The 55,829-nt window shown below is 73.0% G+C and carries 50 protein-coding genes (1 of these 50 running past the window's edge); 37 read left to right on the top strand and 13 right to left on the bottom strand.

Annotation, left to right across the window (positions count from 1 at the left end; translation table 11 throughout):
• A protein-coding gene (locus Q7A36_RS00250) for a GNAT family N-acetyltransferase (protein ID WP_305101625.1) crosses the window boundary here: on the top strand, positions 1-4 show its 3' end. The gene continues 596 nt to the left of window position 1, outside the view; 4 of the gene's 600 nt are visible here — the last part of the coding sequence; its start codon lies beyond the left edge, outside the window; the stop codon is at positions 2-4.
• A complete protein-coding gene (locus Q7A36_RS00245; protein ID WP_305101624.1) occupies positions 1-879 on the top strand; it encodes a carbon-nitrogen hydrolase family protein in 879 nt (292 codons plus the stop codon). The genes Q7A36_RS00250 and Q7A36_RS00245 overlap by 4 nt, the downstream gene beginning before the upstream one ends.
• A 211-nt stretch (positions 880-1,090) precedes the next feature.
• Entirely contained in the window at positions 1,091-2,260 is a 1,170-nt protein-coding gene (lpxB, locus tag Q7A36_RS00240; RefSeq protein WP_305101623.1) for a lipid-A-disaccharide synthase, read from the top strand.
• Positions 2,261-2,331: 71 nt separating this feature from the next.
• Positions 2,332-2,973 (top strand): glutathione S-transferase family protein, encoded by a 642-nt coding sequence (locus tag Q7A36_RS00235; protein ID WP_305101622.1) that lies wholly within the window; start codon positions 2,332-2,334, stop codon positions 2,971-2,973.
• A gap of 204 nt (positions 2,974-3,177) precedes the next feature.
• Here Q7A36_RS00235 and Q7A36_RS00230 read toward each other — a convergent pair whose 3' ends face one another.
• Positions 3,178-4,134 carry a Gfo/Idh/MocA family protein gene (locus Q7A36_RS00230; RefSeq protein ID WP_305101621.1) on the bottom strand — a complete coding sequence of 319 codons (957 nt, stop codon included), beginning with the start codon at positions 4,132-4,134 and terminating at the stop codon, positions 3,178-3,180.
• Positions 4,135-4,271: 137 nt separating this feature from the next.
• On the opposite strand from Q7A36_RS00230, the gene Q7A36_RS00225 reads away from it, so the two are divergent.
• Together Q7A36_RS00225 and Q7A36_RS00220 are read left to right on the top strand one after the other, a co-directional pair.
• A complete protein-coding gene (locus Q7A36_RS00225) occupies positions 4,272-5,288 on the top strand; it encodes a methionine synthase (RefSeq protein ID WP_305101620.1) in 1,017 nt (338 codons plus the stop codon).
• A gap of 126 nt (positions 5,289-5,414) precedes the next feature.
• On the top strand, positions 5,415-5,594 hold the full coding sequence (locus Q7A36_RS00220; protein ID WP_305101619.1) for a hypothetical protein: 180 nt from the start codon (positions 5,415-5,417) through the stop codon (positions 5,592-5,594).
• Positions 5,595-5,723: 129 nt separating this feature from the next.
• On the opposite strand, the gene Q7A36_RS00215 is transcribed toward Q7A36_RS00220, so the two are convergent.
• The gene (locus Q7A36_RS00215) at positions 5,724-5,984 is read right to left on the bottom strand and encodes a GlsB/YeaQ/YmgE family stress response membrane protein (protein ID WP_305101618.1); all 261 of its coding nucleotides are present in this window, start codon (positions 5,982-5,984) and stop codon (positions 5,724-5,726) included.
• Between the two features lie 188 nt (positions 5,985-6,172).
• Between Q7A36_RS00215 and secD the strand changes: the two genes are divergently transcribed.
• The 3 genes from secD to Q7A36_RS00200 all read left to right on the top strand — a co-directional run bounded on the left by secD (position 6,173) and on the right by Q7A36_RS00200 (position 11,031).
• Entirely contained in the window at positions 6,173-8,752 is a 2,580-nt protein-coding gene (gene secD / locus Q7A36_RS00210) for a protein translocase subunit SecD (RefSeq protein ID WP_305101617.1), read from the top strand.
• 9 nt (positions 8,753-8,761) lie between these two features.
• Positions 8,762-9,721: a tripartite tricarboxylate transporter substrate-binding protein gene (locus tag Q7A36_RS00205; RefSeq protein ID WP_305101616.1), complete on the top strand. Its 960-nt coding sequence runs from the start codon at positions 8,762-8,764 to the stop codon at positions 9,719-9,721.
• Between the two features lie 134 nt (positions 9,722-9,855).
• Complete coding sequence (locus Q7A36_RS00200; RefSeq protein ID WP_305101615.1) at positions 9,856-11,031, top strand: EAL domain-containing protein; 1,176 nt, start codon at positions 9,856-9,858, stop codon at positions 11,029-11,031.
• A 251-nt stretch (positions 11,032-11,282) separates the two neighbouring features.
• On the opposite strand, the gene Q7A36_RS00195 is transcribed toward Q7A36_RS00200, so the two are convergent.
• From Q7A36_RS00195 to Q7A36_RS00185, 3 genes are all read right to left on the bottom strand, one after another.
• Positions 11,283-11,480: a hypothetical protein gene (locus Q7A36_RS00195; protein WP_305101614.1), complete on the bottom strand. Its 198-nt coding sequence runs from the start codon at positions 11,478-11,480 to the stop codon at positions 11,283-11,285.
• 412 nt (positions 11,481-11,892) lie between these two features.
• Positions 11,893-12,513, bottom strand: a complete 621-nt coding sequence (locus Q7A36_RS00190; RefSeq protein WP_305101613.1) for a hypothetical protein — start codon at positions 12,511-12,513, stop codon at positions 11,893-11,895.
• Positions 12,514-12,750: 237 nt separating this feature from the next.
• On the bottom strand, positions 12,751-13,584 hold the full coding sequence (locus tag Q7A36_RS00185; RefSeq protein ID WP_305101612.1) for a dienelactone hydrolase family protein: 834 nt from the start codon (positions 13,582-13,584) through the stop codon (positions 12,751-12,753).
• A gap of 121 nt (positions 13,585-13,705) precedes the next feature.
• Between Q7A36_RS00185 and Q7A36_RS00180 the strand changes: the two genes are divergently transcribed.
• The gene (locus Q7A36_RS00180) at positions 13,706-14,434 is read left to right on the top strand and encodes a maleate cis-trans isomerase family protein (protein WP_305101611.1); all 729 of its coding nucleotides are present in this window, start codon (positions 13,706-13,708) and stop codon (positions 14,432-14,434) included.
• A 59-nt stretch (positions 14,435-14,493) separates the two neighbouring features.
• A complete protein-coding gene (locus Q7A36_RS00175; RefSeq protein ID WP_305101610.1) occupies positions 14,494-16,581 on the top strand; it encodes a TonB-dependent receptor in 2,088 nt (695 codons plus the stop codon).
• A 47-nt stretch (positions 16,582-16,628) separates the two neighbouring features.
• On the opposite strand, the gene Q7A36_RS00170 is transcribed toward Q7A36_RS00175, so the two are convergent.
• Positions 16,629-17,543 (bottom strand): alpha/beta fold hydrolase, encoded by a 915-nt coding sequence (locus tag Q7A36_RS00170; RefSeq protein WP_305101609.1) that lies wholly within the window; start codon positions 17,541-17,543, stop codon positions 16,629-16,631.
• 136 nt (positions 17,544-17,679) lie between these two features.
• Between Q7A36_RS00170 and Q7A36_RS00165 the strand changes: the two genes are divergently transcribed.
• A complete protein-coding gene (locus tag Q7A36_RS00165) occupies positions 17,680-18,576 on the top strand; it encodes a LysR family transcriptional regulator (protein WP_305101608.1) in 897 nt (298 codons plus the stop codon).
• Between the two features lie 182 nt (positions 18,577-18,758).
• Here the strand turns inward: Q7A36_RS00165 and Q7A36_RS00160 are convergent, their stop codons facing one another.
• Complete coding sequence (locus tag Q7A36_RS00160) at positions 18,759-19,967, bottom strand: MFS transporter (RefSeq protein ID WP_305101607.1); 1,209 nt, start codon at positions 19,965-19,967, stop codon at positions 18,759-18,761.
• 131 nt (positions 19,968-20,098) lie between these two features.
• Positions 20,099-20,755, bottom strand: a complete 657-nt coding sequence (pncA, locus tag Q7A36_RS00155) for a bifunctional nicotinamidase/pyrazinamidase (protein ID WP_305101606.1) — start codon at positions 20,753-20,755, stop codon at positions 20,099-20,101.
• A gap of 105 nt (positions 20,756-20,860) precedes the next feature.
• On the opposite strand from pncA, the gene ggt reads away from it, so the two are divergent.
• The 4 genes from ggt (at position 20,861) to Q7A36_RS00135 (ending at position 24,947) form a co-directional block, all read left to right on the top strand.
• Positions 20,861-22,561 (top strand): gamma-glutamyltransferase, encoded by a 1,701-nt coding sequence (gene ggt, locus Q7A36_RS00150; RefSeq protein ID WP_305101605.1) that lies wholly within the window; start codon positions 20,861-20,863, stop codon positions 22,559-22,561.
• Between the two features lie 59 nt (positions 22,562-22,620).
• Complete coding sequence (locus Q7A36_RS00145; protein ID WP_305101604.1) at positions 22,621-23,022, top strand: response regulator; 402 nt, start codon at positions 22,621-22,623, stop codon at positions 23,020-23,022.
• 53 nt (positions 23,023-23,075) lie between these two features.
• Positions 23,076-23,555, top strand: coding sequence for a DUF29 domain-containing protein (locus tag Q7A36_RS00140; RefSeq protein ID WP_305101603.1), 480 nt, complete (start codon positions 23,076-23,078; stop codon positions 23,553-23,555).
• A gap of 75 nt (positions 23,556-23,630) precedes the next feature.
• Entirely contained in the window at positions 23,631-24,947 is a 1,317-nt protein-coding gene (locus Q7A36_RS00135; protein WP_305101602.1) for an NtaA/DmoA family FMN-dependent monooxygenase, read from the top strand.
• A gap of 13 nt (positions 24,948-24,960) precedes the next feature.
• Here Q7A36_RS00135 and Q7A36_RS00130 read toward each other — a convergent pair whose 3' ends face one another.
• The gene (locus Q7A36_RS00130; RefSeq protein WP_305101601.1) at positions 24,961-25,656 is read right to left on the bottom strand and encodes a substrate-binding domain-containing protein; all 696 of its coding nucleotides are present in this window, start codon (positions 25,654-25,656) and stop codon (positions 24,961-24,963) included.
• A 95-nt stretch (positions 25,657-25,751) separates the two neighbouring features.
• Here Q7A36_RS00130 and Q7A36_RS00125 point away from each other — a divergent pair, with 95 nt between their 5' ends.
• From Q7A36_RS00125 to Q7A36_RS00085, 9 genes are all read left to right on the top strand, one after another.
• Positions 25,752-26,723 (top strand): 2-hydroxyacid dehydrogenase, encoded by a 972-nt coding sequence (locus Q7A36_RS00125; RefSeq protein ID WP_305101600.1) that lies wholly within the window; start codon positions 25,752-25,754, stop codon positions 26,721-26,723.
• Between the two features lie 171 nt (positions 26,724-26,894).
• Entirely contained in the window at positions 26,895-27,842 is a 948-nt protein-coding gene (locus Q7A36_RS00120) for an aldolase/citrate lyase family protein (RefSeq protein ID WP_305101599.1), read from the top strand.
• A 174-nt stretch (positions 27,843-28,016) separates the two neighbouring features.
• Positions 28,017-30,299 carry a xanthine dehydrogenase family protein molybdopterin-binding subunit gene (locus Q7A36_RS00115; protein WP_305101598.1) on the top strand — a complete coding sequence of 761 codons (2,283 nt, stop codon included), beginning with the start codon at positions 28,017-28,019 and terminating at the stop codon, positions 30,297-30,299.
• A gap of 327 nt (positions 30,300-30,626) precedes the next feature.
• A complete protein-coding gene (locus Q7A36_RS00110; protein WP_305101597.1) occupies positions 30,627-30,833 on the top strand; it encodes a cold-shock protein in 207 nt (68 codons plus the stop codon).
• Between the two features lie 238 nt (positions 30,834-31,071).
• Positions 31,072-31,215, top strand: coding sequence for a hypothetical protein (locus tag Q7A36_RS00105; protein WP_305101596.1), 144 nt, complete (start codon positions 31,072-31,074; stop codon positions 31,213-31,215).
• Positions 31,216-31,293: 78 nt separating this feature from the next.
• A complete protein-coding gene (locus tag Q7A36_RS00100; RefSeq protein ID WP_305101595.1) occupies positions 31,294-31,524 on the top strand; it encodes a hypothetical protein in 231 nt (76 codons plus the stop codon).
• A gap of 465 nt (positions 31,525-31,989) precedes the next feature.
• Positions 31,990-32,646 carry a phosphoribosyltransferase gene (locus Q7A36_RS00095; RefSeq protein WP_305101594.1) on the top strand — a complete coding sequence of 219 codons (657 nt, stop codon included), beginning with the start codon at positions 31,990-31,992 and terminating at the stop codon, positions 32,644-32,646.
• Positions 32,647-33,110: 464 nt separating this feature from the next.
• Positions 33,111-34,964: an ABC transporter ATP-binding protein/permease gene (locus Q7A36_RS00090; RefSeq protein WP_305101593.1), complete on the top strand. Its 1,854-nt coding sequence runs from the start codon at positions 33,111-33,113 to the stop codon at positions 34,962-34,964.
• 179 nt (positions 34,965-35,143) lie between these two features.
• Positions 35,144-37,951 (top strand): PAS domain S-box protein, encoded by a 2,808-nt coding sequence (locus Q7A36_RS00085; protein ID WP_305101592.1) that lies wholly within the window; start codon positions 35,144-35,146, stop codon positions 37,949-37,951.
• Positions 37,952-37,967: 16 nt separating this feature from the next.
• Here Q7A36_RS00085 and Q7A36_RS00080 read toward each other — a convergent pair whose 3' ends face one another.
• Positions 37,968-39,164: an LLM class flavin-dependent oxidoreductase gene (locus tag Q7A36_RS00080; RefSeq protein WP_305101591.1), complete on the bottom strand. Its 1,197-nt coding sequence runs from the start codon at positions 39,162-39,164 to the stop codon at positions 37,968-37,970.
• A gap of 202 nt (positions 39,165-39,366) precedes the next feature.
• On the opposite strand from Q7A36_RS00080, the gene Q7A36_RS00075 reads away from it, so the two are divergent.
• Both Q7A36_RS00075 and Q7A36_RS00070 read left to right on the top strand, forming a co-directional pair.
• On the top strand, positions 39,367-39,576 hold the full coding sequence (locus tag Q7A36_RS00075) for a hypothetical protein (RefSeq protein WP_305101590.1): 210 nt from the start codon (positions 39,367-39,369) through the stop codon (positions 39,574-39,576).
• Positions 39,577-39,681: 105 nt separating this feature from the next.
• Positions 39,682-40,623 carry a hypothetical protein gene (locus Q7A36_RS00070; RefSeq protein ID WP_305101589.1) on the top strand — a complete coding sequence of 314 codons (942 nt, stop codon included), beginning with the start codon at positions 39,682-39,684 and terminating at the stop codon, positions 40,621-40,623.
• 266 nt (positions 40,624-40,889) lie between these two features.
• Here the strand turns inward: Q7A36_RS00070 and Q7A36_RS00065 are convergent, their stop codons facing one another.
• Positions 40,890-42,053 carry a YncE family protein gene (locus tag Q7A36_RS00065; RefSeq protein ID WP_305101588.1) on the bottom strand — a complete coding sequence of 388 codons (1,164 nt, stop codon included), beginning with the start codon at positions 42,051-42,053 and terminating at the stop codon, positions 40,890-40,892.
• Between the two features lie 148 nt (positions 42,054-42,201).
• On the opposite strand from Q7A36_RS00065, the gene Q7A36_RS00060 reads away from it, so the two are divergent.
• The 5 genes from Q7A36_RS00060 to Q7A36_RS00040 all read left to right on the top strand — a co-directional run bounded on the left by Q7A36_RS00060 (position 42,202) and on the right by Q7A36_RS00040 (position 46,695).
• A complete protein-coding gene (locus Q7A36_RS00060; RefSeq protein ID WP_305101587.1) occupies positions 42,202-43,098 on the top strand; it encodes a 2-dehydro-3-deoxygalactonokinase in 897 nt (298 codons plus the stop codon).
• Complete coding sequence (locus Q7A36_RS00055) at positions 43,083-43,709, top strand: 2-dehydro-3-deoxy-6-phosphogalactonate aldolase (protein WP_305101586.1); 627 nt, start codon at positions 43,083-43,085, stop codon at positions 43,707-43,709. The genes Q7A36_RS00060 and Q7A36_RS00055 overlap by 16 nt, the downstream gene beginning before the upstream one ends.
• Positions 43,710-43,833: 124 nt before the next feature.
• On the top strand, positions 43,834-44,874 hold the full coding sequence (locus tag Q7A36_RS00050; protein ID WP_305101585.1) for a TRAP transporter substrate-binding protein: 1,041 nt from the start codon (positions 43,834-43,836) through the stop codon (positions 44,872-44,874).
• A gap of 1 nt (position 44,875) precedes the next feature.
• A complete protein-coding gene (locus tag Q7A36_RS00045; protein WP_305101584.1) occupies positions 44,876-45,370 on the top strand; it encodes a TRAP transporter small permease in 495 nt (164 codons plus the stop codon).
• Entirely contained in the window at positions 45,370-46,695 is a 1,326-nt protein-coding gene (locus tag Q7A36_RS00040) for a TRAP transporter large permease (protein ID WP_305101583.1), read from the top strand. Before Q7A36_RS00045 ends, Q7A36_RS00040 begins: the two co-directional genes overlap by 1 nt.
• 37 nt (positions 46,696-46,732) lie before the next feature.
• On the opposite strand, the gene Q7A36_RS00035 is transcribed toward Q7A36_RS00040, so the two are convergent.
• Positions 46,733-47,503: an EAL domain-containing protein gene (locus Q7A36_RS00035; RefSeq protein ID WP_305101582.1), complete on the bottom strand. Its 771-nt coding sequence runs from the start codon at positions 47,501-47,503 to the stop codon at positions 46,733-46,735.
• Positions 47,504-47,664: 161 nt separating this feature from the next.
• Here Q7A36_RS00035 and pcaF point away from each other — a divergent pair, with 161 nt between their 5' ends.
• The 5 genes from pcaF to Q7A36_RS00010 all read left to right on the top strand — a co-directional run bounded on the left by pcaF (position 47,665) and on the right by Q7A36_RS00010 (position 53,072).
• A complete protein-coding gene (gene pcaF / locus Q7A36_RS00030) occupies positions 47,665-48,873 on the top strand; it encodes a 3-oxoadipyl-CoA thiolase (RefSeq protein WP_305101581.1) in 1,209 nt (402 codons plus the stop codon).
• A gap of 84 nt (positions 48,874-48,957) precedes the next feature.
• On the top strand, positions 48,958-50,109 hold the full coding sequence (pcaDC, locus tag Q7A36_RS00025) for a bifunctional 3-oxoadipate enol-lactonase/4-carboxymuconolactone decarboxylase PcaDC (protein ID WP_305101580.1): 1,152 nt from the start codon (positions 48,958-48,960) through the stop codon (positions 50,107-50,109).
• Between the two features lies 1 nt (position 50,110).
• Positions 50,111-51,454 (top strand): 3-carboxy-cis,cis-muconate cycloisomerase, encoded by a 1,344-nt coding sequence (pcaB, locus tag Q7A36_RS00020; RefSeq protein WP_305101579.1) that lies wholly within the window; start codon positions 50,111-50,113, stop codon positions 51,452-51,454.
• Between the two features lie 122 nt (positions 51,455-51,576).
• A complete protein-coding gene (gene upp / locus Q7A36_RS00015) occupies positions 51,577-52,206 on the top strand; it encodes a uracil phosphoribosyltransferase (RefSeq protein WP_305101578.1) in 630 nt (209 codons plus the stop codon).
• 62 nt (positions 52,207-52,268) lie between these two features.
• Positions 52,269-53,072: an enoyl-CoA hydratase gene (locus Q7A36_RS00010; RefSeq protein WP_305101577.1), complete on the top strand. Its 804-nt coding sequence runs from the start codon at positions 52,269-52,271 to the stop codon at positions 53,070-53,072.
• Positions 53,073-53,108: 36 nt separating this feature from the next.
• Here the strand turns inward: Q7A36_RS00010 and Q7A36_RS00005 are convergent, their stop codons facing one another.
• Positions 53,109-54,692: an ABC transporter substrate-binding protein gene (locus Q7A36_RS00005; protein WP_305101576.1), complete on the bottom strand. Its 1,584-nt coding sequence runs from the start codon at positions 54,690-54,692 to the stop codon at positions 53,109-53,111.
• Between the last annotated feature and the right edge of the window lie 1,137 nt (positions 54,693-55,829).

Here is a 55,829-nt window from a genome sequence, read left to right as displayed (position 1 = left end):
GTGACGGCTCTCCGCCTCGGCACCCTGGCCTGGCCGGTGGAGCGGACCAGCGGCCTCGCCGGCTATGCGGCCAAGCTTGACCGCCTGCTGGCCGAAGCGGCCGGCCGGGCCGATCTCTGCCTGATGCCGGAATATGCCTGCGTCGAGCTCGGCCCCGCCCTCGCCGGCACCGAAGCCGACGAGGCGGCCGAGTTGCGGGCCATGGTCCAGGCCGCGCCGGCGGTGCTGGACACGATGCGCACGGCGGCGCGCCGCCACGGCGTCTGGCTGCAGCCGGGCAGCCTGCCCATGGCGGAGGGCGACCGCGTGGTGAACCGCGCGCCGCTGATCGCGCCCGACGGCCGCCTCGCCTTCCAGGAGAAGCGCCTGATGACACGCTTCGAGGCGGAGCGCTGGGGCGTCTCCCCCGGCGCGCCGCCGCAGGTCTTCGAGACGCCCTGGGGGCGGATCGGGATCTCGATCTGCTACGACGCTGAATTCCCCAAGCATGTCCGCGCCCAGGTCGAGGCGGGCGCCTGGCTGGTCCTGGTGCCGACCTGCACCGACACGCTGCACGGCTTCAACCGCGTGCGCTTCGCCTGCCAGGCGCGGGCGGTGGAGAACCAGTGCTTCCTCGCCCTCGCCCCCACCGTCGGGACCGCGCCCTGGTCGGCGGCGCTGGACGAGAACCGCGGCGAAGCGGCGGTCTTCGGCCCGGTCGATCGCGGCTTCCCGGAGGACGGCGTGCTGGCCGCGGGCGGGCCGGACCGGACCGGCTGGACCTTCTGCACGCTCGACCCCGCCCGCATCGAGACCGTTCGCCAAGAGGGCGCCGTCCTGAACCACCGCGACTGGCCCCGGTCGCCACTGCCCGCGCCGGGCGTGGCGGTGTACCGGTGAACGCGCGTCATGCAGGGGGACGCTGTCCCCCTGCACCCCCTGCCAAAGGCCTAAGGGCCCTTGGAACCCTTGAGTCATCGCCGCGGGGAGGCCCCCCAGCGGGGGGTCTCCCCGCGGCGATGAATCCATGGCGGGGTCCGGGGGCCGCCTCGGCCCCCGGCGGGGATCGAACGCATGCGTTCGATGGGGCAGCGCCCCCGCATGACGCGCGATGACCCTGGTCTACCTCCTCGCCGGCGAGGCCAGCGGCGACGTGCTCGGCGCGCGGCTCATGGCGGCGCTGCGGCGGCGGGCGCCAGGCCTGGCCTTCGCCGGCGTGGGCGGGGAGCGCATGGCGGAGCAGGGGCTGGAGAGCCTCTTCCCGGTGCGCGAACTCTCGCTCATGGGCCTGCTCGAGGTATTGCCGAACCTGCGGCGCCTGGCGCGCCGCATGGACCAGGCGGAGGCGGATATCCTGGCGCGCCGGCCCGACCTGCTGGTCACGATCGACGCGCCGAGCTTCACCCTGCGGCTGGCGGAGCGCGTGAAGCCCAGGGGGACGCGCGTCGTGCACTACGTGGCGCCGCAGGTCTGGGCCTGGCGGCCGGGGCGGGTGCGCAAGATCGCGCGGCGGGTGGACCGCATCCTGGCCCTGCTGCCCTTCGAGGCGCCCTTCTTCGAGACCGCCGGCATTCCCGTCAGCTTCGTCGGCCACCCGGTGCTGGAAGGTGGCGCGGATACTGGCGATGCGGCGCGCTTCCGGGCGGCGCATGGGCTCGGTCCGGCGGAGCGGCCGGTGCTGGTCATGCCCGGTAGCCGCCGGACGGAGGTGCGGCGGCTGATCAGGATCTTCGGCGAGGCACTGCGCCTGACCGCCGCCGCCGTGCCCGGGCTGCGGCCGGTGGTGCCGCTCGCCGGCCCGGTGGAAGCGGCGGTGCGGGCCGGCACCGCGGATTGGCCGGTGCCGCCCATCCTGGTCCGCACGCCGGCGGAGAAGCACGACGCCTATGCCGCCGTGGCGCGGTACGGGGGGGCGGGGCTGATCAAGTCCGGCACCTCCAGCCTCGAGATGGCGGTGGCCGGCGTGCCGCATGTCGTCGCCTACAAGGTGAATCCGGTGACCGCGGCGATCGTGCGGCGGCTGATCACGGTCCGCTTCGCCTCCCTGGTGAACCTGCTGCCGGAGCGCGAGGTGGTACCGGAGCGGATCCAGGAGGACTGCACGCCCGCGGCGCTCTCGGCTGTGCTGGTCGGGCTGCTGACGCGGCCCGAGGTCGCGGCGGCGCAGCGCGCGGGCTTCGCCGAGGTGCTGGCCATGCTCCGCCCGCCGGAGGGCCTGCCGAGCGAAGCGGCCGCCGCCGCGGTGCTCGCCGAACTGGAGCGCGCGGCGGTCCCGGCCTGAGCTGGCGCATTTCCCGGCGCAAACCTCGAACAGTTCGCTTAGGCTCGGCGTGAACCTCGGGGGAAGCGCCGATGCTCGTCGTCCATCATCTCGGCCGGTCGCAGTCCGAGCGGATCGTCTGGCTCTGCGAGGAGCTCGGCATCCCCTACGAGCTGAAGCACTACACGCGCCGCGCCGACAACATGCTCTCGCCGCCGGAGCTGCGCGCCCTGCACCCGATCGGCTCGGCGCCGGTGATCACCGATGGCGCGGTGCAGATCGCCGAGTCCGGCGCGATCATGGAGTACGTCATCGCCCGGCATGGCGGCGGGCGGCTGGCGCTGCCGCCGGAGCATCCGGACTACCCGAACTACCTCTACTGGCTGCATTTCGCCAACGGCTCGCTGCAGCCGGCCATGGGGCGGCGCATGCTGATCGGGCGGCTGCAACTGCCGCCCGAGCATCCCGTGCGCGCCATGATGGAGGAGCGGCTGGACCGGCAATTGCGCTTCCTCGATGCCCGGCTCGGCGCGGCGACCTGGCTGGCGGGGGAGGATTTCACCGCCGCCGACATCATGATGGGCTTCCCGCTGACGACGATGCGCCATTTCGCGCCGCTCGACCTCGGCCCCTATCCGAACATCCTGGCCTATCTGCAGCGGATCGCGGCGCGGCCGGCCTATGCCCGGGCGATGGCGAAGGGCGATCCGGGGATGGACCTGCTCCTCACCTGACGCGGACCGATGGCCGCAGCGCCGCAGGCGCGGAGGCCTGAATCGGTCCGCCCGACATACAAACCGATGGCCGCAGCGCCGCAGGCGCGCAGGCCTGAATCGGCCCGCCCGACATACAAACCGATGGCCGCGGCGCCGCGGGGCGCGGAGGCCTCAATTGGCCCGCCCAACATACAAGGCGGTCCCGGCCCGGGGTGCCCCTCGTCAGTTGGCGCCGCCGCCCGCCATCGCCCGCTCCACCCGCAGCGCCGCGTCGAGGGCGGCGAGGCCGGTCTCGCCGCTCGCCTCCACCGGCGCGCCCTGCTCGATGCTCGCCATGAAGGCCGCCTGCTCGGCCTCCAGGCTGTCATGCTCGGTCCAGGTGGCGCGCTCGATCCCCCAGCCGGGCATGGTCGCCACCGCCTCGGCCCCGTCCTTGGTCCCGCGCAGGGGCCGCAGCCGCTCCAGGCTGCGGGCGAGGAAGTCCACCCGCGTCTCACCCAAGGGGCCCAGCACCCGCAGCCGCCGCTCCAGCCCCACGCTGATCCGGCTGGCGGTGACCGTCGCCACCGCCCCGCTCTGGAAGCGCAGATGCGCCACGGCGAAATCCGGATGGTCGGACATGACCCGGCGCCCGACCGCCCGCACCTCGGCCAGCGGCGACCGCGCGAGGGTCAGGACCAGGTCGAGGTCATGGATCATCAGGTCCAGCACCACGGAGACATCGAGGCTCCGCGGCCGGAAGGGGGCGACGCGGGTCGCCTCGAAGGCCATCGCCTTCTCCTCCGCCCCGCTCTGCCGCAGGGTCCGGATGGCCGCCGAGTAGCGCTCGATATGCCCGACCTGCAGCACCAGGCCGCGGTCGCGGGCGCCGCGGATGATGCCCTCGGCCTGGGCGACGGTGGCGGCCAGCGGCTTCTCGACGAAGAGGTGCTTGCCGGCCGCGATCGCCTGCATGGCATAGGCGTGGTGGAAGGCGGTCGGGACGGTGATGATCACCGCGTCGCTCATGGCGATCAGCCCGGCCGCGTCCCGCGCCTGGGTGCCGCATTCGGCGGCGACGCTCGCCGCCCGGGTGGCATCGGCATCATGCACCCCGGAGAGCGCCCCGCGTGCCGCCAGCTTCAGGGCGTGGAACCGCCCGAAATGCCCGGTGCCGAGGACGCCGATCCTGAGTGCCATGCCGCCTGTCCATTGAATGAGAAGGGGGGGTCTAGCGGATGGGCGGCCGGGGCTCAAACCGGCCCCGGGCGGGGGCCTTGCCGGACGGCCCGCCAGGGCCACAGATGTCGCCCCGCAACGGAGGCGCCGGAGGGCCCATGTTCAGCACCACCATCGCGGGCAGCCTGCCCAAGCCCTTCTGGCTGGCCGAGACCGACAAGCTCTGGCCGGCCTGGCGCGCCGAAGGCCCGGCGCTGGCCGAGGCCAAGCGCGACGCGACGCTGCTCTGGCTGAAGGAGCAGGAGGCCGCTGGGATCGACATCGTCACGGATGGCGAGCAGTCCCGCCAGCACTTCGTGCACGGCTTCCTCGAGCAGGTCGAGGGCATCGACTTCGGGAAGAAGGTGCGGATGGGCATCCGCAACAACCGCTACGACGCCATGGTGCCGACCGTGACCGGCCCGCTGCGGCTGCGCAGCCGGGTGCATGCCGAGGAAGCGCGGCTGCTGCGGGCCAATACCGACCGGAAGGTGAAATTCACCCTGCCCGGCCCGATGACCATCATCGACACCATCGCGGACGGCCATTACGGCGACCGCGTCAGGATGGCGATGGCCTTCGCCGACCTGCTGAACGAGGAGGCCCGCGGCCTCGAGGCGGATGGCGTCGACATCGTCCAGTTCGACGAGCCCGCCTTCAACGTCTACATGAAGGAGGCGGTGGACTGGGGCATCGAGGCCCTGCACCGCTGCATCGCCGGCCTCTCCTGCACCACCGCCGTGCACATCTGCTACGGCTATGGGATCGAGGCCAACATCAAGTGGAAGGAGACGCTCGGCGAGGAGTGGCGGCAGTACGAGCAGGTCTTCCCCGCGCTCGCCGCCAGCCGGATCGACCAGGTCTCGCTCGAATGCGCCAATTCCCACGTCCCGATGGAGCTGATGGCCCTGCTCAAGGGCAAGGACGTGATGGTGGGCGTCATCGACGTCGCCTCCGACGTCGTGGAGACGCCCGAGCAGGTGGCGGCGACGATCCGCGAGGCGCTGCGCCACGTCCCGGCGGAGCGGCTCTTTCCCTGCACCAATTGCGGCATGGCGCCCATGGCGCGGGAGGTCGCCCGCGGCAAGCTGCGGGCGCTGGCCGCCGGGGCGAGGCTGGCCTGCGAGGCGACCTGAGCCATAGCGGGCGAGGCACCGCCGCGCGCCCCATGGCGCGCGGTCACGGATCGGGAAGGGTTCCGCGCTAGCGCTTGGGTCCTGCTGTGCCCCGGTGCGGCCCACAATGAATCAGGACCCAGTCGCGTGACCACGCCCATTGCCGAGGATTTTGCCGCCATCCGCGCCCGCCTCGAGGCGATCCGCGCCGCCGAATGCCGCGTCGGCGCTCCGCCCGACGACGAGGCGACGCCGCCCTCCACCCCTGGCGGTCCGGGTGATTTCTACATGTGGCTGATGGGTGGCGGGCTCTGGGGTTCCGGCTGACGCCGCCGGGGGCCCGACGCCTTGCCGGCGCGGCCGGACTCGCCGTGGCAGGCTGCTGCCCGGCCGGGGGAGGCGTGACAAGGTCGCGGCGGCGCCGGTCCTCGGACCGCCGCGACGGGATGGATTCCCTTAGACCGTCCCGGAGGACCGCCGGGTCATGAAGTTGTAGATCGCCAGGACGATGATCGCGCCGACCACGGCGCCGATGAAGCCGGCTCCCTCGCCGGCCCGGTACCAGCCGACGGCCTGGCCGAGATAGGTGGCGACGACCGCCCCCACGATGCCGAGCAGCGTGGTGATGATGAAGCCGCCGGGATCCCGGCCGGGATGCAGGAATTTCGCCACCAGGCCGGCGAGGAAGCCGATGATGATGGTCCAGATGATGCCCATGGGGTGCCTCCGCTAGCCCGGCCATAAAACATTGCGGCGGGCGGGGTTGCATGACGTCGTTGCGTCCCGGTGCAGGGCCCCGGGCGCCCCAGGCTTGCATCGCCGCCCCCCCGTCGTCACATTCCCGGCCTGTTTTGCCAGGGGGTCCGCCCCCGAAGGGTGACCTGCTCCATGGGCCGTATCGCGCCATGATGTTCTTCGCGCGCTGGAAGACCGCCGCCATCCTCGCGGTCATCCTGCTGGGGGCGCTGGTCTGCGTCCCGAATTTCTTCCCGAAATCCGCGCTGCCCGCCTGGGCCCGGCAGTTCTCGCTCGGCCTCGACCTCCGCGGCGGGTCCTACCTCCTGCTTGAGGTGGACATGAACGCCGTCGTGCGGGAACGGCTGGAAAGCCTCGCGGATGGCGCCCGCACCCGCCTCAGGCAGCAGAATATCGGCTATGTGAACCTCGCCGCCGACCCGGCCAATCGCCGCGTCGGCTTCCGGGTGCGCGACGCGGCGCAGGCCCCGGCCGCGGTCGCCCAGATGCGCGAGCTGGCGAACCAGGTCCCGACCGGGCTCGGCACCAGCGCCCCGGATATCGAGGTGACCTCGGCGCCCGATGGCACCGTGACCGCAACGCTGACCGAGGCCGGGCTGCGCGGCAAGGCGACCGGCGCGGTCGAGCAGTCCATCGAGATCGTCCGGCGCCGCATCGACGAGACCGGCGTGGCCGAGGCCTTGATCGCCCGGCAGGGCCAGAACCGCATCCTGGTGCAATTGCCCGGCGTCGAGGACCCGAACCGGATCAAGGACCTGCTGGGCAAGACCGCCCGCATGACCTTCCACCTGCTGGACGAGACGGCGAACCCGACCGCGCCGACGCCCCCGCCCGGCGTCATGTTCCTCACCGGCGAGAGCCGCACCGGCCAGACCGAGCACTATGCGGTGCGCCGGCGCGTCGAGGTGGACGGCGCCAACCTGACCGATGCCCGGGCCGGCCAGGACGGCCGCAACGGCGACTGGGTGGTGAACTTCACCTTCGACTCGATCGGCACGCGGCGCTTCGCCGACGTCACCCGCGCCAATACCGGCCGGCCCTTCGCCATCGTCCTCGACGAGAAGGTCATCACCGCCCCGGTGATCCGCGAGCCCATCACCGGCGGCCGCGGCCAGATCAGCGGCAATTTCAACGCCAAGTCCGCCAACGAGCTGGCGGTGCTGCTGCGCGCCGGCGCCCTGCCCGCGCCGCTGACGGTCGTCGAGGAGCGGACGGTCGGGCCGGAGCTCGGGGCGGATGCCATCCGCGCCGGCGTGCTCGCGCTCGCCGCCGGGGCGCTCTTCGTCTTCCTCTACATGGGCCTCGCCTACGGCTTCTTCGGCTGGCTCGCCGACATCGCGCTGCTGGTCAACATCATGCTGATGCTGGCGGCGCTGTCGCTGCTGGAGGCGACGCTGACCCTGCCGGGCATCGCCGGCATCGTGCTGACCCTCGGCACCGCGCTCGACGCCAATATCCTGATCAACGAGCGCATCCGCGAGGAGGTGAAGAACGGCCGCCCGGCGCTCTCGGCGCTCGAGGCGGGCTTCACCAAGGCCTCCGGCACGATCATGGATTCGAACCTGACGAACCTGATCGCCATGGCCTGTCTCTACGGCTTCGGCAGCGGGCCGGTGAAGGGCTTCGCCGTCACGGTCGCGATCGGCACGGTCGTGCAGATGTGGACGGCGACGACGCTGGTCCGGCTCATGGTCTCCTGGTGGTACCGGGCGAAGCGGCCGCGGGACCTGCCGGTGCTGGAAGGCGGCCAGGGCCTGATCGGGCGGCTGGCGCGCCCGCTCTTCCGGCTGGTGCCGGACGTGACGCACATCCCCTTCATGCGCGGCGCGCGGATCGGCCTGCTGACTTCGGCGCTGCTGTCGACCGCCTCCCTGATCGGCGCCTTCTATCCCGGGCTCGACAAGGGCATCGACTTCAAGGGCGGCATCACCATGGAGGTCCGCACGCCCGAGGCGGCCGATCTCGGCCGGCTCCGCGCCGCCGTCGCCGGGCTCGGCCTCGGCGATGTCGGCATGCAGGAATTCGGCGCGCCCGACACCGTGCTGGTCCGCCTGCCCGTCCAGGGCGACGAGGCCGGCACCCAGACCGCGGTGAATGCCGTGCGCGGCGCGCTGGAGCAGGTGACGCCCGGCACCCGCATCCTGCGGGTCGAGGCGGTGGGCAACCGGGTCTCGGACGAGCTCTTCATCGGCGGCCTGCTGGCGCTCGGCCTCAGCCTGCTGGCGATGCTGGTCTATATCTGGTTCCGCTTCGAGTGGCAGTTCGCCATCGCCGCCATCGTCACGCTGATCCTCGACACCACCAAGACCGTCGGCTTCATGGTGCTGTTCGGCGTCGAGTTCAACCTGACCACGGTCGCCGCCATCCTCACCGTCATCGGCTTCTCGGCCAACGACAAGGTGGTGGTCTTCGACCGCATGCGGGAGAACCTGCGCAAGTACAAGCAGATGCCGTTGCGGCAACTGGTCGATCAGAGCATCAACGAGACGCTGAACCGCTCGCTCGGCACCTCCATGACGCTGCTGCTCTCGGCGGTGCCGCTGGCGCTCTTCGGCGGCGAGACGCTCTCGGGCTTCGCCTGGGTGATGCTGTTCGGCATCGTCGTCAGCGCCTCCTCCTCGGTCTTCATCGCCGCGCCGATCGTGCTCTTCACCGGCAAGGATCGGCTGCGGCGCGGCGAGCCGACGCCGCCCGCCCCGGCCAAGGCGGGCGCGCCCGTCGGCGTCTGAGGCGCCGCGGTGACGGGTGCGCCGCGGGCCGGACCCGGCCGCCGTGCGCTCGGCGCCGCCGCCCTCGGGCTGCTGCGGCCCGGCCTCGCCGCGGCGCAGCCGGGGCCGGTCACCCTGCTGGTCGGCGCGCCACCCGGCAGCGGCGCCGATAGCTGGGCGCGCGGCTTCGCGCCCTTCCTCGAACGGCACTGGCCGCGGGCCATGGTCGCGGTCGTCAACCGCCCGGGCGAGGGCGGGCTCGCCGCCGCCCGGAGCATCGCCGCGGCGCCGGCCGATGCCAGGCTGATCGGCGCGGTCGGCACGCCGCTGCTGCTCGCCCGCGCGGTCGCGGCACGGGCCGAGGCGCTGCTCGACCGCCTCGCCTTCGTCGCCGCCGTCGCCGAGGAGCCCCTGGTGCTGGTCGGGCTGGCCGGCACCACGGACGACCTGGACGCGCTCCGCGCCCTCGGGCCGCAGGCGGTGCTGGGCACGCCGCCGCATGGCAGCGCGGCGCAGCTCGCCGGCATCGCGCTCGGCCGCGCCCTGCCGATGGGGCTGCTTTCCTTCCCCAATGCCGCCGCGGCGCGGCAGGCGGTGCTGGCCGGCAATATCGCCGCCGCGCTGCTCGCGGTGCCGGACGCCATCGCGGCCCTGCGGGACGGGCGGCTGGCCGGACTCGCCCTGGCGCAGGAACAGCGGAGCGACCTGCTGCCCGAGGTGCCGACCTTCCTCGAGCAGGGCATCCCGCTGCGCCTCGCCGCGCATCGCGGCTTCGCCGTCCCGGCCGGGACCGAGGCGGCGCCGCTGCAGCCGCTGCTGCAGGCGCTGCGCGCGGTGGTGGCGGACCCGGAATTCGCCGCCCAGGCCCAGGCGCAGGGCTATATCCCCCGCTTCATCGGCCCGACCGCCTGGGAGCCGATGCTCCGCCGCAGGCTGGCCGAACTGTCGGAGCGCTGGGCGACGGATCCCTGGACGAGCCGCCAGGAGTGATGCCGGAGACTATCGATCCGGCACCGCTGCCTGAGCGTTACTGACGGACGGTTGTACCCCCGGACCGGGCGCCCTCTCAAAAAGAAAGCCTGCCTGCATTTTGCTGCTGTCGGACGCAGGCTGGAACGGGGTATATGTCCTGGCAACTTTACCGGATTGATACCGTGCATGGGTCGGGCGCCGCCGCAGCGCAGAGCAGGCAGGTCATCGTGCTGGCCCGGGATCCGGAGGTGATCGCCGCCGCGCATGCCGCCTCGGCGCGGCTCGGGCTGCCGGCCCGCACCGTGCTTTCGGGGACCGAGGCACTGGCGCGGCTGGCCGGTCCCGGGACCGGCCCGGGCCATCTGGTCTGCGATCCGGCCGCGGCCGGCGCCGCCTGGCCCGGCATGCTGGCCACCCTGACCGAGCCCGCCACGCGCACCGCGCTCATCCTGGTCGGGCCGGCGCCGATGCCGGTGCCGCGGCTTGCCGCCCTGGTGGCGCACGAGCCCGGGCAACTCGTCCAGGCCCTGGCCGCGCCTCCGCCGCAACCGGCGGCCGCCGACGGCAGCGCGAGCGCGCTGCGGGAGGGTCTCGCCCGCGGCGAGATCAGCGTCCACTACCAGCCGGTCGTCCGCCTTGCCGACCGGCGGCCCGTGATGGTGGAGGCGCTGGCCCGCTGGCACCGGGCCGAGGCGCCGGTGCCGCCCGATTCCTTCGTTCCGCTCGCGGAGCGCGAGGGCTTGGCCCGCAGCCTCTCGATCATCGTGGCGGGGCACGCCGTCAGCGACATGGCACGCCTCTGGCCGCGCCTGCGGCTGGGCGTGTCGCTGAACCTGCCGCTGGAGTTGATGCTGGAAGGCGACCTGCAGAGCTGGCTCGGCCGGGCGCTCTGGCATGGCGGCCTCGCGCCGCGCCAGGTCGCCCTGGAACTGACCGAGACGACGCCGGTCCGCGACCTCGCCCGGCTGCATCGCAGGCTGCTGCGGCTGCGCCGGGCCGGCTACCGGGTGCTGCTGGACGACGTGATCCCGGGCGACGGGCGGGAGCGCCTGCACCGCCTGCCCTTCGCGGGCCTGAAGCTCGACCGCTCGCTGGTGCAGCGCCTGCCAACCGAGGCGCAGAGCCGGCAGGAGGTGCGGCGGCTGGCCCGGCGCGCCGCGCAGCGGGGGCAGGCGGTGGTGGCCGAAGGCGTCTCCGACCAGCGCATCTGGCGCGAGCTGCGCGCCCTCGGCGTGCACTTCGCCCAGGGCTTCGCCGTCGGCCGTCCGCTGCCTGCCACCGCCCTGTCGGGTTGGTCGGCCCGTTGGCGCTGCAGCCGGGGCGCCTGACAGCGCCGGGAGCCGGGCGCGGCCGTGCCGTCCTGCCTGGATCCTGACCTCTTCGAGGTAGGGGCCGCCGGTCAGGGACCGCGGTCGGCCCCTGGTGAGCGCGAGCCTGGAACGGCAGGCGTTGCGCACATCGCGGGCAGGCAGAGAGCATGCCATGCGCGCGCCGGATGTATGGGTCCCGCCCGCGGGGCAGCCGCCAGGACCGCCGCATTCGCCTCACCGCGACAGGCACCCCTGTCCGGCGGCCTGCATCAGCCCCGGGGGGCCCGCTCGCGGGCCTTCACCCCGCGGAGGTGCCTGCGCCACCCTTTCGATTTGCGTGCCGGACGCGGCGTGACGGCGCCCGGGGCCTCCGGCGTCAGGCGTTCAAGCGCCTGGCGGGCAGCGCGGGCCGCCCGGGCGACGGGTTTGCCGATCGCAGCGGTCACCAGATCGGAGATGGCCATCATACGTGAAGATCCTCGCCTCGGCGGGGCACCTGTTACCCCGGCGCCACACAACGTGGCGGCCGGCAAAGGGTGGCCGCGGTACGTCCATCCCGCCCGGACCGGTCGACGGTCGCCGTGGCTCGCCTCGACCGGTCCAGACCCTTGTTCGGACGCGCGAATTACGCCGAACTGGCGGGTCCGCTCAGGCGTCGCCTGCGTCAATTGTTATCCGGTTGTTATCGGGCCGGCCGGGCCCACATCAAGCTGTTGCCGCCCGCTGGCCATGCGCGGTGGGCGCCGGGCGCCGGGCGCCGGTCCCCGACCGGAAGGCCGCGGAGCGCCGGATGGCCGGGCCCGGGGTCCGCATCGCCCGGCACGGGTGGCCGCCGCGTCGTGCCGGCCGCCGCAGGCGGATCGCCGGGCGCCGCGGACGTCACAGGTCGGCGACCCGGCCGCCCTTCGATTCCCAAGCGGTCCGGCGCGCCTCCTCGAGGATCTCGCGCTGCTGCCGCAGCGCCTCGCGCCCCTCCTCGGCCTCGGCCCGCAGCCTTTCGGCCTCGACACGGCTCGCCTCGGCGAGGATCCGGACCTCCTCGGCGAGGCGGCGCGTCTCCTCCCGCACCGCCCGCACCTCCTCCCGGGCCGAGCGGACCTCCTCCGCCGCGGCGCGGGCCTCCTCGGCCACCGAGCGGAGGTCCTCGGCGGACTGGCGGCCTTCCTCGGCGATGGTCCGCTGGTCCTCGGCCGTCGCCCGATCGCCTTCGGCGGTCGCCTGCCGCCGGGATTCCGTCTCGCGCCGCAGTTCCGCCTGCTGCCGTCCGATCTCGGCTCTGGTCCAGTCCGTCTCCGTATCGTTCCTGGCGTCTGCATGGATGATCCCTGACATAGCCTCGGCTTCCATCTGCTCGACATGGCTGATCAGCATCCTGGTGCCGGCGATCACCGCCTCGCTTGCGACGATCCGCCTCTGGGACGCCGCCAGGCGCTGCGCCGTCCGGCGGAGGCGGGCCTGCACCTCCGCCAGCCTCCCCTCGGTCCGGTCGGAACCGTTCATCGCCGTCCTGCACTGCGACCTGTCCGCCCCAACGCCGCGACGCGGGCGACGGCCCGCTGCCCGGGTGGCCTGATCCAGGCGCAGGTCCCTGCGCCGGGAGGATACCGGCCGGGAGGCGTTGACACCAAGCCGGAACTGGCTGCCCCTTGCCTGCGCTGGGCCTCTCCACCGGCGCAACCCGGGGCGGGGTCCGGGCCAGGCCTTGGCCCGGCGGGGTGCAGGGGCGGCGCCCCTGCCCTACGGCCCGCCGAGCGCCGCCAGCACGAAGCCCAGCACCCGGTCCGCCGCGACGATCGTCGTCCGTTCGTCCGGTTGCGACCAGGCGCGCCTGGCCGGGTCGGCCGGATGCGCCAGCAGCGTCACCCCGCCCGGCCGCACCAGGCCGAAGGCGTCCCAGCCATAGCTGGCGCCGGTCAGCACGCGCTGGCGCACCGCCTGCTGCGCCGGGAAGGCGCCGGCCAGGGCGGCGCAGGCGGCGGCGTCGTTGGCCGGGTCCTCGTCGCCATGCAGGATCAGCACCTTCGGGGCGCCCGTCACCCGCCGCGCCGCGGCGGTAAGCGCCGTGTCGCAACCGGGATAGAGCAGCGCGAGCGCGGCCGGCGCCGCCTCGCCGCCCAGGCCGAGCAGCGCGGCCCGCGCCCCCTCCCCCAGCCCGACCACCGCGACGCGCGCGGGATCGAGCCGCGGGTCGGCCGCGACGGCGCCGAGGGCGAGCGGCAGGCGGGTGGCGAGCGGCGTCATGGGCGCTGTGCCGTCCGGTTCGTTGCCGCCGAACTGGGGCTCGAGCACCGCGAGGCCGTTGTCGAGCAGACGCTGGCCATAGACCGCGGCGCGCGTGCCGGCGCCGTCGGCATCCGGCAGCAGCAGGACGACCGGACGGCGCGGGCCGGGGCGGGACGGCGCCGGCAGGGTCAGCAGCGCGACCTCCGCGGCACCGATCCGGACGATCTCGGTGGCCGCCGCCTCGGGGTCCGGCACCGCCTCGGCCCGCGCCGCCAGGGCCGGGAGCAGCAGCGCCAGGGCGAGCAGGGCGCGGCGGGGCCGGCGGCGGCTTCGGGTCTGGCTCGGCATGGGTCGGCCTCCGCGGTGCGGGATCAAGCGTATATCATGTACGAACCGAACCGCTTGCGGATGTGACGCGCCACACATCGCCCGGCATTGACCGCGGCATGGCCGCCGCCGAGAAGGCGGCATGACGCACGCGCTCCGCCTCGGCATGCTCACCCCTTCCTCCAACACCGTGCTGGAGCCGCTGACGGCGGCGATGCTGGCGGGGACGCCGGGCATGACAGCGCATTTCGCCCGCTTCCGGGTGGTGGCGATCGACCTCGGCGAGGGGTCCCGCGCGCAGTTCGACCTCTCCCCCGTCCTGGCGGCGGCGGAGCTGCTGGCGGATGCGAAGGTGCAGGCGATCTGCTGGAACGGCACCAGCGGCTCCTGGCTCGGCCTGCAACAGGACCGGGCGCTGTGCGGGGCGATCACCGCCCGCACCGGCATCCCGGCGACCACCGCGACCCTGGCGCTGATGCGCGCCTTCGCCGCCCTCGGCGCGCGGCGGATCGGCCTGGTCACGCCCTATCTGGCGGAGGTGCAGCAGGCAATCGCGGCGCGCTGGGCGGAGGAGGGCCTCGACTGCATCGCCGAGCGGCACCTCGAGGATCCCGGCAATTTCAGCTTCGCCGAGCATGCCGAAGCGACGGTGGCGCGGCTGGTGCGGGAGGTGGCGGCGGCGAGGCCGGAGGCGATCGCCATCCACTGCACGAACTTCCGCGGCGGCCGCATTGCCCCGGAGCTGGAGGCGGAACTCGGCATCCCGGTGCTCGACAGCGTCGCGGTCTCGCTCTGGGGCGCGATCGGCGCGGCCGGGGGCGATGCGGCGCCGCTGGCGCGGCAGGGCCGGGTCTTCGCGCTGCCCTGGTAGCCGCCGCCCGGGCCGAGGCGGGTTGCCTGGATGAGACGTTATATCATAACATTCCCCGCATGCCGCGCCGCCTCCTGCCCGCCCTCGCCGCCCTCCCCCTCGCGCTGCCCGCGGCCGCGCAGGCGCCGGTGGAGGCGGAACTGCCCGAAGTGGTGGTCGCGGCGCCGCGCGCCGCCGAGGCGCGGCAGGAGATCCCCACCAGCCTCGGCAGCCGCGAGACGCGGGTGGACCGCGCGACCATCGAGGCGCTGCCCGGCGGCGGCGCGCAGCCGCTGAACCAGGTGCTGCTGCAGACGCCGGGCGTGGTGCAGGACAGCTTCGGTGAGATCCATATCCGCGGCGAGCACCGCAACCTGCAATACCGCCTCAACGGCGTCGCGCTGCCCGAGGGGCTGTCAGGCTTCGGCCAGGTCTTCGATGCCCGGAGTCTCCGCAGCGTCTCGGTCCTGACCGGCGCCCTGCCGGCGCAGTACGGCTTCCGCACCAATGCGGTGATCGAGCTCGAGACGCGCAGCGGCACGCGTGACCCGGGCGGCGCCCTGGGCCTGCAGGGCGGCTCGCGCGGGACGGTCCAGCCCTATGCCAATTGGGCGGGGATCCTCGGCGGCTGGGATGTCTTCGCCAGCGGCACCTTCCTCCGCAGCGAGCAGGGGATCGAGAACCCGACCAGCTCCTGGCAGGCGATCAATGGCGGGACGCAGCAGCTCCGCGGCCTCGGCTATGCCGCGCGGCAGCTCGACGACACGACGCGCCTCTCGCTGATCGCCGGCACCTCGCTGAACCGCTTCAACATCCCGACCCAGCGTGGGCTGGAGCCGAAGTTCACCGCCTATGGCGTCTCGGACTTCGACAGCAGCGCGCTACGCGCCCGGCAATGGGAGCGCACCTGGTACGGCACGGCGGCGCTGCAGAAGAGTTTTGGGAGTGTCGACCTACAGGTCGCGCCCTTCATCCGCTCCTCTTCCATCCACTATGTCCCGAGCATCCCGGGCGAGATGGTTTTCAACGGCGTCGCCTCGGACGTCTATCGCGGCAGCCTCGGCGCCGGCCTGCAGACCGATGCGACCTGGCGCCTTGCCGAGGAGCACACGCTGAGGGCGGGGTTCCAGGTGACCGGGGAGCGCGCGCGCTTCCGCAGCGCCACCACCGTCCTGCCGCTCGGCGCCGATGGCCTCGCCTTCGACGATCCGCTGACGCTGACCGACCGCTTCGGCCGCACCGGCTGGCTCTATGGCAGTTATCTCCAGGACGAGTGGCGCCTCACCGACCGCCTGACGCTCAACCTCGGCCTGCGCTGGGACCAGATGGTGGAATACGTGACGGCGGGCCAGGTTTCCCCGCGCGCCAACCTGGTCTGGCGCGCGACGGAGAGCACGACGGTCCATGCCGGCTATGCCCGCACCTTCACGCCGCCGCAATTCGAGCTGGTGCCGAACGCGACGCTGGCGCGCTTCGAGGGCACGACCGGCGCGCCGGCCAATACGCTGAACGACCCGGTGCGGCCGGAGCGCGCGCACCGCTTCGACCTCGGCGTGTCGCAGAGGCTCGGGGAGAACCTGACCCTCGGCGCCGATGCCTATTACAAGGACGTCCACGACCTGCTCGACTTCGGGCAGTTCGGCAATGCGCTGATCTTCACGCCCTTCAACTACCGCCGCGGCCGGATCTACGGCGTGGAATTCAGCGGCAATTGGCGGAGCGAGCGCTGGCTGGTCTACGGCAACCTCGCCCTCAGCCGCTCCGCCGGCCGCGACATCCGCTCGGCGCAGTTCACCTTCGATCCGGAGGAACTCGCCTATATCAGCGGCAAGTATGTGCGGACGGACCACGACCAGCTCGTCACCGGCTCGGCCGGCGCGGTGTGGAAGGGCTGGGAGGGCGGCCGGCTCTCGGCCTCCATGCTCTACGGCAACGGGCTGCGGCGCGGCTTCGCCAATTCGGAGAAGCTGGCATCCTACGCGACCTTCAACGTCGGCGTGGCGCAGGATTTCACCGGGCCGGACAAGGGGACCTGGACGGTGCGGCTGGACCTGCTGAATGCCTTCGACACGATCTACCAGTTGCGCGATGGCACCGGGATCGGCGTCGGGGCGCCGCAATTCGGGCTGCGGCGGACCGTGCTGGCGGGACTGAGCCGGGCCTTCTGAGGGCACGGCGGCCCGGCGCAGGTCCCCGCTCCGCCCCGGCCGGGACATCAGGGCGATGCCGGGAGGAACGCGCGGATGGCCGCGATCGTCGCCACCGGCTGCTCTTCCATGAGCCAATGGCCGGCATCCGGGATGACCACCTGCGTCACCTCGGCCGCGGCGTTCCGCATGACAACGGCCTCCGTCGCACCGAATGATCTTGCCCCGCCGATGGCCAGGACCGGGATGGCGAGCTTCTCGGCGATCACGCCCGCATTCCGCTCGGCATCCTGCCGAAATGCCAGGAACTGCGCGAAGGCGGCGTGCATGGCGCCGGGCCGGGCGTAGAGCGCCGCGTAGTGCTGCCGGGACCCCTCGTCGAAGCGGGCGGGATCCGCCGCGAATTCGTTCCAGAAGCGGTCGAGGTAGATCCGCTCGCGCCCGGCGACGAGCCGCTCCATGTCCGGCCCGCCGAAGTCGAAATGCCAGAGTCGCGGGTCCCGCACGATGTCGTTCCAGGGCGGGATGCCCGGGACCGGCGCGTCCATGACGACGAGCCGCTCGGTATCGGCGCGGTAGCGTGCCGCATAGGCGAAGGCCACCATGGTGCCGATGTCGTGGCCGATGACGGTCGCCCGCCCGATGCCGAGATGCTGCAGCACTGCGCGGATGTCGCCGGCCTGGGTCCATTTGTCGTAGCCGCCGGCCGGGCGCGACGAGAGCCCCATGCCGCGCAGGTCGGGGATCACGACCCGGTGGTCCCGCGCCAGGTCGGCCGCGAGCGGCGCCCACATGTCGCCCGTGTCGCCGAAGCCGTGCAGCAGGACGACCGCCGGCCCCGTGCCGCCGACGCGCAGATGCAGCGTCGCGCCCTCGGCCGGCACCTCCTCCGTGCGGAAGTCGGGCGGGAAGGGCCGCGGCTGCGCCGCCGCCGGCCCGGCCATGGCCAGGGCGGCGAGAAGTCCGAATGCCAGGCTGCGCATACTGCCGATCTCCTGCCGCGACGCGGGCCGCCCGCGTCCGAGGGCGACGGCGTCGGTCGAGGACAGATCTGGAGTCCGGCCGTCGTTCCGAATAGCCTTTCATTCGCAGAACAGGCTTCCGGGAATTCCGAACGTGATGCGCCTGGAAGGTATCTCCGCCTTCGTCGCGATTGCCGAAGCCGGTTCCATCAGCGAGGCCGCGCGGCGCCTGCGGCTGTCGAAATCGGTGGTCAGCGAGCGGCTGGCCGAACTCGAGCGGAGCCTCGGCGCGCCCCTCCTCCACCGCAGCACCCGGAAGCTGTCGCTGACGGAGGATGGCGCCACCTTCCTCGACCAGGCATCGCGCATCCTGCACGACGTCGAGGAGGCGGCGGCGACCATCGCCGAGCGGCGCAGCCGATTGCAGGGCCCCCTGCGGATCGCGGCGCCCGTGACCTTCGGCCGCCTGCATCTCGGCCCGGCGCTGTATCCCTTCCTCGGCCGCCACCCCGCCCTGGAACTGACGCTCGATCTCGACGACCGCCGCGTCGATGCTGCGGCCGACGGCTATGATGCCGTGGTGCGGCACGGGCCGATCGACGACACCCGCCTGACGGTCTGGAGGCTCGCGCAGAGTCGCCGCGTCCTCGTCGCCTCGCCCGCCTACCTCGAACGCGAGGGCGCCCCGCCCTCCATCGAGGCGCTGGAGGGGCACAGGGGCATCTTCTACACCAACCGCAGCCATGCGGACTGGCGCTTCGTCGGGCCGGGCGGGACGAGGATCGTGCGCAGCAGGCCGGCCTTGTGCGTCAACAACGGCGACATGATGCGGGATGCCGCGGTCGCCGGGCTCGGCATCGCGCTGCTCCCGACCTTCATCGCCGGCGCCGCGCTGAAGGCGGGCGCGCTCCGGGTCATCGAACTCGGCGCCATGGCGGAGGCCGAATTCATCTATGTTGCCCATCCGGAGGGGCGCCGCGCCTCGGCGAAGCTGCGCGCGCTCGTCGCGGACCTGCGGGCCGCCTTCGGCGATCCTCCCTATTGGGATCGGTAGGCGGCCATGGCCACGCCGGGCCGATGCCAAGGTTGAAACGCCGGCCCGGATGCGGCCACCCGGCCACCGCCGCCCGGCCCCAAGCAGGCTTTCGCGGATCGGGCCACCCGTCGTGCGGCCCAGACCCCTGGGATGGAACCCCGCTCAGGGCCTTGTTGCGGCGCGAACCCCGAAGCCTCCGCTCAGGCCGGCTCGAGCCGCTTCTCCCGCAGCCGCGGCAGCGGCGGGAAGGCGAGCGCGATCGCCACCGCCCCGAACCCGACCGCGAGCGAGCTCAGGTGCATCCCGGCGTAGCTGCCGAAACGATCGAAGATCCAGCCGCCCACCGCCGGTCCGGCCGCCATGCCGAGGCAGGAGACCATGGTCGCCGCGCCGAAGACCGTCCCCATGATGCGCGGCCCGAAATAGTCGCGCGCCAGCACGGCGTAGAGCGGCATGACGCCGCCATAGGCCAGGCCGAAGACCGCGGCGACGGCATAGAACTCGCCGAGGCTGCGCGCCGGCAGGAAGGCGCCGATCGCCAGCGCCTGCAGCAGCAGCCCAGCCGTAAGCACCGGCTTGGCGCCGTGCCGGTCGGCCAGCACGCCGAGCAGCAGGCGCCCGCCGAGCCCCGCCAGCCCCTGCAGGCTGTAGACGCTGACGGCGGCCAGCGCCGAGAGGCCGCAGACCATGCCGTAGCTCACGACATGGAAGATCGGCCCGGCATGGGCGAGGCAGCAGGCGAAGAAGGTCGCGGCCAGCACCACGAATTGCCGGCTGCCCAGCGCCTCCCGCGCGGTGAAGCCGTGGGCCGCCGGCGCGCCCGCCCCGGCGGGGGCCGCGGCCATCACCGGCGGGCGACGCAGCAGCAGCGCCGCCGGCAGCAGGATGGCCCAGGCGAGCAGCCCGATGACGAGCTGCGCGGTGCGCCAGTCATGGCCGGAGAGCAGCCATTGCGCGAAGGGCGCGACGACGACCGGCGCCATGCCGAGCCCGGCGGAGACGAGCGAGACGGCGAGCGCGCGGTGGCGGTCGAACCAGGCGCTGGCGGCCGCCATCATGGGCGCGAAGAAGGCGCCGACCGCGGCGCCGAGGAAGAGGCCATAGGCAAGCTGGAAGGCCAGCAGGCTCTGCGCCCGGCTGGCCAGCACCAGCCCGGTGCCGAGCAGCAGCCCGCCGGCGAGGCCGACGATGCGCGGGCCGTGCCGGTCGCTGACCCAGCCCCAGGCGAAGGCGCCGAGCCCCATGGCGAGGAAGGCGACCGTCATGGAGGCCGAGATCCCGGCGCGCGACCAGCCCGTATCCGTGGCGATGGGGTCGAGGAAGACGGCGAGGGAGAACATCGACCCCATGCCGATGCAGCCCATCAGCGCCCCGATGGCGACGATGACCCAGCCATAGTGGCGTTCCATGCGCGTTGTCCTCCCGCGGGCTCCGGTCCGGGCCCGGCTTGCGGCCCATCGTCCCAGATCGCGGCCGCGGCGCAACCGCCGTATCGCAGGCGGGCTGCCCGCGGGGCCGCCGCCCCGGGGCGGCGCGGCGGTCAGGCGAAGTCGCCGCTCGCGACGATGCGCACGCCCAAGGCAGCCAGCCGCCGCGTCGCGGCGTCGATGGTCGTGCCGCCCTCCGGCGCCGGCAACCCGATGCCGCGGCAGGCATCCTCGATGACGAAGACCTGGTAGCCGAGCCGCGCCGCATCCTCGGCCGACCAGGCCACGCAGTAGTCGGTGGCGAGGCCGGAGAGGAAGAGCCGCCGGATGCCCCGCGCCTGCAGCCAGCCATGCAGGCCGGTGGCGGTGCGCCGGTCGTTCTCGAAGAAGGCGGAGTAGCTGTCGAGCGCCGGCCGGAAGCCCTTGCGCAGCACCAGCTCGATCCGCGCCTGGTCGAGCCCCGGGTGCAGCGCGGCATTGGCGCTGCCCTGCAGGCCGTGGTCGGGCCAGAGCACCTGCGGGCCATAGGGCATCTCCACCACCGCGAAGGGCTCCTGCCCGGGATGGGCGGAGGCGAAGGAGGAATGCCCGGCGGGGTGCCAGTCCTGCGTGGCGAAGGCATGCGCGAAGGGCCCGGCGAGCAGCCGGTTGATCACCGGCACCACCGCCTCGCCCTCCGCCACCGGCAACTCCCCGCCCGGCATGAAGGTGGGCTGCACGTCGATGATGCCGAGGATGTCGGTCGCGGGATCGAGGGCGATGGCGGGCATGGGCGGGGCTCCGGCGCGGTCGCCGGAGCCTACCGCATCCGCCCTGGCCTTGCGCGCCCCCGCCCGCGGCGCGAGGCTCGCGGCGCCGCAAGGGGGAATGGCCGCATGACCGCAGGGGATTGGCGCAGCCGCGCCGGGACCGTCTTCGCGCCGGAGAAGCGCCCGGCCACGGGCTCGCGCGGCATGGTCGTCACCAACCATCCCCTCGCTTCCGCCGCCGGCGCGGAGATGCTGGCCGAGGGCGGCAATGCGGTGGATGCCGGCGTCGCCGCGCTCTTCGCGCTGACGGTGGTCGAGCCGATGATGGTCGGGCTGCTCGGCGGCGGCATGGCGCATCTGCGGCTGCCCGACGGGACGCACAGGGTGCTCGACGGGCTCTCGACCGTGCCCGCCGCGGGGCGGCCCGACATGTACAGGCCCGTCAGCCAGGACTGGCCGGCGGCGCTCGAGACGGTCGGGCGGGAGAACGCGGTCGGCGCGCGCGCCGTCGCGGTGCCGGGCAACCTGCTGGCCTGGTGCGAGGCGCTGCGGGCGCATGGGACGCTGCCCCTCGCCGATGTCATGGCGCCCGCCATCCGCCTCGCCGCGCGCGGCTTCCGCGTCACGCCCTATCTCGCGGAATGCGTCGCCGAGGCCGCGCCGGACCTGGCGCGCGACCCGGCGATCGCCGCCGTGCTGCTGCCGGGCGGCGCGCCGATCGCCGCCGGCGAGCGGCTGCTGATCCCCGGCCAGGCGGAGACGCTCGCCACCATCGCGCGGGAGGGCCCGGGCGCGCTGCATGGCGGCGCGGTGGGCGCCGCGGTCGCGGCCGACATCGCCCGCCGCGGCGGGCTGCTGGGCGAGGCCGACCTGCGCGACGCGCGCCTCGTCGCGCGCGCGCCGGTGCGCGGGACCTATCGCGGCGTGGAAGTGGTGGGGCCGCCACCGCCCGCCTCGGGCGGCGTGCATGTCATCCAGATGCTGAACATCCTGGAGGGCTTCGACCTCCGCGCCCTCGGCTACGGCACGCCGGAGACCTGCCACCTGATCGCGGAGGCGCTGAAGATCGCCTTCGCCGACCGCGCCGCGGCGACCGCCGACCCGGATTTCGTGTCGGTCCCCGTGGATCGCCTGTTGTCCAAGGCCTATGCGGCGGAGCGGCGCGCGCTGATCGACCGCGGCCGCGCCCGGGCCTGGAGCGCCGGCGTGCCGGCGGCGGGCGAGAGCCCCAATACCACGCACCTGACCGTCGCCGATGCGGCGGGCGGCATCCTCTGCGCGACGCATACCATCAACAGCCTCTTCGGTGCGCGCTTCCTGGTGCCGGAGGTCGGGCTGATCCCGAACAACTACATGGCGCTCTTCGACCCGCGGCCGGGCCATGCGCTCTCCATCGCGCCGGGCAAGCGCATCACCACCAGCCAGGCGCCGCTGATCGCGCTGCGGGACGGCAGGCCCATCGTCGCGCTCGGCCTGCCCGGGGGCTTGCGCATCTTCGGCTCGGCCATGCAGGCGCTGATCGCGCTCCTCGACCATGGGATGCGCCTGCAGGAGGCGGTGGAGGCGCCGCGGATCTGGACGCAGGGGCAGGCCCTGGAGGTGGAGGCGGGCCTCTCGCCGGATACGCGGACGGCGCTGCAGGCCATGGGGCACGAGGTGGTGGCGCTGCCGCATGTCGCGGGCGGGATGTGTGCCGTCGGCTTCGGCGCCGACGGGTTGCTGGAGGGCACGGCCTGCTGGCGGGCGGACGGCACCGCCATCGGCCTCGGCGGTGGGCTGGCGCGCGGCGGCGTGCGCTTCTGGCCGGACGCGGCGCGGCGGGGCTGACGCCGCCGCGCCGCCCGGATAGGGTCGCGGCGGCGCGGGCGGGGACAGGCCGGGGGGCGATGACGATCGGGGAGAAGACGGCCGCGCGGCCGCTGCGGCTGCTGGTGGTGGACGATGTCCGCCCCAACCGCCTGCTGATCCGCGCCCTGCTGGTGCCGGAGGGGCATGTGGTGGAGGAGGCGGCGGATGGGCCCGCCGCGCTGGCCGCCCTCGCCGCCGGGCCGCCGCCGGATGCGGTGCTGCTGGATGTGCACATGCCGGGCATGGACGGGCATGAGGTGGCCGCGGCGATCCGCGCCCTGCCCGGGCCGGCGGGCCGGGTGCCGATCATCGCGCTGACCGGCGATATCCGGGCCGAGGACATCGCCGCCGCCCGCGCCGCCGGCATGGACGACCACCTGGCCAAGCCGGTGGACCGGGCGCGGCTGCTGGCGGTGCTGGCGCGGGTGATGCCGGGCTGAGGCTGGCGACCCGCCGCGCGGGTGCCCTGTGCTGGCCGCAGGAGGATGGGCGCATGGACCTTCCCGCCGGGACCAGGGCGCCGGCGCGGACCGGCAACCGGCAGGACCTGCATGCCTGGGCGCGCGAGCAGGCGGCGCTGCTGCGGGCCGGGCGGCTCCCGGAGGTGGATGCGGCGAACATCGCCGAGGCGCTGGATGACGTTGCGGAGTCCCAATACGACAGGCTGGAGGGCACGCTGCGGGTGCTCATGGCCCACATGCTCCAATGGGACCACCAGCCGGAGCGCCGCGGGCGGCGCTGGGCCAACACCATCGCCACCCAGCGCAGGCACGTGCAGACGGTGCTGCGGAAGAACCCGAGCCTGAAGGCCAGCCTGGCCGAGGCGATCGCCGAGGGCTGGGACGACGCGCGGCGCGACGCCTCGGGCGAGACGGACCGCCCGCTCGCCAGCTTCCCCGAGGCCAACCCCTATGACTGGGCCGCGCTCACCGAGCGGCCCTTCGCGTTCGACCCGCCGCCGCAGCGCGGCTGATCCCGCGCGCCATGAACGCGTGCCGCTGGCACGCGCCGTGCTAGCCTCCGCGCATTCCTATCGCGGAGCGGATGCATGCCCAGGCCCTTCCATCTCGGCTGGTTCCTGCAGGGATCCTCGGTGCAGGCCTGGGCGGAGCCCTGGACGGGCGCCATCGGCCGCGACTGGATGGTCCCGGACCTCTTCTGCGACATGGCCCGCGCGCTGGAGCGCGCCTGCTTCGACTACATCCTGATCGAGGACAGCTCCTATGTCGGGGAGAGCTATGGCGGCTCGACCGAGCTCTACCTGAAGCACGGGCTGGCGGTGCCGCGGCAGGACCCGGCGATCACCGCGACGCTGATGGCGGCGGCAACCAAGCGCATCGGCATCGTGCCGACCTTCGCCACCTTCACCCACCCGCCCTATCTGCTGGCGCGGATGATCGCCTCGCTGGACCAGGTCAGTTCGGGGCGCATCGGCTGGAACATGGTCACCGGCAGCAGCGACGTCGCGGCGCGCAACTACGGCCTCGACCGCCTGCCGGAGCACGACCTGCGCTACGACATGGCCGACGAATACATGCAGGTGGTCAACGGCCTCTGGGACTCCTGGGAGCCGGGCGCGATCACCGCCGACGAGGCGAGCGGCGTGCTGGTGGACCACACCAAGGTGCGCGCGGTGGATTTCGAGGGACGCTGGTTCCGCACCCATGGGCCGCTCAATTCCGGCCCCTGCCCGCAGGGGCGACCGGTGATCGCCCAGGCCGGCGGCAGCCCGCGCGGCAGGCAATTCGCCGCCACCTATGCCGATACCATCGTCGCCAGCATGAAGGGCACCGGCGCGATGAAGGCCTATCGCGAGGATGTCCGCGCCCGCGCCGCGGCGGCCGGGCGCAACCCGGACCATGTGAAGCTGCTCTACCTCGTGAACCCCTGCCTGGGCGAGACCGAGGACGAGGCGCGCGCTCGCCTCGCCGCCCGCAAGGCGCGGGCGGAGCAGCAGGTGCCGCAGCTCCTCGCCTTCTTCGGCAAGATCACCAATATCGACTTCACGAAGTACGACCTCGACGCGCCGGTGGATACGCTGGACCTGCGCACCAACGGCCACCAGCAGTCCCTGGACGACTTCAAGCGGGTCGCGGGCAAGCGGCCGCTGCGGGAGGCGCTGCTGGCCTATCGCGGCAGCAGTGGCTCGGTCGAGCTGGTTGGCACGCCGGATGCGGTGGCGGCGCAGATGGCCGAGACGATGGAGGAGGTCGGCGGCGACGGCTTCCTGATCTCCATGTCCGATGTCAGCCGGCGCACCATCGCCGAGGTCGCGGACGGGCTGGTGCCGGCGCTGCAGCGCCGGGGCCTCGCGCGCCGCGCCTATGGCCATGCGATGTTCCGCGACAACCTGCTGGAGTTCTGAGGACCAGCCGAGCTCAGAAGACCGGCTCGAGCCCGCCCTCCGCGAAGACCGCGCGGTGGGCGGGCCGGGTCAGGAAGGCGAGCAGCGCTCGGGCCTGCTCCGCGCGCGCCGTCGCGGCGAAGATGGCGCCGGAGAAGGTGGTGATGCCGGCGATCTCCCCGGGCAGCCGGCCGAGGATGTCGATCCCCGGCACCGCCATCAGCTCGCTCACCTGCTGGATCGCGATCTCCGCCTCGCCGCGCGCGGCGAGCGCCCCCGTCAGCCCCTCCGGGATGATGGTGGCCTTGGCGTTCACCTCGGCCTCGATGCCGAGCCGCTTGATGAGCCCGGCGAAGAAGATGCCGCTGGCCCCGGCGCGGGAATAGGCGATGGACTTCGCCGCAAGCAGCGTGCGCACGAAGGCCTCGGCCGAGGCAATGTCCGGCCGCGGCGCGCCCGCCCGCACCGCGACGCCGACGAAGGAGCGCGCGAGGTCGGTCCGGCTGCCCGGCCGCAAGGTGCCGCTTGCCATGAGGTCGTCCACCGCGTCGGCGGTGAGGAAGGCGAGGTCCGCCGCCTCCCCCGCCGCGATGCGGCCGAGCAGGCTCTTCGTCGGCGCGTAGTCGGCCGCGAGCCGCAGGCCCGCCTCGGCCTCGAAGCCCGGGCCGAGCGCGCGCATCGCCTCCATGACGCCGAGGGTGGAGAGGATCGTGAGCGTGTCGCCTTCCATCCGCCGATCCTGCCCCGGCCGGCGCCGGGGCGGAAGGGCTTGCCGGCCCCGCCCGGCCCGTCCATGACGGTGGCCAGGCACAGGAGGAAACGACCATGGCCCCGCGCATCCTGATGATGGACAACCCGCTCTCCGCCATGGAGATCGCGCGGGAGCTGGCGCCCGCCGGCATGGAGCTGGTGGTCGCCGCCCTCGGCAGCCCGGAATTCGAGGCCGCCCTGCCCGGCGCCGACTTCCTCGTCGGCTTCGGCAACCGCAGCATCGACTCTGGCTTCTTCCGCCGCGCGCCGAAGCTGAAGCTCTACCAGCTCCTCTCGGCCGGCTACGACACGGTGGATATCGAGGCGGCGCGGGGCGCCGGCATCCCGGTCTGCAACAATGGCGGCGCCAACAGCACGGCGGTGTCGGAGCATGCGATCCTGCTGATGATGGCGGTCGCCCGCCGCCTGGTCTGGCAGCATGAGAGCGTGGCGTCCGGCCGCTGGCGCGGCAACGACCTCGCCGGCACGAAGCTCTATGAGCTGCGCGACAAGACGCTCGGCATCGTCGGGCTGGGCGCCATCGGCAAGAAGGTGGCGCGGCTGGCCAATGCCTTCGGCATGCGGGTGCACTACTACGACATCCGCCGGGTCTCGGAGGCGGAGGAGGATGCGCTCTCCGTCCGCTTTAAGCTGCTCGGGGAGATCCTGCGCACTTCCGATATCGTCTCGCTGCACGTGCCGCTGACCCCGGCCTCGAAGCACATGATCGGCGCGGCGGAGCTCGCGCAGATGAAGTCTTCCGCCTACCTCATCAACACCTGCCGCGGCCCGGTCGTGGACGAGCCGGCGCTGATCGCCGCGCTGCAGGAAGGGCGGATCGCCGGCGCCGGCCTCGACGTCTTCGACCAGGAGCCGCCGCCGGCCGACAACCCGCTCTTCGCGCTGAAGAACGTGGCGCTGACGCCGCATTTCGCCGGCCCCACCTGGGACAACCAGCAGGCCCGCTTCCGCAACGCCTTCGACAATTGCCAGCGGGTGGCGCGGGGCGAGAAGCCGCTCTGGGTGATCCCCGAACTCGCGGAGTAGCCGGCGCCTCCTGCGCGCCGCCCAGGCAAACCCCTCGGGGTTTGCGCCGCGAAAGGATCCTGAGCAGGCTTTCATCTCAGGGACCTGGGCCGCACGAAGTGTGGCCCAGGCCGCGAAAGCCTGCTTAGGCTCGCGGGGTGCCCGGCCGTGCCGGGCGGCGGGAGGGATGCCATGAATGGCCGGATCAACCGGGCGATCGCGCTGCTGCAGCAGGACCAGGCGATCTACTACACGGGCCACCATACCGGCCATGTGCTGACCGAGGCAGCGGGGCGCGAGGACGCCGCGACCTGGGCCGACTACATCAATATCGGCATGGAGCACGGCGCCTTCGACGTCGCCGGCCTCGCCGCCTACATGCAGGGGCTGGTGGCGGGCGGCCCGACGCGCACCGGCCATCGCACGCCGGCCGTCATCGTCGAGGCGCCGGTGAACGGCACCGACGAGGCGAATGTCCGGCACAATGCCTGGCAGTTCCGCCAGATCCTCGGTCGCGGCGTGCATGGCGTGCTGCTCTGTCAAGCGGAGTCGGGCGATGCCGTGCGCGCCTTCGTCGAATCCTGCCGCTACCCGCACCAGGCGGCGGGGGTGGATCCCGGCCTCCCCTCCCCGCTCGATCGCATGGGCGGCGCGGCGCCGACGCGGCCGGGGCCGGGGCGGCTCGGCACCGGCACCCGCGGCCGCGGCTCGGAAGCGACGGCGGCGCCCATCTGGAGCGTGGAGGAGCAGGAGTATTTCCGCCTCTGCGACCCCTGGCCGCTGAACCCGGAGGGCGCGCTGCTGCTCGGCGTGAAGATCGAGAGCCCGGAGGGCGTTGCGCGCTGCGAGGAGATCCTCTCGGTCCCCGGCATCGGCTTCGCCGAGATGGGGCCGGGCGATCTCGGCCTCTCGCTGTTGGGACGCACCAGGCTGCAGCTCTCGCCCTATCCGCCGGAGATGCAGGCGGCGCGCGACCGGGTCTTTGCCGCCTGCCGGGCGCGGGGGATCGCCTTCCTCGAGCACTGCACGCCGGAGACCATCGCGGCGCGCCTCGATGAGGGCGTGCGCGTCATCTCCGGCGGGCGGGAGGATACGGCGCGGGTTGGCCGGGCGCATCAGCGGCGGGCGATGCCGGTGTGAGAAGGTCGGGGAGGAGGTATCCTCCCCGAGCCTCTCCTCTATTTCTGTGAGTCGGCACCCGACGCGCGGCGGCGACCGACTCAGAATGGGCAAAGGTGGGGTTGGACGCCCTTGCTGGAACGCCCGATCATCGCGCCAAGAACCCGGGGGATTGCCAGGATGCACCGATCCGTCATGGGCGATTCGCCCAGGCGCCGCGAGGACCAGCGCTTCGTCACCGGCCAGGGCCGCTACCTCGACGATCTGCCGGCGGAGGGCGTGGCGCAGGCGGTCTTCCTCCGCTCGCCGCATGCCCATGCGCGGATCCTGCGCATAGACACGGCCGCGGCGCGCGCCGCGCCCGGCGTGCTGGCGGTGCTGACGGCGGCCGATGTCCGCGCCGACGGGCTGCAGCCGCTCCGCCCGACCGTCGAGGCGAATGCCCAGACCGGCGAGCCCTTCGCCTTCGCGCCGCAGCCGCTGCTGGCCGAGGATCGCGTCCGCCATGTCGGCGAGGCGGTGGCGCTGGTGGTCGCCGGAACCCGCGCGCAGGCCGAGGACGCGGCCGACCTCATCGAGGTGGACTACGAAACGCTCCCCGCCGTCACCACCGCCGAGGCCGCCCGCGCGCCCGGCGCGCCGCTGCTGGACCCTGCGGTGCCGGGCAATCTCTGCCATGACTGGTGCTGGGGCGACCATGCGGCTGTCGAGGCCGCCTTCGCCCGCGCCGCGCATCGCGTGGCGATCCGCCTGCACAACCACCGCATCGTCACCAGCCCGATGGAGCCGCGCGGCCTGGTCGGCGAGTGGGACGCGGCGGCGCAGCGCTACACCGTGCACATCTCCAGCCAGAGCCTGCACGGCAACCGCGACGCGACCGCCCGCGCCCTCGGCGTGCCGCCCGCCGCCCTCCGCTTTCTCGCCCCCGATGTTGGCGGCGGCTTCGGCGCCAAGAACTTCGCCTATCCGGAATATGCGCTGGTGCTCTGGGCGGCGCGGCGGGTCGGCCAGCCGGTGAAATGGATCGCCACGCGCAGCGAGGTCTTCCTCGCCGACCACCAGGCGCGCGACCATGTGGCGGAGGCCGAACTCGCCCTCGATGCCGAGGGCCGCTTCCTCGCGCTGCGCGTTGCCAGCGACGCGAACATGGGCGCGTATCTCATCGGCGGCATGGGCGGCGTGCACAGCAGCCAGTACGTCATGCTGCAGGGCACGGTCTATGCCATCCCCGCCGTCGCGCTGCAGGTGCGGATGGTGCTGAGCAACACCACGCCGGTCGGCGTCACCCGCTCCCCGGGCTTCGCCGAGGCGATCAACCTGATGGAGCGGCTGGTCGACCTCGCCGCGCGGCAATGCGGCTTCGACCGGGCGACGCTGCGGCGCCGGAACTTCGTGCCGGCCGCGGCCATGCCGATGACCAATGCCCTCGGCTTCTCCGTCGACAGCGGCGATTTCCGCGGCTGCTTCGACCGCGCGCTCACCCTCGCCGACCTGCCGGGCTTCGCGGCCCGGCGGGCGGAGAGCGCGGCGCGCGGCCGGCTGCGCGGCCTCGGCATCGCCTGCCACCTCAAGGGCACTGCCGGCAACCCGCAGGAGAATGTCGAGATCCGCTTCAAGGCCGACGGCAGCGTCTCGCTCCTGACCGGCACCCAGACCATTGGCCAGGGGCACGAGACGACCTTCCCGCAGATCCTCGCCGGGCGCCTCGGCATCCCCGACGCCGCGATCCACCTGCGCCAGGGCGATACGGACCTGCTGCCCATGGGCGGCGGCCATGGCAGTTCCCGCGCCACCTTCATGGGGGGCACGGCGATCTGGCACGCGGCGGAGGGAGTGCTGGCCAAGGCCCGGCCCCTCGCCGCCGCGGCGCTCGGCGCGGCGGCGGACGAGCTCCGCTTCGAGGACGGGATCTTCGCCCTGCCCGGCAGCAACCGCAGCATCGGCCTGCTGGAAGTCGCGGCGCTGGCGCGGGAGCAGGGAAAGCCGCTCGACACCTACCACCATTGGACGCGCCAGCACCTCACCTATCCCAACGGCACGCATGTCGCGGAGGTGGAGATCGACCGCGAGACCGGCGAGGTCGCGCTGGTCCGGCACCTCGCGGTGGACGATTGCGGCGTGCTGGTGAACCCGATGGTCGCCGCCGGCCAGGCGCATGGCGCGATCGCCCAGGGGGCGGGGCAGGCGCTGCTGGAGCAGGCGGTCTTCGATGCGGCCGGGCAGCCGCTGACGGGCTCCTTCCAGGACTACCCGCTGCCGCGCGCCGCCGACCTGCCGGGCTTCGCCCTGGAGTTCAACCCGACGCGCTGCACGACGAACCCGCTCGGCGTGAAGGGCGTGGGCGAGGCGGCGGTGGGCGGCGTCTTCCCGGCGATCGGCAATGCCATCCTGGACGCCCTTGCGCCGCTCGGTATCATGCAGTGGGACGGGCCGGCGACGCCGCAGCGGGTCTGGGAGGCGATGCGGGCGGCCGGCTGACCGGCGAGGCGCCGCCCTGCTCACAGAGGGTTGCGGATGCCCCGCTTCCCCCCGGCCGCCAAGGCAACGGGCTGCCATCCCGCTGAGGGAGGCGGCATATCCGGCTCCGGGGCAGCGGCGCGTGCCGGCACCCGGGGGGCCTCGATTCGGCGGTATAGGGTTGCAGCCGGGCCGCCGATACCCCATCTTCGCCTCGTCAGCCTCGTTCGGTTCGGCCTGCTCTCCCTGCTCGTGATCGAGCGCCGAGCCCGGTGTCCGTCTCGCCTCGAAGTTCGATACGCCGGGCGGTAGCGCCGGGCGGTACCACATCTGTTACGGAACATCGCTATGGCTATCGGCACTGTCAAATGGTTCAACGCCACCAAGGGCTACGGCTTCATCCAGCCGGATGACGGCTCCAAGGACGTCTTCCTGCACATCTCCGACGTCCAGCGCTCCGGCATCCAGGAGCCGCGTGAGGGCGACAAGCTCGAATACGAGCTGCAGCGCGGCCAGCAGGGCAAGACCTCGGCCTGCAACCTGAAGCAGGCCTGAGGCCGCTTCCCGCGGCGGCTCCGGCCGCCTGGGGCGGATCGCCGTGGGGAGGCTCCTCCCCTCGGCGCACCCCCGCCCCGAGAACGAAGGCCCGGCCCATGCCACGCCCCAGGCGCGGCGTGACGGCCCCGGGCCCGCCCTGTGCGGCCGACGAGGACCGCGCGGGCATGCCGGGCGTTCTCCCACGTGGAGCGCCCATCCGCTGCGGCGCATGCCGCGGCCACGAAAGGATAAAAAAGTGAACGATACGGAACGGCGAGCCGCGACCAGGCTCGACCCGACGGCCGGACCGAATTCCGCCGTCAAGACACCCCGCCAGCCCCAGCCTTCGGGCCTGACGCAGGATGAGATCCGCCAGATCGTCCTCGACCTGCTCGGCTGACGGCGGGCGGCAGGGCGCGCGGGCCGCCCGGCCGCCTGGTCCCCGCAGGGGACAGGACCTGTCCCGCGAGGACCCAGCATGCAACCTCCCCACGGCTTCTCGGTCGGCCAGAGCGTCGAACTCAGCACCGGCCGCTACGACGGCAATGTCCCGCGCGGCGCCTATACCGTCCTGCGCCAGTTGCCGAACGACGGCGCGGACCGCGAATATCGCGTGCGCAATCAGCAGGACGGCCATGAGCGCGTGGTCCGTGAGAGCCAGCTTCGCGCCGATCCGCTGCCGAGCTTCGGCCGCCCCACCGGGGGCTGAGCGCGTCCGGGGCGGCCCGGCGCGGTCAGCCACGCGGCCCTGCCCTCACCCCGGTGCCACGGCGGGCGGATCGCCGCCTGCCGCGGGCGCGGCTCCCTCCAACATCCCGCCTCTCGATGGGCAGGACGCCCCCCGGCCCCGGCGCCTTGCCCGTCGGGCGGGCCGCTCCGACCCTCCGCTCCATTCGTCGGTCCCGGCACGTCGCGCGGCTCGGTTCAACCCTCCGCGCCATTCGACATCCCGGCCATCGGGTCGTTCGGCTTGCCGCGCGGACCGATCCAGCCCTCCGCGCCATCCGGCGCTCCGGCCATCAGGCCGCCTGGTTTGCCGCGCGGGCCGATTCAGCCCTTCGTGCCATGCGGCGCTCCGGCCATCGGACCGCCTGGTCTGCCGCGCGGGCCGATCCAGCCCTACGCCCCATCCGACGCTCCGGCCATCCGACCGCCGAGGCCGGTGGAGGCTGCCATGACCTTCCGCGACCGGGAGGAGGCCGGGCGGCGCCTGGCGCAGCGCCTGCTGCACCTCCGCGACGCGGCGCCGCTGGTGCTGGCCCTGCCGCGCGGCGGCGTGCCGGTCGCCGTCCCGATCGCCGAGGCGCTGGGCGCGCCGCTCGACCTGCTGCTGGTGCGCAAGATCGGCGCGCCTTTGCAGCCCGAACTCGCCCTCGGCGCGGTGGTGGAGGGCGATCCGCCCCGGACCGTGGTGAACGAGGACCTGGTCGCGACGCTCGGGGTGCCCGCCGACTACGTCACCGAACAGGCCGCCGAGGAAGTGGCCGAGATCGCGCGCCGCCGGCGGCTCTGGCTGCAGGGCCGGCCCGCGGTGGCGCCCCGGGGGCGCAGCGTGATCGTGGTCGATGACGGCGTCGCCACCGGCGCGACGGTCCGCGCCGCCCTGCTGGCGCTGCAGCAGGCGGGCGCGGCACGCCGGGTTCTCGCCGTGCCGGTCGCGCCGCGCGTCGTCGCGGAGGCGCTGCGGCAGGCCTGCGAGGAGGTCGTGACCCTGGCCGAGCCGGCGAGGTTCGGTTCGGTCGGCGCCTTCTACGCGGATTTCCACCAGCTTGGGGATGCCGAGGTCGCGGCGCTGCTCGCCGCGGCGGCGCGCGACCGGCCGAGCACCTGAGGCGTGCCGATGATCGAAGGGCCGGATGGCCCGGAGGTCTGAATCGGCTCGCCCAACATGCAAGGCGTGCCGATGACCGCAGGGCCGAAGGGGTCCCCACGAAGCGGCGCTTCGTGGGGTGCCCCGGATGGCCCGGAGGTCTGAATCGGCTCGCCCAACATACAAGGCGTGCCGATGATCGAAGGGCCGAAGGGGTCCCCACAAAGCGGCGCTTCGTGGGGTGCCCCGGATGGCCCGGAGGTCTGAATCGGCTCGCCCAACATACAAGGCCCTCCCGACACCGCGCCAGCCCGTCCAGGGCATGCCCTGGCGCACCGCCGACTTGCCTCGATTCCGCCATGAATGGAGCATGTTCGCCACATTTGCCCCCATCTTGCCCCAATCTGGCCTTATTTCCTTGGGCGCCTCACGATTCTGTGTATACTGCCTCCCATTCCAGGGCAACCGTTAGGGGAGTGCGTGAATTGGCCAGCGACCACCCGGACCGGCCTCGCCAGAGCGCGCTCCGCCGCACCCTCCGCTTCGCCCGCGGCTGGTACGGCTCCGGGGAGAAGCGCACCGCCTGGGGGCTGACCGCCCTGGTCCTGCTCATGACCCTCGCCCAGATCGGCATCGCGCTGCGGGTCAATCTCTGGAACGGCGACCTCTTCTCGGCGCTCGAGCGGCGCGACCAGGGGGCGATGCTGCTGCAGGCCTGGATCTTCCCCATCCTCGCCCTGCTCACCATGGCGCTCGCCGTCGCCCAGCTCTGGGCGCGGCAGATGCTGGCGCTGTCCTGGCGGCGCTGGCTGGTGCGGGACCTGCAGGGGCGCTGGGCGCGCCAGGGCCGCAACTACCACATGGGCCTGCTGCCGGACGCGGCCGACAACCCGGACCAGCGCATCAGCGAGAACACCCGCTGGGCCACCGCCGTCGCGGTCGATCTCGGCGCCAGTCTGCTCTACGCCGTCATCAACCTCATCTCCTTCGTCGGCCTGCTCTGGACCCTCTCGGCCGCGGTGCCGGTCGCCGGCCTCGCGCTGCCCGGCGGCATGCTCGGCATCGCCGTGCTCTATGCCGCCGGCGGCACGCTCTTCACCTGGTGGCTGGGCCGGCCGCTGATCGGCATCCATATCGACCGCCAGCGGGCGGAATCCGACCACCGCTTCGCCCTGATCCGCCTGCGGGAGAATGCCGAGGCCGTGGCGATGATCGAGGGCGGCGCCGACGAGGCGCGGGTGCTCGACGGCGCCTTCGGCCAGGTGGTCGGCGCCATGCACCGCATGCTGCGGCAGGAGCGGCACCTGATGTGGCTCGGCTCCGGCTACGGCATGGTCGCCGCCGCCCTGCCGCTGCTGCTGGCGGGCCCGGCCTTCTTCGCCGGCGCCCTCGGCCTCGGCACGCTGGTCCAGCTCGGCCAGGCCTTCGCCGAGGTGGTGCGCGCCCTCTCCTGGCTGCAGGAGCACTGGCCGCAGCTCGCGGACTGGCGCAGCCATGTCGAGCGCATCGCCGCGCTCGAGGACAGCCTCGCGGCGGCCGAGGCGCTGGGCCGCGAGGGCGGCATCGCGGTCGAGGCGGGCGCGCCGGCCCTGGTGCTGGACCGCGTCACGCTGCGCAATCCCGCCGGCCGCGTGCTGCTCGACGGCGCGAGCGCGGTGATCCGCGCCGGCGAGCGCGTGCTGATCCAGGGCGGCAGCGGCTGCGGCAAGAGCACGCTCTTCCGCGCCGCCGCCGGCCTCTGGCCATGGGGCGAGGGCCGCATCCGCATGCCGGCGCGGGAGGACACGATGCTGCTGCCGCAGCGGCCCTACCTGCCGCTCGGCACGCTGCGCGACGCCGTCTGCTACCCCGCCGCGCCGGGCCGCTTCGGCGATGCGGCGATCGCCGCCGCGCTCGCCCGCTGCGGCCTGCCGGCGCTGGCGGCGCGGCTGGACGAGGCGGCGCGCTGGGACCGCATGCTCTCGCTCGGAGAGCAGCAGCGGCTCGGCTTCGCGCGGCTGCTGCTGCACAGCCCGCGCTGGGTGCTGCTGGATGAATCCACCTCGGCGCTGGACGATGCGGCGGAGGCGAGCGTCATGCGGCTCTTCGAGCAGGAACTCGCCGGTGCGGCGCTGGTCTCGATCGGCCATCGGCCGGGGCTCGCGCGCTTCCACGACCGGGTGCTGCGGCTGGAGGGCGGGCGGCTGGTGGCGACGGCTCAGGGGGTGCTACAGGGCACCGCGATGCCGCCCCTGCCCGCCCCCGGCCGGGTGCGCGTCGCGCACGCGCATGCGGTGCCGGAGCAGCGCCTGGTGGCACGGGCGGAACGGGCGCGGAGCCTCGGCCAGCCCGCGCGCTGACGCCGGCTCCCCCGGACACCCGGGCGAAGATGAAATCCTGCCAAGTTGCAGGGATCTTCGACCAGGGCGCGAGGCCGTCCAATGTTTTCCCTGGCATGATCCTTGCGCTCTCCCGCATCATGTCGCGATTTCCGGAGCCGGCCGCGCCTTCCGCCGGCTCTGCCCCTGGAGTGGTGTGATTGACCCTTGTCCCCAAGGCCGCGGCGCGCCTGAGCGTCTCGGGCGTGTTGTCGCTGCTGCTCTTCGCCCTACTCGCCGCCGCTGTCTCCCTCTGGCTGCTGACCGGCCCCGATGCGCGGCGGGACCGGCTGCGGGATGCGGCGGAGCAGGCGGTCCGGCTGGTCTCGCTGGTGCGCGATGCGGAGACCAGCCAGCGCGGCTACCTGCTGACCGGCAACCCCGCGCATCTCGAGCCCTATCGCGCGGCCACGGCTGAGGTCGACACGGAATTGCGGGGGCTGGCGGAGCGCACCGGCGGGGAGGCGGAGCTCGCCGCGCCGCTGGCCGCGCTGCGGCGCGCCGTGCCGGAGAGGATGGCGGAGCTGGCGCCGCCCATCGCCCTGCGGCGGGAGGCCGGGCCGGGCCCGGCGATCGCGGCCCTCGAGACCGATCGCGGCCACATGCTCATGCAGTCGATCCGCGCCGAGGCGATGGTGCTGCGGAGCGCGGCCGAGGCCCTGGCGCGGGCGGCCGAGGCGGGGCGGCGCCGGCAGGGGATCCTGGCCGCCCTTGCGGCCGGCCTCGCCCTCTGCCTCACCCTGGCGCAGCTCGGCGCCGCCCTGCTCTGGGGCCTCCGGGCCGAGGCGCGGCTTGCCGCCACCGAGGCGCGCTACCGCGCCGCCTTCGAGCAGGCCGCGGTCGGCCTCGCCCATGTCGGGCTCGACGGCCGCTGGCTGCTGGTGAACGACCGGCTTTGCGCCATCACCGGCTATGACCGTCCGACGCTGCTCGCGCAGCGGATCCAGGACCTCACGCTGACCGAGGGGACCGGCGAGCCCTTCGCCCGGATGCGGGCGCTGCTGGCCGGCGAGATCGAGACCTATGCCCGGGAGAAATGCTACCGCCACCGGGACGGCCATGCGGTCTGGGTGAACGTCACCGTCTCCCTCGTCCGCGATGCCGAAGGGCGGCCGGAGCACCTGCTGACGGTGGTCGAGGACATCTCGCGCCACAAGGCGGCCGAGGCGGCGCTCGCGGCCGGCGAGGCGAGGCTGCGCGACCTCCTGGCGACGCTCGATCTCGGCGCCTTCATGGCGCGCGGCATGGACGGCACCATCCGCCACTGGTCGGGCGGCTGCGAGCGGCTCTATGGCTGGACCGCGGCGGAGGCGGTCGGACGCAACGTGCACGACCTGCTGCGCACCGTCTTCCCCCTGCCGCTCGCGGAGATCGAGGCGACCCTGCTGCGCGCGGGCGAATGGATGGGCGACCTGCGCCACCGCGCGCGGGACGGGCGGGAGGTCGTCGTCACCGCCCGCAAGTCGCTCCGCCGCGACGCCGGGGGCCGGCCGGCCGAGGTGCTGGAAGTGCTCGCGGACGTCACCGCGCAGCGCCGCGCCGAGGCGGCGCTGGCCGCAAGCGAGGCGCGGCTGCGCCTGGCGACGGAGGCCAATGGCATCGGCACCTGGGAAATGCAGGTCGGGCCGGAGGGGCCCCTGGCCCTGGTCTCCTCGCCGCGGCACAACGCCATCTTCGGCTATGCCGGGCCGCCGCCGGACTGGACCCTCGACACCTTCCTCGGGCATGTCCTGCCCGATGACCGGGAGCGCGTCGCCGGCACCATCCAGGCGGCGCTCGCGCGGGACGACGCCTGGCAGTTCGAGGCGCGCATCCGCCTCCGCGGCGAGGCAGGGCAGCGCTGGATCGAGGCGCATGGCGCGCCGGTGGAGCGCGGCGCCGATGGCCGCGTCTCCCGCGTCGCCGGGATCATCGCCGACGTGACCGAGCGTAAGGCGGCCGAGGAGCGGCAGGCGCTGCTGATGCGCGAGGTGGACCACCGCGCCAAGAATGCGCTGGCGGTCGCGCTGTCGCTGGTCCGCCTCTCGCCGCGCGATGACGCGGAGCGCTTCGCCGCCGCGGTCGAGGGGCGGATCGCCGCCATGGCCCGGGCGCATGCGCTGCTGGCCAAGGCGAAATGGGACGGCGCCGAGCTGCGCGCGCTGGCGGAGGGCGAGCTCGCCGCCCATGCCGCGCAGGTGCGGCTGTCGGGCCTGCCGGTGCGGCTCGCGGCCGAGGCGGTGCAGCCGACCGCGATGCTGCTGCACGAGCTCGGGACCAATGCGGTGAAGTACGGCGCGCTCGGCGCGCCGGGGGGCCGCCTCGACCTCGACTGGTCGCTGGATGCGGCGGGGCTGACGCTGTGCTGGCGGGAATCGGGCGGCCCGCCGGTCGCCGGCCTGCCGCAGCGGAGCGGCTTCGGCTCGCGGCTGCTGGTCCAGCTTGCCGAGCGACAGCTCGGCGGCCGGCTGGAGCTGGACTGGGAGCCGACCGGCCTGCGGGCGAGGCTGGTGCTGCCGGCCCGGCATGTCCTCGCCGCCTCCGACCAGGCGGAGGAGGCATCGGCGATCCGGCCGCCGCTCCTGGGCGGGCTGCCGCGGGTGACCGGGCGGGTCCCGCGGGTGCTGGTGGTGGAGGACGAGGCGCTGCTCGCCATGGAGCTGGACGGGCTGCTCCGTGCCCTCGGCTGCGAGGTGGTGGGGCCGGCGCGCAGCCTGGAGGAGGCGCTCGGCCTCGCGGTCGGGACGGAGGTGCTCGACGCGGCGGTGCTCGACGTCAATCTCGGCCGCGGGGAGCGGTCCTTCCCCGTCGTGGACGTGCTTACCACCCGCGGCATCCCCTATCTCTTCGCGACAGGCTATGCCAGCGCCGGGTCGCTGGAAGGGCGCGACAGCGCGGCCGTCGCCGTGCTGCGCAAGCCCTATGCGCGGGAGACGCTGGCCCAGGCCGTGGAGGCGGCGCTGCAGCAGGCGCCGCACCCGCCGGCCTGAGCCCGGCCGGCAGGCGTCAGAGCTCGACCTTGCCCGTGTGCAGCCGCATGCGCATGTGGTCCGGCACCTCCTGCCCGGCATCGGTGAAGGCCTTGCGCAGCGCGCCCATGCTCGGCCCGAAGATGCCGGTGCGGTTCTCGCTGCACCATTCGCGGCTCTGCGCCGGCATGGCGAGCGAGCCCTGGAAGCGCGGCATGACCCAGCGGGCGAAGAGCTCGTAGCTGCGGAGCGTATCCTCCCGGTTCGCCCATTCATGGGCGCGAAAGAGCACGCCGCCGCAGCCGCCCTCGGTGTATTCGAGCAGCCGCTCGATGCCCTTGATGATGGTGTCGGGGCTGCCGACCAGCGTGGTGCCGGCCTTGAGGCCGTCGCCGAGCGGATCCTCCGAGCGCATGGGCGGGCGGCCCAGCGTCTCGGAGAAGTAGCTCAGCGTCTCGACGCGCTCGCCCTTGGCGACGTCGCGCATCGCCCGCTCGTCCTCCTCGGCGCAGTGCATGTTCACGACCAGCCGCCAGCCATTGCGGTCGAAGCTCTTGCCGTGCTTGGCCGCCTGCGCCTCGCCCTGCCGCCAGTAGTCGGCGAGCTTGGCATTGCCGCCGGGCAGGCCGGCGCCGAGCGAGAGCAGGCCGAGCCCGTACTTGCCGGCCGCCAGCACGCCGGAAGGCGTGGTGGCGGAGGCGACCGCGATGTCGAAGCGCGGATAGCTGTAGGGGGCGAGGTGCAGGCGCGCCTCCTTCAGCTCGAACCAGTCGGTCTTCATGGTGACCGGTTCCTCGCAGGCCAGCAGCCGGGTGATGGCGTCGAGGCTCTCGTCCATCATCCGCCGCTGGTCCTCGGCCTTGATGCCCATCATGTAGGCATCCGAGACCAGCGCGCCCGGCCCGGCGCCGAGCATGACGCGGCCGCGCGACATGTGGTCGAGCTGCACGAAGCGCTGCGCCACCAGCAGCGGGTGGTGGTAGGGCAGCGAGGTGACGCCGGAGCCGAGCCTGATGTGCTTCGTCCGCTCGAAGGCGGCGCCCATGAAGATCTCGGGCGAGGCGATGATCTCCCAGCCCGCCGAATGGTGCTCGCCGATCCAGGCCTCGTCGTAGCCGAGATGGTCGAGCCACTGGATCAGCTCCATGTCGCGCGCCAGCGACAGCGTCGGGTTGTCCCCCACGCGGTGGAAGGGCGCGAGGAAGATGCCGAAACGCAAGCCGCGATGGGCCATGGAGGCGAGCCTTTCCTGGATCGAACGGGGTTTCCGTTAGCAGGCTAGGTTCTCCGCCGGGCCGCGGTCAACCGGACGACCGACCTCGCCGCCGCCGCGGCCTGTGCCGCGCCGCACAGCAGGCCGGCGCGGCAACTGCCATGGTGCCGTCATGGAACGAGGGCGGATGGCCCGCCCGGCCCCGCCGAGACAGGAGAGCGTCATGAGCACCAGCGTCACGTCAGTCGCGCTGCCCGCGTGCCTCACGCCCGGCACCTCGACGCTCGCCGCCCGCCTCGGCCGCTGGCTGCGCCGGCGCCGCCAGGCCGTGACGCTCGCCTGGATGGATGCGCGGCTCTGCGAGGATGCCGGCCTGGCGCTGCCCGCGCCGCGCCCGCTGGCTGCGCGGCTGGTGATCCCGGGCGGCGGCTGAGCCCCGGCGCGGCGATTCCGACGCCGCCTCACGCCTTCGGGCGTTTCCGCCCCGCGGCGTTCCGCTCTAAGCCCTCCCCGCCGGATATCCGGGAGAGGGACGCCGATGAGCCACCACGCCCTGCAGCGCCTCTGCCGGCCGGCCCTCGCCGGCCTGCTGCTGCTCTGCCCGGCCGGCGCGCCGTGGGCCGATCCCGTCACCGACCTGACCGGCGCCTTCGTCGAGGCCTACCGCGCCTCCGCCGCGCATCGCCTGGAGGCGCTGCGGGCCGAGGTGCCGGTGCTGGTCAACCGCTTCGAGGAAGTCGCGCTCTACCGCCCCGGCGTCGAGGCGCCGGAGATCTTCGCCATGGACCTCCGCACCTATGGCCAGGCGAGCGCCGTGGCGCATGCCGCGGCGACGCTGGCGACCCGGCTGCTGCCCCATGGCGCCGGGCCGCTGGACGAGGCGCGGCGCGGCTGGCTCGACGGCTACCTGCGCCGGGTCGCCGCGGCGGAGGAGGCGCTGGCCGGCCAGCGCGACCTGCCCGAGGAGATGCGGCGCCTGCAGGTCGACATGCTGGCCGAGGTGCGGCGGGCGGCGCAGCGGATCCGCCAGCAGGATGCGCTCGACCCCGCGCTGCTCCAGGCGCTCGGCGAGCGGCTGCGGCCGGGCATCCGGCAGAACCTCGACTGGGCGGCGCGATCGCAGCTCGAGCAGTTCCGCGCCCAGGTCGGGCGCTGGAAGGAGGCCTTCCCGGGCCTCGCCTGGGACCGCGCCGCGGTCGTCGTCATCGGCGTGCACCAGGCGCGCGGGGGGAACCTGCAGCGGCAGTTCTTCGACTGGCTGACGGGCGACGCGCCGGCGCGCGAGGACCGCGTGGTCTTCGCCGAGACCCTGGCGCCGCCACCCCCGCTCGGCCAGGAGGCGCCGGAGCAGGCGCTCGGGCTGCTCGGCAAGGTGATGCTGGACAAGGACCTGGGGCGGGTGGTGTTCGGCGATCCGCTGGCGCTGCAGAGCGACGTGCTGGCGCCGGCGGCGCAGGCCGTGATCGCGGGCTGGCGGTAGCGGGCGCGGCCTCGGAGCCTCTCGTCCTGGCCCGAGAGGCGCCCACCGGCGCCTTCGAAACCGTCGAAGACGACCAATGCCGAACGCCATGGTGCCGGAGGCGAGTCAAGGCCGAAGCCGCGCTTCGCGCGGTGCGGCGGAGCCGCAGCCTTGACTCGCCTCCGGCACCATGGCCGGGGCTCGAAGTGCGCTCGACGGTGTCGAGCGCGCCCGCGCGCCCGTGTCTACAGGACGGCGCCGAGGCCGCCGGCGACGGCGACGCCCCCTCAGCGCGCCGCGCGCTGCGCGACGGCGAGCGCGGCGGAGCCGCCGGTGGTCTTCAGCCGCGGCCCGGCCTCGGACAGCTTCCCGTCCTCCGCCACGCGCAGCACGGAGATGTCCTTGTCGGTGGTATTGCCGACGAAGAGCGTGCGGCCATCCGGCGTGAAGGCGGCGCCCTGCGCCCAGGTGCCGACCTTCGCCTCCGACACCAGGGACAGCCGCATGTCCTGCACCCGCAGCAGGCGGACGAGGCCCGGGCCGAAGAAGGGCGAGCCGGGCGGCTTGTTGGAGCCGTTCATCACCGTGACAGCCACGTGCTTCCCGTCCGGGCTCGCCGCGATCCCCTCCGGCGTCTGGCCGACGCTGATGGTGTCGACGATCCGGAACGGCTCCTTCGTCAGGTCCACCAGGCTGACCGTATCGGCATCGCCGGTGCCGCGGCCAATATTGGCGACCACCGCCCAGCGCCCGTCAGCCCCGATCGAGAGGCCGTAGGGACGGACGCCCGTGGTGATCTCCCGGTCCAGCTTGATGACCTTCTCGCCGTCCACCTGCAGCACGTTCAGCATGTGGTCGCCGCTGCGCGTCACCAGCGCATGGCGCCCGTCCGGGGTGAAGGCGACATCGCTGACCTCGGAGGAGACGGGGCCGATATCCACCTTGCCGGCCGGCACGACCTGGCCGCCCTGGATGCGGAAGATGCTGACCGAGCCCTCCGCCCGGTTGGCGACCAGCGCCAGGGTGCCGGCGCGGTTGACGGAGACGCCGGCGGGGGCGGAGCCGGTCGGCAGCGTCGCCACCAGCCGCGGCGGCGTCGCGGTCAGGTCGACGACCGAGAGGCTGTTGCCGGGCGCCAGCTTGCCGGGCTCGGCCGGATTGGCCTTCTGGTTGGCGGTGATGAGCGCCAGCTTCTCATCCGGCGTGACGGCGACGGAATGGGGCGGGCCGACGAGGCTGGTGGGCACCGCGACCTCGGCCCGCAGCGCCGGCGGGCTGATCGAGAGGTCGAAGACCGCGAGGGTATCGGGCTGCGGCTCCCGCTGGATGCGGATGGCGCCGTTGGCCAGTTCCATCTTGTTGTCGTTGGCGGAGAGGAGGAGCTGGGCCCTGGGCGCGGAGGGCAGCGAGAGCGCGAGCGCGGCGATGCCGGCGCAAAGCAGGCGAGACATGACGTGAGCCCTTCCCCCGGAAGCGGGCCGGAGTGTCGGGCCGGGGCGGCGGGGTGTCCAGATGGCCGCCCCTCCGGCGGTGCCTCCGGATGGCCGCCCGGCCATCCCGCGCATTGCCTGTGGCGCGGGATGGGCGCAGACCGCCGGCATGATCGGCATCGACTGGGGCACCACCGCCTTCCGCGCCTACCGGTTGGACGACCGCGGCGCCGTGCTGGACAGCCTGGACCGCCAGGCCGGCATCCTCGCCATCCCGCCGGGCGGCTTCCCCGCCGCGCTGGGGGAGGCGATCGGCCCCTGGCTCGCCGCCGGCGAGACGCGCGTGCTGCTCTGCGGCATGGTCGGCAGCCGGCAGGGCTGGCAGGAGGCGCCTTACCTCCCCTGCCCCGCCGGCCCGGCGGAGATCGCCGCCGCCGTGGTCCCGCTGGCCTTCGAGGGCGCGGCCTGCTTCCTCGTCCCCGGCCTCTCCGCCCGGGACGCCGGCGGGGTGCCGGACGTGATGCGCGGGGAGGAGACGAAGCTGGTCGGGCTGCTCGCCGATCTGGGCACGGCCGAGGCGCTGGCCTGCCTGCCCGGCACTCATAGCAAATGGGCCCGCCTCGCGGCCGGGCGCGTCGCCGGCTTCGCCACCCAGTTCACCGGCGAGACGCGGGCGGTCCTGCTGCAGCACAGCATCCTCGGCCGCCTGGCCGAGCCGGGGCCGGTCTCCGAGGCGGCCTTCCGGCGCGGCCTGCGGCGGTCGCGGGAGGCGGGCGGGCTGCTGCACCACCTCTTCGGCACCCGCGCCCTCGGCCTCATGGGCGACCTCGCCGCGACGGAGACCGCCAGCTACCTCTCCGGCCTGCTGATCGGGCACGAGGTCCAGGCGGTGCTCGCCGAAGGCGCGCCCACAGGGCCCATCCATCTCGCGGGCAGCGAAACCCTGGCGCAAGCTTATGCGATGGCATTCAATGAATTCGGCCTCGCCCATCGGCGCCAGCCGGACGACATCGTGGCGCGCGGCCTTGCCCTGATCGCGGAGACGATTCCATGGCCCCGACCCTGACCGACTGGCTCGCCCGCTGCCCCCTCGTCGCCATCCTGCGCGGCCTCACGCCGGAGGAGGCGGTGCCGGTCGGCGAGGCGCTGCTGGCGAGCGGGATCACGGTGCTCGAGGTGCCGATGAACTCGCCCCGCCCGGTCGAGAGCATCCGCCAGCTCGTCCACCACTTCGGCGACCGCGCCCTGATCGGCGCCGGGACGGTGATGACGCCGGCCCAGGTCAGCGATGTCGCGGCGGCGGGCGGGCAGCTCATCGTCACGCCGCATGCGGATGCGGAGCTGGTGCGCGTCGCCAAGACCCGCGGCCTGATCGCCGCGCCCGGCTTCTTCACCCCGGCCGAGGCCTTCGCCCTGCTCGCCGCCGGCGCGGATGCGCTCAAGCTCTTCCCGGCGGAGGCGGCCTCCCCGGCGGTGCTGCGCGCCCTGCTCGCGGTGCTGCCGAAGGGCACGCCGGTGCTGCCGGTGGGCGGCATGGCGGCGGATACCATCGGCCCCTGGCGGGCGGCCGGCGCCGCGGGCTTCGGGATCGGTTCCTCGCTCTACAAGCCGGGCGATCCGGCGAGCGTCGTCGCCGAGCGGGCGCGGGCGCTGGTGGACGCGATCAGGGGCGGCTGAGAGGGAGCGGTTGAACCGGTCCCGGGACGAGGGCATATCGCGCCCCGGGGCGGGCCGGACGGGTTCGGTGGACTGCGTCGGGCCCGCCGCGCCTGGCAACGAACCGCCTCGGGAAACTCCAAGAATGCAACGCCGCACCGCCCTGGCCCTGGGCGCCGCCCTGGCCCTGCCCGCGATCACCCGCCCCGCCCGGGCGCAGGAGGTGACGCTGCGGCTGCACCATTTCCTGCCCGCGGTCTCCAACGTCCACCGCTTCTTCCTCCAGCCCTGGGCGCAGAAGGTGCAGCAGGAGAGCGGCGGGCGGCTGCGCATCCAGATCTTCCCGGCGATGCAGCTCGGCGGCGCGCCGCCGCAGCTCTTCGACCAGGCACGCGACGGCGTCGCCGACATCGTCTGGACCCTGCCGGGCACCACGCCCGGCCGCTTCCCGCGCATCGAGGTCTTCGAGCTGCCCTTCGTCTCGCACAAGCGGGCGATCGTGAACTGCCTGGCCATCCAGGAATTCGCCGATAGCGAGTTGAAGGAGGAGTTCCGCGAGGTCCATCCGCTCTGCGTCTGGGGCCATGGCGAGGGGCTGATCCATGCGCGGCGCGAGGTGAAGGTGATGGAGGACCTGCGCGGCCTCAAGCTGCGCTTCCCCTCCCGCCTGAACGGCGAGGCGCTGCGGGCCTTGGGCGCCGCCCCGGTCGGGATGCCGGTGCCGCAGATCCCGGAAGCCATGTCCCAGGGCGTGATCGACGGCGCCGTGGTGCCCTGGGAGGTGGTGCCCTCCATCCGCCTGCAGGAGATGGCGAAGTTCCACACGGAGATCCCGGGCAGCCCGACCCTCTACATCGCCACTTTCATCCTCGGCATGAACAAGGCGAAGTACGAGGGCCTGCCGGACGAGTTGCGCAAGGTGCTCGACGCCAATAGCGGCGCCGCGGCGGCCCGCATGGCCGCCGTCCCCTGGGACGAGCGCGGGCCGGTGGTCGAGGCGGAGGTGCGCAAGCGCGGCAACCAGATCACCGTGATCTCCGAGGCCGAGAAGGCCCGCTGGGTGGAGACGACGAAGCCGGTGGTCGATACCTGGGTCGCGCAGGCGAAGGAGAAGGGCCTGGACGGGGAGGCGCTGCTGGCCAAGGCGCGCGCCCTGGTGGCGAAGCACGGCGCGGGCGTCGCCTGAGGTGGCGGAGCCTTTCGGGCCGCCGCGCGGCCCGGTCGCCGGGCTGGCCCGCGGCCTGGCGCTGGCGGGCGGCGCCGCGCTGCTGGCGACCGCCCTGCTGACGACCTGGAGCGTGGTGCAGCGCTGGCTCACGCGCCAGCCGGTGCCGGGGGATTTCGAGCTGGTCTCGCTCGGCTCCGGCCTCGCCGTCATGGGCTTCCTCGCCTACGGGACGCTGATGCGCAGCAACATCCTGGTGGACAGCTTCACGGGCTGGCTGCCACGCCGGGTCAACGACCTGATCGACGCCGTCTGGGCCCTGGTCTGGGTCGGCGCCGCCGGCGTGCTGGCGGAGCGGCTGCTGCTCGGCGCGCGGGAGACGCTCTCGAGCGGCACCACCACCATGGTGCTCGGCCTGCCGACCTGGTGGGCCATCGGGCTCGGGGCGCTCGCCTTCGCCGCGACGGCGGTCGCGGGCCTGTACTGGACGCTGCGGCTGGCGCGGGGCCGCGGCTGATGGCGCCGGAATTCCTGCAGGCCGCCCTGGGCTTCGCCGCGCTGCTCGGCCTGATCGCGCTGCGCTGCCCCGTCGGCCTCGCCATGCTGCTGGTCGGCGCCGGCGGGTATCTGTGGATCGTCGACCTGCCGACGCTGCTGAACTACCTGAAGACCACGCCCTGGCATCTCTTTGCCAATTACACCCTCTCGGTCATCCCGCTCTTCATCCTGATGGGCGCGATCGCCGAGCGGGGCGGCCTGGCGCGCGATCTCTTCGCCGCGGCCAATGCGCTGATCGGCCACCGGCCGGGCGGCATGGCGATGAGCGTCATCGGCGCCTGCGCCGCCTTCGGCGCGGTCTGCGGGTCGAGCGTGGCGACCACCGCCACCTTCGGCCGCGCCGCCCTGCCGGAGCTGCGCCGCTACGGCTACGATCCCGGCCTGTCCACCGGGACCATAGCGGTCGGCGGCACGCTCGGCATCCTGATCCCGCCGAGCGTCATCCTGGTGGTCTATGCCATCAGCACGGAGCAGAACATCGCCAGGCTCTTCATGGCGGCGCTGATCCCCGGGCTGCTGGCGACGCTGTCCTATGTCCTGGTGCTCGCCCTCCTGGCGCGGCTGCGCCCCGCATTGATGCCGGCAGGCGCGCGGGTGACGGGGGAGGCGCGGGCGCGGGCGATGCGCAACGTGGTCCCGGTGCTGCTGATCGCGCTGGTCGTCGTGGGCGGCATCTATGGCGGCGTCTTCACCCCGACCGAGAGCGCGGCCATCGGCTGCATCGCGACCCTCGCGGTCGGCGCGCTGCGCGGCACGCTGGACCTGCGCGGCGCGGTGGCGGCGCTGCTGGCCACGGCCGAGACCACGGCCATGATCTTCGTCATCCTACTCGGCGCCGAGGTGTTCAACGCCTTCCTCGCGCTGACCCAGGCGCCGGAGCTGCTGGCGCTGTGGATCGGCGAGCAGGGCTACCCGCCCTATGGCGTGCTGGCGCTGCTGCTGCTGGCCTATATCGTGCTGGGGGCCGTCATGGACGAGCTGGCGATGATCCTGCTGACCTTGCCGATCTTCTTCCCGGTGGTGACGGCGCTGGATTTCGGCCTGGGCAGCACGGAGGAGACGGCGATCTGGTTCGGCATCCTGGTCCTCGTCGTGGTCGGGATCGGCCTGACCGCGCCGCCGATCGGGCTGAACGTCTTCGTCGTTTCCTCGCTGGCGCGGGACGTGCCGATCGCGCGGACCTATCGTGGCGTGCTGCCCTTCCTCGCGGCGGACCTGCTGCGGCTGGGGTTGTGCGTGGCCTTCCCCGCGCTCAGCCTCTGGCTGGTGCGGGTGCTGGCATAGCTGTCCGGTGGCGAGACCCCCCTGGCGGCCCCGGCGGTCAGCCCTCCGGCAGGACCGCCTGCGGCAGATGCCGGAAGCCGGGCCGCGCGAAGAGGAAGCCCTGCACCAACCCGATGCCGATCCCGCGCAGCGTGCGGTACTCCGCCCCGGTTTCCACGCCCTCGGCCACGACAGCGATGCCGAGCGCCCGGCAGGCGACCGTGATGCTCTCCAGGATGACCCGCCGCCTGCGGTCCGCGTCGCAATGGCGGACCAGGTGCATGTCGAGCTTGACCATGTCCACCGTGAGGTCCGCCAGCAGAGACAGCCCGGCATTGCCGGCGCCGAAATCGTCGATCGCCACCGTGAAGCCCATGGAGCGCAGCCCGGCGATCACCCGCTGCAGGTGCCGCGGATCGGCGACCTTCTCCTGCTCGCTCAGTTCGAAGAGCAATTGCCCCGTGGGGAAGCCGGTGCGCTCCGCGGCGGCGAGCGTCGTGCGCATGCAGGTCGCGGGGTCGAGGATGGCGCTCGGCAGCACGTTCACCGACAGCTTCGCGCCGGTCGCCGCCAGGCCGAGCCGCACCGCCTCCTCCACCGCCGCGATCCGGCAGGCGCTGTCCAGGGCATAGAGCCGCCCGGGCGGCACCTGGTCCAGCACCCAGCCGGCCTCCTGGCCATCGGGCCCGCGCACCAGGGCCTCATAGGCCATCACCGCGCCGCCCCGGTCCATGTCCAGGATCGGCTGGAAGGCGACCGCAGGCTCGAAACCGAGCCCATGGCCGGCCTCGCAGCCCCGGCAGGGCCGGCGATGAGGCGACTTGCCCATGGCATGCGCTCCTCGTCGCTGAAACAGTAGCGTCATAGCGACCTGCCGGGTTATTGGGTTTCCGACCTGCCGCGCCGCCTTGGCAGGCTCCCGCCCCCGGCCATTGACCGCCCCCCGCCGTCGCAGGATGTTCGCGGCCCATCCGCACGGGAGAGAACGTCATGGCCGAGGCCTTCATCTGCGACGCCGTCCGCACCCCGATCGGCCGCTATGCCGGCGGCCTCGCCCCCGTCCGCACCGACGACCTCGGCGCCATCCCGTTGCGCGTGCTGAAGGACCGCAACCCGGGCGTGGACTGGGCGGCGGTGGAGGACGTGATCTTCGGCTGCGCCAATCAGGCCGGCGAGGACAACCGCAACGTCGCCCGCATGGCGCTGCTGCTGGCGGGGCTGCCGGACAGCATCCCGGGCAGCACGGTGAACCGGCTCTGCGGCTCCGGCATGGATGCCGTCGGCATCGCCGCCCGCGCCATCAAGGCCGGCGAGGCGGAGCTGATGATCGCCGGCGGCGTCGAGAGCATGACCCGCGCCCCCTATGTCCAGGGCAAGCAGGCCGAGGCCTTCGGCCGCGCGCCGGAGATCTACGACACCACGATCGGCTGGCGCTTCGTCAACCCGAAGATGAAGGCGCAATACGGCGTCGATTCGATGCCGGAGACCGCCGAGAACGTCGCGCAGGACTTCCAGGTCTCCCGCGCCGACCAGGACGCCTTCGCCTGGCGGTCGCAGCAGCGGGCCGGGAAGGCCCAGGCCAGCGGCCGCTTCGCGCAGGAGATCACGGCCGTCGAGATCCCCCGCCGCAAGGGCGACCCCATCCGCGTGGAGAATGACGAGCACCTGCGGCCCGACACGACGCTCGAGGCGCTGGCAAAGCTGCCGACCCCCTTCCGCAAGGAAGGCGGCAGCGTCACCGCCGGCAATGCCAGCGGCGTGAACGATGGCGCCGCGGCGCTGCTCGTCGCCAGCGAGGCGGCGGTGAAGAAGTACGGCCTGACGCCACGGGCCCGGGTCATCGCGACGGCCACCGCCGGCGTCGCGCCGCGCATCATGGGCTTCGGCCCGGCGCCGGCGACGCGCCGGGTGCTGGAGAAGGCGGGCCTCAGCCTCTCCGAGATCGACGTCATCGAGTTGAACGAGGCCTTCGCCGCGCAGGCGCTGGCCGTCACCCGCGACCTCGGCCTGCCGGACGACGCCGAGCACGTGAACCCGAACGGCGGCGCCATCGCGCTCGGCCATCCCCTCGGCATGTCGGGCGCGCGGCTGGTGCAGACCGCGACGCAGGAGCTGCAGAACCGGAAGGCGCGCTACGCCCTGACCACGATGTGCATCGGCGTCGGCCAGGGCATCGCCATGGTGATCGAACGGGTCTGACCACCGCAGAGGGGGCGCTGCCCCCTCTGCACTCCCCCGCCAGGGGTCGAGCGACCCCTGGACCGGCCTGAGTCAGGAGGCGCCATGTTCTGCCAGATCGGCGATATCGCCGTGCATGCCAATATCATGGGCCCGGCGAATGCGCCGCCCGTGCTGCTGCTGCACTCGCTCGGCACCACGCTCGCCATGTGGGACCCGCAGGCGGAGGCGCTGGCGAAGCGCTACCGCGTCATCCGCATGGACATGCGCGGCCACGGCCTGACCGAGGCGACCGGCGGCCCCTATACCATGGCCATGCTGGCCGGCGATGCGCTCGCGGTGCTGGACAGCCTCGGCATCGAGAAGGCGCATGTCGGCGGCGTCTCCATCGGCGGGCATATCGCCCTGCGCATGGCTGCCATGGCACCGGGGCGCGTGCTGTCCCTGCTGCCTTGCGACACCGCGCTGGAGTTCGGCGGCGCCGCGGCCTGGCAGGAGCGGATGGATATCGTCGCCGCGAAGGGCATGGCCGGCGTCGCCGACATGACCATGGGCCGCTGGGTGCTCGACCAGTCCCTCGCCTCCTCCAAGGGGCTGCGGCGGATGCTGCTCGGCACCGATCCCGTGGGCTGGCTCGGCTGCGCCGCCGCGCTGCGCGACGGCACGAAGGATGACCTGATCGGGAAGATCGCCTGCCCCACCACCGTGGTGGTCGGGGACCGCGATCCCTCGACGCCGCCGAGCGCCGCCGCCGCCATCCAGGACGCCATCCCCGGCAGCCACCTCGTCACCATCGCCGAGGCCGCGCATATCCCGAATTTCGAGCAGGAGCACGCCATGACGCGCGCCGTCCTGCAGCACATGGAGACCGTCACCGCCCTCCCCGCCGCGGCGGCCGAGGCTGGCATGACGATCCGCAAGCGGGTGCTGGGGGAGGCGCATGTCGCGCGTTCCGAGGCGGCGCTGACGCCGCTCGACATGCCCTTCCGCGACTTCATCCTGGAGGGCGTCTGGGGCCGCGTCTGGACCCGGCCGGGCCTCTCGGTCCGCGACCGCAGCCTGCTCTGCCTCGGCATCCTCTCGGCGCTGCACCACCATGACGAGTTCCGGCTGCACGTGCGCGCCACGAAGAATACCGGCGTGACGCCGGAGGAGATCGCCGAGGTCCTGCTGCAGGTCGCGGCCTATGGCGGCGTGCCGACGGCCAATACCGCGCTCCGCATCGCCAAGGAGACGCTGAAGGAGATGGAAGGCTGAGATGAGCGTGAACCCGGCCGACAGCCCCGTCCTCGGCGCCCTCTACGGCACCGACGCCATGCGCGCCGTGATGGGCGAGCGCGCCTTCCTCGCCCGCATGCTGGAGGTGGAGGCGGCGCTGGCCCGCGCCCAGGCGCGCCTCGGCATCGTGCCGGAGGCGGCGGCGCAGACCATCACCGCCGCCGCCGATGTCGACCGGCTGGACCTCAAGGCCCTCGCGGCCGCCACGCGCAACACCGGCTATCCCGTGGTCGGGCTGGTGAAGCAACTGAGCGCGCTGGCGGGCGCCGAGGCGGGGCGCTGGACGCATTGGGGCGCCACCACCCAGGACATCATGGACACCGGCGTGGTCCTGCAGGTGCGCGAGGCCCTCGGCCTGATCGGCGCCGAACTCGAGGCCGTCATCGCCGGCTTCGCCCGCATGGCGCGCGCGCATCGCGGCACGGTCATGGCCGGCCGCACCCACCTGCAGCACGCGCTGCCGGTGACGTTCGGCTACAAGGTCGCGGTCTGGCTCTCGCCCCTCGTCACCATGCGCGAGCGCCTCGCGCAGCTTCGCCCGCGGGTGGAGAAGCTGGAATTCGGCGGCGCGGCGGGGACGCTGGCCTCGCTCGGCGGACAGGGGCTGGCAGTGCAGGCGGAACTGGCGAAGGAGCTCGGCCTCGCCCAGCCCGACATCCCCTGGCATGTCGCCCGGGACGGGTTGGCGGAGGCGGTGTCCTTCCTGGGCTTGGCCTGCGGGGCCCTGTCGAAGATCGCCACCGATGTGATCCTGCTGATGCAGACCGAGGTCGCGGAGGTCGCCGAGCCGCACCAGGAGGGGCGCGGCGGCTCCTCCACCATGCCGCAGAAGCGCAACCCCATCTCCTGCGAATACATCATCGCCCAGAGCCGCGGCGTGCACGCGCTGGTGCCGCAGATGCTGGCCGCCATGGCACAGGACCAGGAGCGCGGCACCGGCCCCTGGCAGGCCGAGCCGCTGGCGATCGGCCAAGCCTTCCTGCTGGCGCATGGCGCGCTGGCCTGCACCCGCGTGCTGGCGGAGGGGCTGACGGTGGATCCCGCACGGATGCAGCGGAACCTCGACTCCACCGGCGGGCTGATCGTGGCGGAGGCGGTCATGATGGGCCTCGCCCCGGTCATGGGCCGCGGCGAGGCGCACCACGTCGTCCACCACGCCTGCGACGTCGCGCTCTCCGAGTCCGTGCCGCTCGCCGAGGCGCTGCTGCGCGACCCCAAGGTGGCGGAGAAGCTCGACCGGGCGCAGGTGGAGCGGCTGACCGACCCGCGCGGCTATCTCGGCGCGGCGGAGGCCTTCGTGGACCGCGTCCTGGCGCGGGTCTGAGCAGGGCGCCCGCGGAATGGTCGCGGCCGGGCTTGACCCGGCCATCCGCCCCGCCCGATCCCCCTTCCCGGCGCCGGCCGCCTGCCGGCATCCTGCTGGCCGCAACCCCGGAAGGACCCGCGATGAGGGACGTCCACGTCGTCCGCCACCCCCTGGTGCAGCACAAGCTGACCCTGATGCGGGAGACCGAGCGCAGCACCAAGGGCTTCCGCCAGCTGCTGAACGAGATCGGCATGCTGCTCTGCTACGAGGTGACGCGCGACCTGCCGCTCGAGGATGTGGAGATCGCCACGCCGCTCGCGCCGATGCAGGCGCCGAAGCTCGCGGGCAAGAAGCTGGTCTTCGCGCCGATCCTCCGCGCTGGCATGGGCTTCGTGGACGGCATGCTGGACCTGGTGCCAAGCGCGCGCGTCGCGCATATCGGCCTCTACCGCGACCCGAAGACCCTGCTGGCCGTCGAGTACTACTTCAAGGCGCCGCCCGATGTCGCGGATCGGCTGGTGATCGTGCTGGACCCGATGCTGGCGACGGCCAACAGCGCGGTCGCGGCCATCGACCGGCTGAAGGAGCGCGGCTGCCACGACCTGCGGCTGGTCTGCCTGCTCGCCGCGCCCGAGGGGATCGAGCGCTTCCACGGCGCCCATCCGGAGGTGCCGATCTGGACGGCGGCGATCGACAGCCACCTCGACGAGCACGGCTACATCGTCCCCGGCCTTGGCGATGCCGGCGACCGGATGTTCGGCACGAAGTAGCGCGATTGACGCGCGCCGGCCGCGCGCCGCAGGCTCCCCGGCATCCGGAACGGGAGGAAAGCATGGCCTATACCCAGATCGCGGTGGAGCAGCGCGGCGCCGTCGCCTGGCTGTTCCACGACCGGCCGCAGATGCGCAATGCCGAGAGCAGCGTGCTGCTCGACGAGCTTGACGAGGCACTGCGCGCGGCCAGCGCCGACGAGGCGGTCCGCGTCATCGTCATCGCCGGCAAGGGCGACCACTTCTCCGCCGGCCACGACCTGAAGGAGGGGCAGGAGAAGCGCCAGGGCTTCAGCGTGGAGCAGCGCTGGGCCTATGAGGAGAAGCGCTACCTCGAATACTCCCTGCGGATCTGGGACTGCCCGAAGCCGACCATCGCCGCCGTGCAGGGCGCCTGCATCGCCGGCGGCTTCATGGTGGCGAACATGTGCGACATGATCGTGGCCGCCGAGGACGCCTTCTTCGCCGACCCGGTCTGCAAGACGCTCGCCGCCTCGGCGGTGGAGGTGCTGATGCATCCCTATGTCATGGGGCTGCGCCAAGCGAAGGAGTTCCTCTTCACCGGCCGCCGCATGGGCGCGGCCGAGGCGCACAAGGTGGGCATGGTGAACCGCGTGGTGCCGCGGGCGGAGCTAGAGGCCGCGACGCAGGCGCTGGCCGAGGACATCGCCGCGGCGCCGCCCTTCGCCATCAAGCTGACCAAGCGCTCGCTGAACCGCGCCGCCGACCTGCAGGGCTTCCGCGACGCCATCAATGCGCATTTCGACACGCACCAGCTCGCGCACGTGACGGAGGAGTTCCGGCGGACGCGGGAGGCCGGGCTGGCGGCGGCGATCGCCCGCGGCAAGGCGCAGACCGCCGCGTGACGGGTCGGGGGGCGCGCGAGGCGCCCCCCAATCCCCTCACACCTTCTTCACACCCCAGAAAACGGGGAAGCCGCGCGAAACGCCGGTGACATTGGTGCGGTAGGCGGTAGGCTGGATGTACTGGCCGACCGGGACGCTCGGCAGCACCTGCATCGCCCGCACCTGCAGGTCGCGGCAGATCCGCTGCTGCGTGGGAAGGTCCGGCGCGTCGAACCAGGCATTGCGCAGGTCCTCGAGCGGCTGGTCCACGCACCAGCCCGGCCAGGCCGAGGGGTCGTTGCCGTTGCCGCGGGCGGCGTAGTGGTTGGACGGGTCCATGTGGTCCGCGCCTTCCCAGCCCGTGTTGAAGCAGGACCAGCCGCCCTGGTCGAGCGGGCCCTTGTTGCTGCGCCGCTGCAGCATGGTGCCCCAGTCCGTGGCGATGTAGTCGACGTTTATGCCGATCTTCGCCATGGCATCCGCCGCGACCTCGCCGATCGCCTTGAACTGGGCGTAGTCGGTGGCGACGAGCATCGCGACCTTCTGGCCGCCATAGCCGGCCTGGGCCAGCAATTGCTTCGCCTTGTCGTAGTTGCGCGGGCCATTCAGCGGCTCGAGCCCGGCCTCGCTCGCCAGCGGGGTATTGGGGCAGAAGATGCCGTGCGGCACGTGGTACATGGACGCGTCGTCGCCGACGATCGCCTGCATGAAGTCGGTCTGGCTGAAGGCGTAGAGCAGCGCCTGCCGCCCCTCCGGCTTGTCGAAGGGCGGCTGCAGGTGGTTCAGCCGCATCATGTTGACGGCGCCGGTCGGGTTGATGACCTCGATCTTGACCCTGCGGTCCTTCTTCAGCAGCGGCAGCAGGTCGTGCGTCGGGTTCTCCCACCAGTCCTGCTCGCCCTGCTGCAGGGCGGCGACCTTGGTGGCGGCGTCGGGAATGGTGGTCCATTCGACGCGGTCGAAATGCACGACCTTCGGGCCGGCGAGCCAATCGGTCGTGCCGTTGCCGCGTGGGACGTACTTGTCGAACTTCACGTAGACATTGCGGCTGCCCGGCACGCGCTCGGCGGCCAGGAAGCGGAAGGGACCGCTGCCGATGATCTCGGGGATCATCTTGAAGGGGTCGATATTGGCCAGCCGCTCCGGCATCATCGCCGGCATGGGCGAGCTGATCTTGCCGAGGGCGGCGGGCAGCAGCGGGAAGGGCTTGCTGAGGCGGAAGACGATGCGGCGGTCGTCGGGCGCGGAGAGTTCCTCGGTCGCCGCCAGCAGCGCGCCGCCGAGCGCATCGCGCTTCGACCAGCGGCGGATGGAGGCGACGCAGTCGCGCGCCGTCACCTTCTCCCCGTCATGCCAGAACAGGTTGTCGCGCAGCGTCAGGGTCCAGAGCCGGCCGTCATTCTCGACGACATGGCCTTCGACCATCTGCGGCTGGGGACGGTAGTTGCTGTCCATGCCGTAGAGCGTGTCGAATACCATCTGCCCGTGGCCGCGTGTGACATAGGCGAGCGAGCCATGCGGGTCGGTAACGGAGAGGTCGATCTGCGGGATGAAGCGCATGAGCTTCGCGCCCTGAGCAAGGGCAAGGCGCGGGGCGGCGAAGCCCGCGGCGGCCACCGCGAGAAAGTCGCGGCGCTTCATCGGGTGGTGTCCTGCTGGGATGCGGTCACGGCATTCTCCTCGGCGGATGTCGGACCGGCGGTTTCCTTGTTGGCTGAAGGCTAGCAGCGGCTTGGCGCGACGCCAATCCGGGGGCCGGATGCGAAAACCCCCTCGCACCGGCGGGGTGCGAGGGGGTCCTTCCGATAGAATGCGGGGGCAGGATTTGAACCTGTGACCTTCAGGTCATGGGCCGCGCAGGCAACTCGGCTCCAAGCCCCGGGAATTCGTGGATTTTCGGCTTTTTCCAGTCATGTACGCATGGGCACAAATGGCCAAAAGTGGTCATCTTGCACAACCTTGGGTTGGTCCGGCATTATTCGTGGACGGGCCCCATACGGACACGACGGAACGGCTCACCGGCAAGCCGGTCAAGGCACTGCCCCCCTTCGGCCAACCGCATCCTCCATGACAGCGAAGTCGCCGGCTTCGGCCTCCGGACCACCGCCACCGGAGCGAAGGCATTCATCCTCGATTACCGCAGCAATGCCGCATCCGCCTCGGCGTCGGCTGACGAGGGCCGCTCAAGCCAGGCGTCGTAGCCGGCCCGCGAGACGCCGGGCAGGCGGGCCATCCGCACGGTGGCTTGGTTTGCCCTCATGAACTCGAAGACCCGGACGGGATCGTGCCGGTCGCGCGGGCAAACCAGGCCGGGGCCCCCATCGCTGCTCGAGAGAGGATGTCTCGCTCCTGGCGCAACTGCTTGTTCTCGCGCCGTAGCCGGGCGAGTTCCTCGACCTCGGTCGCGTTCAGCGCGGCCTCGGCAGAGGCGGGTTTCGCCTCGCGCCGGCCTTCCTGCCGGCTAACGACGGCGACCGGGTTCCGAATGGCCAGGACAAAGGGCTCGAACTCGCGGGCAAGATCGACCGGGTCGCGTCCGGCACGGACTAGAAATTGCCTGGCAGCCTCTGACTGGTGCCCGCGCGGTCTCCTTCCACGCCTCCTACGGAAGAGCCGATTTCATTCGTCCGCACGTCCCGTGCTGCTCATTTGCGCAACGTGTACTTCAACTATTTGAGTCCACTCGAAAACTGAAACCGTCGTTCCATAACGTCCTTTTACCAACGTGAAACCTTGGCAGCGCGAAATTCGTTTCAGCATGTCCGGTCCACCAGCCTG

Source organism: Paracraurococcus lichenis, from assembly GCF_030657435.1.
Taxonomy (GTDB): Bacteria; Pseudomonadota; Alphaproteobacteria; order Acetobacterales; family Acetobacteraceae; genus Paracraurococcus; species Paracraurococcus lichenis.
Note: the sequence above shows the minus strand (reverse complement) of the source record. Positions and strands in the feature narration are given on the sequence as shown.

Coding starts and splice junctions, on each gene's coding strand:
- lpxB (WP_305101623.1), top strand. CDS start 1,091: ATGACCCTGGTCTACCTCCTCGCCGGCGAGGCCAGCGGCGACGTGCTC.
- Q7A36_RS00235 (WP_305101622.1), top strand. CDS start 2,332: ATGCTCGTCGTCCATCATCTCGGCCGGTCGCAGTCCGAGCGGATCGTC.
- Q7A36_RS00230 (WP_305101621.1), bottom strand. CDS start 4,134: ATGGCACTCAGGATCGGCGTCCTCGGCACCGGGCATTTCGGGCGGTTC.
- Q7A36_RS00225 (WP_305101620.1), top strand. CDS start 4,272: ATGTTCAGCACCACCATCGCGGGCAGCCTGCCCAAGCCCTTCTGGCTG.
- Q7A36_RS00215 (WP_305101618.1), bottom strand. CDS start 5,984: ATGGGCATCATCTGGACCATCATCATCGGCTTCCTCGCCGGCCTGGTG.
- secD (WP_305101617.1), top strand. CDS start 6,173: ATGATGTTCTTCGCGCGCTGGAAGACCGCCGCCATCCTCGCGGTCATC.
- Q7A36_RS00200 (WP_305101615.1), top strand. CDS start 9,856: ATGTCCTGGCAACTTTACCGGATTGATACCGTGCATGGGTCGGGCGCC.
- Q7A36_RS00195 (WP_305101614.1), bottom strand. CDS start 11,480: ATGATGGCCATCTCCGATCTGGTGACCGCTGCGATCGGCAAACCCGTC.
- Q7A36_RS00190 (WP_305101613.1), bottom strand. CDS start 12,513: ATGAACGGTTCCGACCGGACCGAGGGGAGGCTGGCGGAGGTGCAGGCC.
- Q7A36_RS00185 (WP_305101612.1), bottom strand. CDS start 13,584: ATGCCGAGCCAGACCCGAAGCCGCCGCCGGCCCCGCCGCGCCCTGCTC.
- Q7A36_RS00180 (WP_305101611.1), top strand. CDS start 13,706: ATGACGCACGCGCTCCGCCTCGGCATGCTCACCCCTTCCTCCAACACC.
- Q7A36_RS00175 (WP_305101610.1), top strand. CDS start 14,494: ATGCCGCGCCGCCTCCTGCCCGCCCTCGCCGCCCTCCCCCTCGCGCTG.
- Q7A36_RS00170 (WP_305101609.1), bottom strand. CDS start 17,543: ATGCGCAGCCTGGCATTCGGACTTCTCGCCGCCCTGGCCATGGCCGGG.
- Q7A36_RS00165 (WP_305101608.1), top strand. CDS start 17,680: ATGCGCCTGGAAGGTATCTCCGCCTTCGTCGCGATTGCCGAAGCCGGT.
- Q7A36_RS00160 (WP_305101607.1), bottom strand. CDS start 19,967: ATGGAACGCCACTATGGCTGGGTCATCGTCGCCATCGGGGCGCTGATG.
- pncA (WP_305101606.1), bottom strand. CDS start 20,755: ATGCCCGCCATCGCCCTCGATCCCGCGACCGACATCCTCGGCATCATC.
- ggt (WP_305101605.1), top strand. CDS start 20,861: ATGACCGCAGGGGATTGGCGCAGCCGCGCCGGGACCGTCTTCGCGCCG.
- Q7A36_RS00145 (WP_305101604.1), top strand. CDS start 22,621: ATGACGATCGGGGAGAAGACGGCCGCGCGGCCGCTGCGGCTGCTGGTG.
- Q7A36_RS00140 (WP_305101603.1), top strand. CDS start 23,076: ATGGACCTTCCCGCCGGGACCAGGGCGCCGGCGCGGACCGGCAACCGG.
- Q7A36_RS00135 (WP_305101602.1), top strand. CDS start 23,631: ATGCCCAGGCCCTTCCATCTCGGCTGGTTCCTGCAGGGATCCTCGGTG.
- Q7A36_RS00130 (WP_305101601.1), bottom strand. CDS start 25,656: ATGGAAGGCGACACGCTCACGATCCTCTCCACCCTCGGCGTCATGGAG.
- Q7A36_RS00125 (WP_305101600.1), top strand. CDS start 25,752: ATGGCCCCGCGCATCCTGATGATGGACAACCCGCTCTCCGCCATGGAG.
- Q7A36_RS00120 (WP_305101599.1), top strand. CDS start 26,895: ATGAATGGCCGGATCAACCGGGCGATCGCGCTGCTGCAGCAGGACCAG.
- Q7A36_RS00115 (WP_305101598.1), top strand. CDS start 28,017: ATGGGCGATTCGCCCAGGCGCCGCGAGGACCAGCGCTTCGTCACCGGC.
- Q7A36_RS00110 (WP_305101597.1), top strand. CDS start 30,627: ATGGCTATCGGCACTGTCAAATGGTTCAACGCCACCAAGGGCTACGGC.
- Q7A36_RS00100 (WP_305101595.1), top strand. CDS start 31,294: ATGCAACCTCCCCACGGCTTCTCGGTCGGCCAGAGCGTCGAACTCAGC.
- Q7A36_RS00095 (WP_305101594.1), top strand. CDS start 31,990: ATGACCTTCCGCGACCGGGAGGAGGCCGGGCGGCGCCTGGCGCAGCGC.
- Q7A36_RS00080 (WP_305101591.1), bottom strand. CDS start 39,164: ATGGCCCATCGCGGCTTGCGTTTCGGCATCTTCCTCGCGCCCTTCCAC.
- Q7A36_RS00075 (WP_305101590.1), top strand. CDS start 39,367: ATGAGCACCAGCGTCACGTCAGTCGCGCTGCCCGCGTGCCTCACGCCC.
- Q7A36_RS00070 (WP_305101589.1), top strand. CDS start 39,682: ATGAGCCACCACGCCCTGCAGCGCCTCTGCCGGCCGGCCCTCGCCGGC.
- Q7A36_RS00065 (WP_305101588.1), bottom strand. CDS start 42,053: ATGTCTCGCCTGCTTTGCGCCGGCATCGCCGCGCTCGCGCTCTCGCTG.
- Q7A36_RS00060 (WP_305101587.1), top strand. CDS start 42,202: ATGATCGGCATCGACTGGGGCACCACCGCCTTCCGCGCCTACCGGTTG.
- Q7A36_RS00055 (WP_305101586.1), top strand. CDS start 43,083: ATGGCCCCGACCCTGACCGACTGGCTCGCCCGCTGCCCCCTCGTCGCC.
- Q7A36_RS00050 (WP_305101585.1), top strand. CDS start 43,834: ATGCAACGCCGCACCGCCCTGGCCCTGGGCGCCGCCCTGGCCCTGCCC.
- Q7A36_RS00040 (WP_305101583.1), top strand. CDS start 45,370: ATGGCGCCGGAATTCCTGCAGGCCGCCCTGGGCTTCGCCGCGCTGCTC.
- Q7A36_RS00035 (WP_305101582.1), bottom strand. CDS start 47,503: ATGGGCAAGTCGCCTCATCGCCGGCCCTGCCGGGGCTGCGAGGCCGGC.
- pcaF (WP_305101581.1), top strand. CDS start 47,665: ATGGCCGAGGCCTTCATCTGCGACGCCGTCCGCACCCCGATCGGCCGC.
- pcaDC (WP_305101580.1), top strand. CDS start 48,958: ATGTTCTGCCAGATCGGCGATATCGCCGTGCATGCCAATATCATGGGC.
- pcaB (WP_305101579.1), top strand. CDS start 50,111: ATGAGCGTGAACCCGGCCGACAGCCCCGTCCTCGGCGCCCTCTACGGC.
- upp (WP_305101578.1), top strand. CDS start 51,577: ATGAGGGACGTCCACGTCGTCCGCCACCCCCTGGTGCAGCACAAGCTG.
- Q7A36_RS00010 (WP_305101577.1), top strand. CDS start 52,269: ATGGCCTATACCCAGATCGCGGTGGAGCAGCGCGGCGCCGTCGCCTGG.
- Q7A36_RS00005 (WP_305101576.1), bottom strand. CDS start 54,692: ATGAAGCGCCGCGACTTTCTCGCGGTGGCCGCCGCGGGCTTCGCCGCC.